Origin of the sequence: Blautia sp. MCC269, assembly GCF_018785655.1 — a bacterium.
In the GTDB taxonomy this organism is placed as follows: Bacteria; Bacillota; Clostridia; order Lachnospirales; family Lachnospiraceae; genus Blautia_A.
This window is the reverse complement of the sequence record NZ_WQQE01000033.1, coordinates 1-50,173: the sequence shown is the minus strand read 5'-3', so window position 1 is coordinate 50,173 and position 50,173 is coordinate 1. Positions and strand designations below refer to the sequence as shown.

The following is a 50,173-nucleotide window of genomic DNA, read 5'->3' as shown; positions in this document are numbered from 1 at the left end:
AAAAGGCCCTCCTAATGATATTTATTTTATCATAGAAGAACCTTCTAAACATTATTTTACAGAAAAAGTTTCATACTCTCTTCCCTCCTACTCGATTATCCTTCCAGAATATCATCTAAGCGTTTCTGCGTAATTCCTTTTACCTGAAGGAGTTTCTCCGGGCTGTCATTAAAAACATTCAGTGTGTCTTCCCCAAACGTTTCTACGATGCGGGCTGCCATTGCCGGTCCGATCCCTTTGATCAGGGATGACGACAAATAAGTCCGAATACCTTCTTTTGTGGTTGGCATGGTTACTGAAAAATTGCTCACACTATACTGCATTCCATATTTTGTGGGTTTCCAGTCTCCAGTCAGTTCCACATCCAGGCCTTCGTTTGTCGGAAGTTCGGTTCCAAATGCCTGAAATATTCCATAATTTCCATTCTTTTGTTTTTTTACTTCCTCCGGTAAATCTTCATTGGTCATGTAGGAAGCTACCGTATATCCACTTCCTGCATTATAATAGATCTGCCGGATGGCTTTACAGCAAATGCTCATGTTCCAGCTCCTCTCTACCATGAGATCCAGAGATAATTATTGCATCCCATACTGGTGATGAAACCATCCTTCTTTAGTTTTTCCCGGATCACCTCTGTCTGTCCAAAAGGATATCCTTTTAAAATTCCAACCCTTCGATATTTCCTTTTTCCAATGGAAATACTGCAGATTCCTTCCCTGTTTACTGAAAAACGGTTTCGATTTTCAGATTCCAGAGTTTTCCGAATCGCCTGGATCCGCTCAAAGCCTTCATCTTCGTACCATATGGCAGCCTGTGCCCTGCATCTTGCCTGCTTCTCCTGATTATCGAAATTTACCGTTTCCGATCCCTTCTCATGATTTTTCGGTAAATCCTCGGTCTTTTCAGCATCTGCATGTACTTTACGGGCATCTGCATTCTTTTGCTGTTTGTTGTCATCATCATTCTCATTCGTTTCCTCCTTGTCCTTTTTCATAATAAATTTTTCATAGAAAAACAATCCTGCTGCAACCGGAATGACCAGTGAAAGGGACTGTATGATCACTGCCAGAAATATCGGCCATAAAAATGGTGATACTAACAGACCAAAAATTCCAGTTATCACGCACAGCTTTTTATGTGCAGACAACCATTTGTTCATTTCCTCCATCATAAGCATTTCCTCCTATGATTTGCTCAGTCAAAATCCAGCTTTTCATCATCTGTTTCCATGTACCGGTCATCAATATCCTGACTACGCTCCCGGCTTCTTGCCGAAGTTCCTCTGGATCTTGTCCCGCCAGAATTTGATCTCCGTCTGTCATCTGATGCACCTGCCCTGGTGTTGCTTCTGTACCTTCCATCTTCACGTTCTCTGTCATAGTCGCGGTCATCCACTTCTTCTCTTCCACTTCTGGTGCTTCTGGAAGCTGAACGCTGGTTTTCTGCACGGTCAGAACGGTTTCGATTAGAAGATGCCCTTGTTTCTCTTTCCGCTTCTTCCCGTTCGTCATTTCCAGATTCTAAAGCTTTCTTACTTTCTGCAAAAGAAATCTCTTCAATCATAAGCCGCATGCCGTAGACATTTTCACCAGCCCGATTCTTGTAGTTGTCATTCTGCATACGACCTTCTACCAGAATCTTGATCCCCTTAAACAGATATTTTTCCGCGAACTCTGCTTTTCGGCCAAAAGCCGTACAGCTGAAGAAATCTGCTTCCGGATCTCCTCTTCGTACAAATTTCCGGTTTACCGCCAAGCGAAAGTTTGCGATGGCAAGTTCTCCATTCTCTGTCTGTGTGTAGCGTAAATCAGGCTCATTTACTACTCGTCCCATCATGATTGATTTGTTCATAATTGTCCTCCCATAACTTTATAAAGTTTTCCAGTTTCATTCCAGATGTTCCCGCATACATTTGACTAACGCTCCTATACCATTTTTTCGGATCTCGCGGGCAGCAGAGTCAGCCGTACATAAATTTTTCGCCATCTCCAGTGATTCTTCTCCCGGATGTGTTGCAAACAATACCGGTATCAGATAAAACAGAGATTTTTTGACCAGCATATCATATGCCATCTTAAAAGATTCAGGCGAAGTTTCTTTTCCATCTGGATTACATACGATCTGCCATACTCCTGGATATTCGATAATCCATTCAAGAAGGTGCACGACCTCCTTTTCCATCTTTTTTCGTTTCATAACGCCCTCCTTGCATTCTGAGCTTCCTTGTGTTTTTTATGATCCTCCTTTTCTTATTTGCTGATCTGTACTTGTTGTCTGCCATATTTTTGCAACAAAAAAAGGCCATTTAGAAATTTTCATTCTAAATGACCTTATTTATTACAAAGGCAGGAGGCTTTTGGCTCCTTAATGTTTTACTCCCGGTCAGATCCGGAACCAGCGTTTCTTATCTGTGTCTACAGATACAAATACAAATCTCACAATCATATTAACACAAGATATTGTTGGCGTCAATCGCACTTTTGCTATATTTTGTATTTTCGATTTTCAAAGATTTAATCAACTTCTCGTATTACTTACGGAAATGTAATTATACCATTTTTATTTATACGAATCTTAAATGTACCACCAAACATTTTATTGTTATTTTTTTATCTCTACAGTAAAAATATCCAATTGCGGTATCTCCTCCCTCTCTTCGATCAAATTATTCTTTTGTCATCTGATTTTAATTTCTATTTTTCCTTCCACTGGGCTATATAAATCCAGAGGATCTTCATCACTTTCATAAACACGTCCTTCGCCTTCTCCGTAAGTATCTTCTATTCCAGTTTCATATTTTTTATATGTTGTGCTGTTTTTTTCTTCTTTATTTACATATAATTCTAATGTCACCGTTTTAGCATCTGGAGAAATTCCTTTATATTTTGTATTATTTCTGCTTTCTTCAAACACAGTCTCTGTGCCTCCATAATTTGTCATTCTATAAAGCCCCTGATTTCCTTTATCGTCGGTTCCTAGTAAATAATAATCTTCATATTCTTTATTATCCAAATTTCCATAAATTGTACTTGCCAAATCGTTTAAGCTCATTTTTGAAATCGTCAGATTTTGATTTGGAGATATCTTTATTTTTTTATTCACATTTACATTTATGGTATTCTTCTCTAGTTCTTCCCAATTTGATGAAAATTCAAAAATATAGTCATCCGTATCTTCTGTATCTGCAGTATCCATTTCTGTTGGATCAAATAACCATACTTTCATTTTTATATCTGCTGTATTATCTTTAAAAGTTGTATCTTCCAACCTATAATGACAAACCTGACCATCTGTTCCGTTCTCCTTTTTCTCCAGAGCATATGTTCCATCTAACTGTGCTGCTTTTCCATTTATCTCCACTTCTGTTAGTAGAATAGTCTCCTTTTCTTTTGAATCATTTATATTATCAGATATTGCCACCCATAAATTCTCCTTATCAGCAGCAATTTCATCTAACGTAATAGAAATTCCATTTTTAGTAATCGTTTTTCCAACACTATCTATATATGATTCTACATTTTCATTAATCCCCAATGCAGTTTGAATCCACGAAGTAATCTGTTCCCAGGCCGCCTTTATCTCATGCGGATGTCCCAAGCCTCCTATCAATAATGCTATTACAACTCCTGCTGCTGCAATCTTTGCTAATTTTAATTTCAAATTAACATTTCGCTTTTTCCATGGCAGGGAAGCTTCGTAAACAAATTTTTCATCTATTTCTCCCATCAGATCCAAAAAATTGTTTTCTTTTTTCATATGATTTCTTTCACCTCTTCCCATAATTTGTTTCTGCTTCGAAAAAGACTGGATTTAATTTTAGTCTCAGAGCATCCATGTCTTTTTGCAATGTCTTTAATATTATCCATATACCAATATCGCCTGACAAAAATATCCCTGTCCCCTGCTTTTAAATCACTTAAAAATTTTTCTAAAATATTCAAAATTTCCTTTTTCTTTATGTCCTCTTCCACATAATCCTTTATTGTATTTTCCAGTTTTTCCACTTCACCACAAATATCCATCATATGTGTATCTGCTCTTTTTGAAGCATTTTTCTTTCTGAAATTGTCCAATGCCAAATTTCTGGTTATTTTTCCAAGAAATGCAGATAATTTTGTTGGCGTTTTAGGCGGAATCTTATTCCACGTTATCAGCCACGTATCATTTACGCATTCTTCTGAATCTTCTGTGTTATATAAAATATTCCATGCAATCTTAAAGCAAAATTTTTCGTACTTTACTTCTACCTGGCGAATTGCATCTTCTGATCTTTCTAAAAATAAATTTATAATATGTATATCTTCCATATCACATTTCTCCCCTGTATATTAGTGTTTTTATGCAGATAGGTTATTTGCAGTGTGCCATATTAATGTTGTCTATTATATATAACGTATTTTTTTCTGTTTGGTTGCACTTTTTTTATAAATTTTTTTGTTACCATAATTCCATTATCACTATAACATATTATCTAATCATTCTTCTCTCCCTGGTCAACTATTAATATCGTAATCTACTTCTGCAAATAAAGCTACATGCAAAAAATGAAAAAAGGAGCTGACATTCCATGTGTATTCATGAAAGGCAGCTCCTGCTTAAATCATTTTTATTTAACTACTACTTTTACTTTTTTGCGGATCTTTCCAGATTTCACTGTGATATAGGCTGTTCCCTTTTTCTTTCCAGTGATCACACCACTGGAACTTACCGTTGCGATCTTCTTATTTGAAGAACTGTAGGTAACCTTCTCCTGGGAAGTGATCGGGCCGATGACCGGTTTCAGCGTAAGTTTTTTATTTCTTGCAACGGTCACGCTTGATTTCAGTCCGGTGATCTTTGTTGTTCTTACTGTTGTTTTTTGCACAGTAACGGAAATGACCTGTTTCTTGCCGCTGGCCAGTGTAATGGTCACTTTGATTATTATTTGAATTCCAGCCCTCAGCCTTTTCATTGACAGAGGGCTAATTATGGCTTAACAATTATTGAGCATCCCTTAACTGATCTACAATGCTGCATTTCGCTGCATTATCATACATCATGCAGGGAATCAGCCACCCAAGCAGAAGAAATACCGGAATTGTCAGCAGGACAGGCAGAACGGTGAACCGATACTCAAAGAACCAGAACATACTGCCCAGCATTTTCCCCGCAAGAGGTCCCACCGCCAGTGAAAGCACAAAGGCCACCGATACGGAAGACATTGCGTAAAACAACCCCTCGTAGATCAGCATGGTTTTGAGCTGTCGGGGCGTCATTCCTACAGCCTGAAGCACCGCAAATTCCCGGCGGCGGGAAAGAATACCGGTCATCATGGCGTTGAAGAAATTTAAGAGTCCCACCAGCCCAATGATAGCACAGAGGATACCACCGATCAGAAGGAACATCTGCCGGAACTGAGCAAACTCAGAGCGAACCGTGGCTTTGCTTTCATACATCAAGGGCGAAAACTCACCGGCCGTGAGCTTTGACAGATATTGCTCTGCTTCGGCCTCGTCAGCTTCGTCCGCTGTGTCGAACAGGTAGAGCATCGGAACGACTGCACCACCGCTGTCCCTCTGTGCGGTGTCCACAGGCAAAACTGCGTTATATCCAATACCACCATAACGATAACCCATGGAGTTCGGAAGTTCTACCAAGGCGCAGACCGTGTACTCTACATCTCTGGCCCCATACAATTTTGCCTGAAGGTACTCCTCCGGTGTGTCTTCGTTGCACAGTTCCCCTGTGCGGCTGTCGATATATTTCACATCATCCGCATAGGTAGCCGTGATCGTGTCTCCCACCTTGGGGTAGTATTCAGGATTGGGCAGATTGCCGTAATCATCCAAAGAAACCGCAATGGCAATGGCGTTATTGTCCGGCTCCAGCATAGGAGAAATATCTCCGTCGAACACTTGCAGCTTGTCAAACAGACTGTTATCCAGAGCCTCGATTCTGGTATCTCCCATCACCATATTGCCCCGGTGCTCCATGCGGCTCATATGGATGTCCAACTGCTCGGCACTTTCGTACCTTGCATAGTCTTGCCGCAGAGCATCCTCCGTCATCCACAGGTATGCGGTTTTTAGCACAGCATATCCCGTGCCGGAAAGACTGGCCTTTGTGTTTGCTGCGATCTCCTCGATCTGTTCTGGCGTGATGAATTCATCTGCCGGGTTGAAACGGAAATAGTCGGGAGTGCTGACGATAAAATCGGCGCAGGTCATGGAGGATACATACTTCTCCATGCTGAAGCCTCCCACAAAGGCACACAGCGCATTGAACAGTGTCACCGACAGTGCCAGAGACACCACCACCAGCACCGTCTTTTTCTTGTTTCGTTCCAGATTGGCAAAGGCCATCTGATGGAGCTTGGCTCCCCGGGTGCTGCGCTGTTTTTTCTTAGTCTGTATCGCATCCGTATATTTGGTAGCCTCTACCGGAGAGACCCTGGCTGCCATTTTTCCGGGCTTGGAACAGGATAAAAGCACCGTCAACAGGGCAAACAGCATGGAACCAAGGAAGATCACAGGCGAAGTGCTGATGGTGGTGATGCCTGCATCCAACTGGGTGGAGCGCAAGACAACAGGTACCAGAACAGCGCCGATGCCGTAGCCCAGCAACAGTCCTGCTGGAATGCCGATCAGACAAAGCAGAAGTGCCTGCTGGCGAATGATACGTTTGAGCTGCCGGGGCGTTGTGCCAATGGTTTTCAGAAGTCCGTAAAACCGGATATCCCCTGCAACAGAGATCTGAAAAATGTTATAGATGATAAGATACCCCGTGAAAATCACCAGCAGCAAAAACGCTGCTATGGCGATCATCAGCTCTGGATCGAGCTGTGACTCCAGCTGGGATGAGGTATATCCCCAGTTGACGCCGATCCGGACGCTGTTGGGATCGGTATAGCTGTCCCATGTGTAGCCAAGATCGGTATCCACCTGCTCCATCTGCCCTTGAATATTTGTGCCGGAGGCCAGCATGACATTCAAATCGGTGCGGAAAGGCTGTAACCCTGTTTTCACTGCCTGCGCTTCGATGTCATCTGCGTAATCACGGCTGATGTTGATGTAGTGAACAGGCATTAGTTCATCATATTCCCAATAGCCCACCAGCGTAAAGGTATCTGTTACAGTAAAGGCGGTTTGATCCTTGTCCGTGATGGAATAGGAAACCGTGACCTCGGCGCCCAGCTCCGGCGTTACGCCAAGCAGCTGCAACGCTGCCGTATCCATGGCTACTTCTTTACCGCTTTCGGGCATCCGCCCGGTAGTAGGGGTGGCATAGCTCCATTTGGTGCAGTTGGCATCCATGTAGCTGATCTCTGCAGGCGTTTTGGAAAAGACGCCATCCACAGTGATGCCGATCACCTTCCGTGCCCCCGCAGCCTTCACCTTTGGATGAGCAGCGATACGTTCCGCCTGCTCGGAGGAAACATCTTTAAAGGTACCGTGTGCATAGCCACCTACCTGCCGAAACTGGTAGGTTTCATAACTGGCGTTCAACGACAAGACAATGGTGAACATGGACGTAAATAGCATCGTTGTCAGCGCAATGGCAAAAATGGCGATCAGATTGCGGCGACGGTTCGCATAAAGAGATTTTAAGCTGAGCTTTCGAATACATTTTTGATTTCTTACCTTCATTACGGTCACCTCCTCATCGGCCCGTGACAATGCGGCCATCTTCTATGCGGATGCTCCGGTCAGATAGTTGGGCAATCTCTTCGTTGTGGGTGATCATCACGATGGTCTGGGCAAATTTTTGACTGCTCACCTTCAGCAGATTCAAAACATCCTGACTGGTCTTGCTGTCCAGATTACCTGTCGGTTCATCTGCCAGAATGATAGCGGGTGCCGCCGCCAGCGCACGGGCAATGGCTACTCGCTGCTGTTGACCGCCTGAGAGCTGATTGGGCAGGGCATCCAGACGGTTGCTCAGTCCAAGCGTCTGCACGATCTGCTGCACAAAAGCCTTGTTTACCTTTCCGCCATCCAGTTCAGTGGGTAGAATGATATTTTCATATACATTCAGCACCGGAACAAGATTGTAGCTCTGAAATACAAAGCCGATTTTCCTGCGGCGGAAGATGGTCAGCGCTTCCTCCTTCAGGGAGAAAATATCCTGTCCGTCCACCATGACCGTGCCGCTTGTAGGACGATCCAGCCCGCCCAGCATATGCAACAGCGTGGATTTTCCGGATCCGGATGTGCCGACAATTGCAACAAACTCTCCCTTCTTCACACTTAAATCAACTCCATCCAACGCATGAACTGCGTTATTACCGGAGCCATAAATCTTTTTCAGGTCTTTTGCCTGTAAAACCTCCATAAACGAGTACCTCCATGAAAAAATCTGTATGTATGAAAGGAAATGATCCTTTGATACATACAGATTATCGCATAGGATTCTTTCCACATTCTTTCCGGCGGAAAATAAAATCTAACAATTTTGATAGAATTGTTATTATTTCGGCAGAAATATGGAAAACGTACTTCCTTTTCCCGGAACGGAAGCAACCTTGATATAACCGCTCTCACCGGATATAATCTGTCGGGCAAGGTATAAGCCGATGCCAACCCCTTCTTGTTCCTGAACAGCATTTGAACGATAAAAACGGGAAAATATCTTTGCCTGCTCGTTTTCCGAGATACCTGAACCGGTATCCGATATATCGATCCTTGTAAACATTTCGTAACTTACGGTAGAAATCGTGATTGTTCCATGCTCCGTATATTTGATGGCATTGTCTACAATATTAGCCAGTGCTTCCTCTGTCCATTTGAAGTCAAATGTAGCGGAAATATCTGTATTGTACAGATATATGGATAATCCTTTTCCAGAAGCCTTGGCGGCATATTGTTCTACTACGCTTTCAAGCAGCGGCTGAAGTGATGCTTGCTGAGGGGAAAGTGAAATGATCCCATTTTCCAGTCTGGAAAGTTTTACGAGAGAATCAATCAGAAATCGTAGCTTTTCCGATTGTTTGTACAGTGCCTCCACGTTTTCCTTTGCCGATGCAGGCAGAGTTTCCTCCATCAAAAGCTCGCTATATAACAGCAGGTTTGCAATCGGCGTTTTCGTCTGATGGGAAATGTCCGCAATCAAGGATTTGATTTTGTCTTTTTCCTGTGCCATATTTCGAGAAGATGCTTCTGCGGCAGAAAGATAGTGTGCAAACTTTGTTTCCAAAGCAGACAGCTGGCTTTCATCAAAAGTTGTTTCAGAAAAGGAGCCGGTCATGGCGGCGTCCAGCATCCTTTCGATTTCTTCCATCGCTTTTATGACCTTTCTCCGCTCCCATAATACAACAGCTGCTGCCGCCAGAAAACACAGCAGTATGATCGCGATGCCGCTTTTATTCATCTTTTGTCACCCAACTATAACCGATTCCATAGACGGTTTTAATGTATTTCTGTGCCCCAAGCTTATCCCTCAGACGCTTGATCGTAACAGACAAAGCATTTTCATCCACATATTCAGCACCATCTGTCCAGATCCTGTCTACAAGGTCTCCACGGGTCATGGTTCGACCACGATTTTCAACAAGCAGACGCAGTAATTTTTGCTCTGTTTTACTCAATTCCACTTTTGAATCTCCCACATAAAAGGTCATAGCCTCAAAGTCAAAGTGAAAAAGATCAATATGGGTCGGTGCATTTTTATGGCTTGACGCTTGCTTTCGCAGTTGGGTATTCACCCTTGCCCGCAAAACCGAAAGAGAAAAGGGCTTGGTAATGTAATCATCAGCGCCCCTCTCCAGTCCGTCCACGATGTCCAGATCGGTATCATTGGCAGTCAGCAGAATAACAGGAATCCCGGGTATGGTTTCCTTGACCTCCCGTAGCAATTCAAGCCCACTGCCATCCGGCAGATTGATATCTAACAGGATCAGGGATACACCGCCGCAAAGCAGCTGCTCCTTCGCCGTTTTCAGGTCTTTGCAGGAAATGATTTTCCGATCATCTACTTTCAGTGCTTTGCATAAACCTTGATTCAAACCAATATCATCTTCAACAATCAATAACTGCTCCATATATCTTACTCCCTCGTTACTCAAAGGTATTCGGCAAAGTTAATAACAAGACACAAAAATAACCGCCCCCGCCTCGCAAACTGAACGGTTATTTTCAATCAATTAAGTATGTGGGCTAACCGTCTATCGGCAGCACACTTTTTCTATAATCATATTAGCACGCATATGTGACAATGTCACAATTTTTTTATTCTCAATATTGCAAGACTGCTGGCATTGCTATTTCTTTTCATTCAATAATTCTTTTACTCTTTTAACCGGAAATCTATCTTCAATATCAACTACTTCAAACAGATTTAATGGCAATTCCTTTTCACCAATCAGGGAAAGGTATTCATTAACAGCTCTACGATCAATCATAATCTTTCCATGTCCTGCCCAATGACGATTGCTCTCTTCCTTTTTCAGTCCGGAAAGCCAATATTTATCACCATTTTCAATATCTATATAATTTGCATAGTTACCGATATTCTTCTGAAAGGCATGGTCATTAAAATAGATTGTTTTCTTACTTTTTGAAGTTTTGACATATCCAATCCATGCCGGACCATCATCAGAATATCCCGTTTTTAATTCAATGTACATCAAATTGTTAATCATTCTTATTCTCTCCTGATTCCAAATTTTGCAACATCTCAACTAACTGGAAGTTATTACTTTCTGCATAGCGTGTTTCCCAAAATGATAATTACCACGACATCAATCAAAATAATCCCCAATGCAATATATACAAAAAATGCAGGCAAAATATTTTCAAGCAAGCCCATAATTAATGCAAGAATTGCTATAATAGACATTCCAATTCCCATTGTTCTGCATAACTTCTTTTCATCATATTTTTCCTTTTCTTCTTTTGTAGCTGTATTATATCCAGAAATAAACCAGCTCCCGCGTCCAGAAAGTAAAGTTATAGAAAGTACAGCAAATATTGCAAAGACAATCCACACTATCCAATCAGAACCTGTTGCTAAATCTGCTAATTTCATCTATATGCTCCTTAAATTCAAGTTTTTCTAAACTCTTCAATTCCATCTTCTTTCCCTTCAAATAAGAAGTATCCCTCGCCCAATGTGCTCGGTCAATTCCGATTGAGATTTCACCTGTTTTAAGAAATTTAATAACTATTATATCTTGTTGTTAAATTCTCCGCAAACCCTTGAAAATACTGAATTTATCACAGGCGAACTTTCCCTTATTGTTTCCCTTGTGTTATATCGTCCCACCAGTGTTTACGAACTCTGATAAGGGAAAATACAAGGGCAAAAAAATTATATAAAATAGTATAACACAAAATAAAACTGACATGGTGAACTGATTGGAATGCTTCTTAATTTTTACAATTAATGATCGATTGAATCATAGGGAGATGGGATACGATGAGAACAATATTTGCAGAATACAATCCACAGTGCAACAGTATTGATGTTTATACCAGTGCCGGCTATATGCTCCGCATTGATTGTTGGGAAGCTGAGAAGGACTTAAAAACCACGCCTGGATCAGACTGTGTATTAAATGAACTTGCTATTAATGAACCACTGGAATATACAAGATTATATCTTGATGAAAATTTGCAAATGTGGGTATATGCAGAAGATTCACTAGATCTTTTTTGATTTTCAAACAAATATAACAATTTAAATCACTATTGGCTACAATATTCCTTGAAAATTCATCATAGGTTTGTGTAGACGTAAAGAAACGGTGGCTCTGATTTCTCAAAGCCGCCGTTTCAAATGGGCGTATCACATTGTCTGCTGTACGACGGCTTTTTTTCTTTTGCCGTCGTCTGGCAGATGGTGTCTGTAGTTAGTTACTTGACTAAGGCTTTAATTTTTCGAATTAAATCAAAATCCGTTTTACAGCAATAGTTACCATAATACAGCTTTGCTTTTTGCTCTAACCTATCGAGATGGAGCAGGCAGTACAAGCTAGCAAAGAAACCGCGATCAGGCAGCATCCAATAAATTTCCCAACTCTACGCATAACCGTTTCCTCACTGAACGAAAGTAAGGAACATGGCAAGCGCAACAATTCCCACCATCAGCAGCAGCCAAAAAACGCTGATTGTAGTTGATACAATATTGATAATGCTGCGGCTTTCCCTGCTCCGCACACATACCACCGAAAGAATCAGACCCAGCAGGACAAAAACGATATTGGCTCCGGCCCAAGCGGTTCGGACTCCATCCAACAGCGAAAAGTGCAGAAGCGATGGGGCAAGAGCCGCCAGCGGTAGGATGCTCACAATGAGCGCAGCGATACTAACTGATTGAAGTTTTTTCTTTTCCATAGTTTTACCTCATTTCGTTTTTCCCAAATTTGGTGACAGCCAGCGCGAAAAACAGGCCAAACACTACAATCGCGCATGGCAGGAACGGAAACACCGAAAAAGCGGCGTCGGAAGTTTCTGCTGTAAAGTCATGGAGAGAGCAGGAAACGAGATAACCGCTGTAACAGTACGGGTAGGCGATCCACAGCGGCGTATTCGCAACCAATACACCGGGAATCACAAGCAGCAGATTTAATCCCACAGAAAGAAGCGGCTTTTCAAACAGCACAGTGATGGCCCACATAGCCGCAATGCACGGCAGCATAGTCAGAAACAGCCCCAAGCACCATTTCAGAAGATATAGGATCGGCAGGGTTCCTGTTACTCCCATTGTCTGTGTCGCAATCAACCCAGCAATTACAAATACGACAAGAAACACCACCATCTCCATAAACAGATAAAAGGTAAGCACACAGAATTTGGCAATGGATAATGTGCAGCGGCTGACCGGCAGCGCCAGCATTTTCAGAATCCCGTTATTTCCTGTTTCTCGTCCTGCGATCATCACGCAAACCACGATCATGCTGAATGGAAGCAGATAGTAGGCGTAAACAAGCGCACTTTGAATAAACATAGCAGGCCACGCATTGGTGTATTCCGGTGTAAAGTAGTTGCTCAAACTCGCAACCCCGGAAACCACCACCAATAAAGGTGCAATGAAAATCAGGGGTACGATTTTGGAGCGTTTTACTTTCATAAACTCGATTTTGAGTAAATCCAAAAAGCTCATTTCTTATTATCCCTCCTTACTCGTAGCGTCTGTACTTCGCCAGCCACAAGCCCACAACAAGGAACAACAGTGTTTCCACTAAAGCGACAAGGGCAACCGTCGAATCAGGCTGGGCGCTCATGGCTACTGCTGGTTTCAGAATAATCACAAAAGGATGCACCAGCAAAAGCGTCAGCCCCGAATTTGCAAGGGCCATACCACTCAGAAAACCGGCAACACCAATTCCAAGCGGCACCCACATATTTTCAAAGCGCGAGGAAATCAACAGCATAAACGACAGTACCGGCATGGATGTGAGAAAAGAGTATCCGGCAAAGCGTACCAGCGTACCCATCTCAAATGCGCCGTCCGGCAAGTCCGTCATTCCAATCTGTGCAAGCGCCAGGTTTTGCAGCACGATTGCAACCAAAAACATGACCGTCAGAATCAGAAATTTGCACAGATACATGGCCGGGACGCTGACGGGAAGCATATACATCTTCTTTACGGCACTTCCCTTAAATTCCATGTTGTAGATCATGCAGGTAGCAACCACGATACCGAACAGATTCAGCACCATAATCATGCCGTAGAGCTGGGTCAACAAGACATCCATCGGGGCCAGCGGCAAATTCAGAAGTGTGTCTTTCCGCACAATGAAATTGACAAATGCGTAGGCGGCTCCCAAGACACCAACGGCCAGCAGCACGGGAATCACGCCGGTTCGCTTTCCTTTCCGAAGTTCGATTGCCAGCGTTTTCATAATTTTGCCCTCTGCTTTCTGTCCATGTTATCTTTCTCAACCATAGAAAGAAACACATCTTCCAGATTGTCCGCAACGAAGCCGGATTGCAGGGCGTATTGACGCAGATCATTCATGCTTCCCTCAAACAGCAGCCGCCCGTGGTTGAGAATCCCAATGTCATCTGCAATCAATTCGATTTCAGACAGCATATGGGACGAGATCAGCACCGTGCAGTCGTAAAGGCTGGGCAAGGATTTTACCAGATTGCGGATTTCGTGGATACCAGACGGGTCAAGACCGTTTGTGGGTTCGTCCAGAATCAGAATCGGCGGACGCCCCAAGAGCGCCCCGGCAAGGCCCAAGCGTTGCTTCATTCCCAGCGAATACTGTTTTGCCAGCCGGTCGCCAAACTCGGTCAGCCCTACCAGTTCCAGAGCATCTTCCACATCAGCTTTCGGCAGTCCCAAAATGCGGCGGATAATGTCAAGATTTTCCCGCCCGGTGAGATTCGCGTAGAAAGACGGCGCTTCGATGAAAGAGCCGATTTCTTTGAGAATGGCAATCCGATCCTGCGGAAACTGTTTCCCATCAATGGTAAAGCTGCCTTTTGTGGGAGCGGTCAACCCCAACAGCATTTTCATGGTAGTGGATTTGCCTGCCCCGTTCGGGCCAAGAAAACCATAAATGCTGCCCTTGCGAATATGAAGCGAAACATGATTGACCGAAGTGAAGTTCTTATATTTCTTGGTCAAATGTTCCGTTGTAATGATATAGTCCATAGAAACATCTCCTTTCGATGCTTCTATGGTACAACTTCAACCTGACATCTACATTCTCCCGTCCTTACTTTTACCTTACTTTTGAGGATGCCCTCCGCAGACTTGAAATCCTATGTTATAATACTTTCGGGAGGTGACGCTATGGACAACTCTTTTCTGCATCGGAAGAAGCTCTTGCTTGTAGACGATGAGCCAGATTTGCTGAAAATGGTATCCGATTTTTTAAGCGATGCTGGTTTTGAAACGGTACTTACTGCCGCAACGGTAAAAGAGGCTATAATAACGGCAGAAAAAGAAAAACCCGACTTGATGGTTTTGGATGTCATGCTGCCAGATGGGGACGGCTTTTCCCTGATGAAGCAGCTCCGCACTTTTACAAATGTGCCAATCATCTTTCTGACCGCAAAAGACGAAGCAGCAGACAAGTTGGCCGGTCTTGGCCTTGGAGCAGACGATTATATTTCAAAGCCGTTTATGCCGCAGGAGCTATTACTGCGTGTCTATGCGGTTTTGCGCCGAACTTATAAAGAGGACAGCCCGCGGGTTTTCCTGGATGGATGTACGATTGATTTTAGCCGGGCAGAGGTCAACAAGGGCGGCGAGATTATCCCCCTGACCGCAAAAGAGCATACCCTGCTGGAAACGCTGGCCCGCAACGAGGGAAAGATCGTTACGGTTGACGCTCTTTGTGAAGCATTATGGGGCGACAATCCTTTCGGCTATGAAAATAGCCTGAATGCCCATGTACGGCGGATTCGGGAAAAAATTGAAGCCGATCCCTCAAAGCCCGTTTCCCTGATTACGATCAAGGGGCTGGGTTATAAACTGATTACAAGGAAGTGACGCCATGAAATCTTTTGGAACCTATATTTCAAAGCACTTGGCGTCTTTCGCTGCATTTCTTTTGATCCTGGTAATTGTCAATGTCGTTCTGTATGGCGTGACTTTCTATCACACAGTTTCAGAGGATTACGGAGAAGCGTCCCCGCGCGCCATGCTTGAGCTGACCTCTACTGCGGCTACCACAGAAGGTTTGCCCGATTACGCAGAGCAGAAATTGCGCCAGTACAATATCTGGGCCATGTATCTAACGTCAACGGGCGAATGCTTCTGGCGGCTCGATGTGCCACAAGAAGTGCCGCAACATTACAGCATTCAAGAGGTAGCTTTATTTTCCAAAGGCTATCTGGAGGATTATCCTGTTTTTGTCTGGAGTACAGAGGATGGATTGTTAGTTTTAGGGTATCCAAAGAATAGCTATATGAAGCTCACCAGCAACTACTATTCCATGGAGACTATTCAGAAAATTCCCCTCTATGTGATAGGAATGTTGGGCATGGATGTGCTGTGCCTGTTTTTGGCCTACTATTTTTCAAAACGCAGGATCATCCAGAACACGGAACCGATTGTAGATGCCATTGAAACATTGGCCGATGGCAAACCCGTTTCTCTCCATATTGATAGAGAGTTATCCGAAATTGCGAACAGCGTAAATAAAGCCTCTCTGATATTAAGCAGGCAAAACGAAGCCAGAGCCAACTGGATCAGCGGGGTCTCTCATGACATCCGCACACCTCTCTCCATGATTATGGGGTATGCGGGCCGTATTGCAGAAAGTAAAGCTGCCAGCAAGAGCATCCGTGAACAGGCGGAAATAGTACGGGAGCAAAGTGTAAAAATCAAAGAGCTGGTGCAGGATTTGAATTTAGTATCGCAGTTGGAATATGAGATGCAGCCGCTTCATAAAGAGATGGTTCGCTTATCCAAACTACTGCGATCCTATGTAGCAGACCTGTTGAATACAGGAATTTCCGATAGCTACAACATCGGAATTAAGATCACTCCTGACGCCGAAAATGCTGTGTTGGAATGTGATGCCAGATTGATTTCGCGAGCTGTAAACAACCTTGTCCAGAACAGCATAAAACACAACCCACAGGGCTGTGAAGTCTGCCTTTCGCTTACAACATCGCAAAACTATCTTATCTTGGCGGTTACGGATAACGGAACGGGTCTGTCTGCTGAAAAGCTGCAAGAGCTGGAAGAAAAACCGCATTATATGGAAAGCACAGATGAGCGGCTTGATTTAAGACATGGGCTTGGATTTCTGATTGTCCAACAAGTCGCCATAGCTCATAACGGCAATTTCAAACTTACTAATGTTTTCCCGAAAGGGTGTGAAGCTGCTTTAATATTCCCGTATATTGGATAAACAGGCAAGTACAAATCTATAAGAAAACGCCAGATGCAGAGGTGATACGCCCCTGGATCTGGCGTTTTCTTAATAAGCGCACTTCAAATCGGTATAACCTTCTTATTAACACTGACAAAAAACAGGCGCATCAAATGAAACTTTATCAAAAATATTTTCCGAGCTGTTTTAAGCCACGCCGGATACTGTCTCGGACACGGCTTGGGTCTACACCTTCTACTTCGGCAATTTCGTTTACCGTCATTCCCAGGTAGTATCGGGCATAAATCCGCTTGGCCTGCTTCTCCGGCAGAGCCATCACTGCGATGTAGAGCTGCTCCCGCAGCTGCTTTTCCTCCAGGAGCATTTCCGGCGTCTGGGGCTTCATCAGGATCGCATTTTCAATGCCATTCTCACAATCCAGAGAGTAATGCGCCTTATAATGATACATCCTCCGATCATAGGCAGCTTCTGCACGCTCAGAATCTCTGATCGTCTCCAGCACATCTTCTGTTACTTCTACAAAGTGATCGGTTTTATAAACATCGGGATACAGATCCCGGAGATTGACTTTCTTCATTATGTACCTCCATTTCGATTCACGGGTGGTTAAAGGGTGAACCGAACAGAGATGGGGAACGGTAGCAGCAGACAACTGGAGTATCTCCGAAATAATGGCACCAAGAACAGCCATTATTGTACTGAATTACACGGAACGATAATGCCGATGCAATGTTATACGTGCCCGGGAGGAGCAATGCTTTTTTAACTGATGTAGATCATGCGAGCTTTGAAAAAGCAAACGAGACACGGCAAAATAACCTCCAATCGGCTACCGTGTCCCTGCAAGTCGTCATAGGATTGTGTAAACGCAAAGAAACGGCGGCTCTGAAAATCAAAGCCGCCGTTTCAAATGGGCGTGTCAAATTGTCTGCTCTACGACGGCTTTTTTTCTTTTGCCGTCGTCCGGCAGAGTATTATTCAATATTTAATTCAATGTTTCCAGTGAAATTCTCACATTCAATGCCAATATAATTTCCACCATCAGGAAGTGTAATTGTGTCACTATATGTTCCGGTTGTTTCAAACAAAGTGACTGCTTCATCAGCTCCAGAAATCCAAAATACTTTTGCAGTTCCCTCCGTAACCTCCAGCGCGCAGTCAATAGACAGATCCTTACCAGCTTCACGCTTTATGGAAGTTCCGCCGAACAAATACTCTGTATCTGAAAAATCCTCATAGTTGGCTGTATAGCTTCCTGTATAATCATCAATTCCTTTTTCTTTCGTACCTTGTAAGGATGAATTTCCGGTAAGCGCTATGGAACCAGCAGACTGAACAATATTGTTATACTGATCGAGAAATTCGTCTTTTGTACAACCTGAAAGCACAGAAGCACCCAATAGTATCAGGCATAATGATAAAACTATTTTCTTCACAGCTATCACCTTCCTTTCCTGCGTACAGCACGCTTTCCTTTTCCCTTGGCATTTGCCTGTTTACGGGATTTCATTTCTTTTTTGTTACTGGACATCAGTAACAACAGCACCGCCCAGAGAACCATGATGCCAACCCCAATGACCGCTAACAAAGGGGTTGAGGATGTGGTTGTTCCGGCATATTCACTCATGTCAAATCCCACTAAAATCAGCGCAGCAGAGAACGGATAGATGCTGGCAAGGATACCACTTTTGAAAAACAACATGCTGTATCCAAGGAAGAACGCCAGAATGGAACCGCCCAGATATGCCCCTCGGATCTGCCCAAAAATCAGGATCAGCGGCATACAGACCAAATAGGTCGTCAGAGCCGCTAACACGATCTGCGTACCTCCATGAAAAAACACTTCCGCTGTCAGTCCCGATAATCCAACCGTCAATCCAGTAATCAAGGTAATGCCAACGCTGTATATTCCCAGCAGAACTGCAAGCATACCGACTAAAAGTAACTTAGCTCCCAACATTTTCGGCATAGAAACAGGAATTGTCATGATGTTTTTCAGTGTATCATGAGTGGATTCTCTGTCTATAAGCCATCCTCCGATCATTACCAGTGAAATTGGAAGGAATATTTGAGTGTTTCCCCAAACAACATTTTCAAATAGTGCAGAAAAATCATAATTTGGATTTCGGTACTCTGCCTCCACAATCAACTGACTTCCATACTGAACCAAAGGACAGAGTGCAAGCGCCACCAGCCCTACCAAAAGAATCTGGCACCGGCGCAGTTTCAGTAATTCCGATTTTAATAAGTTCCACATAGTCACACCCCCTTAGATTTCCTGTCGCCGGTAAACAAATGCAATCAGCGCAAGAAATACAATGGCTTCCACAATAATCACACCGAATACCTGAACACCATTCAGAAAATACGGACTGACCCGTTCCAACAAATCTGCTAACTCCGCACTGGTCTGGCTTTGGTCATAAAATTGGAATGTCCAGCGGAAGGCCAGCGGCCCCGGAAACAGGGTTCCTATGTTCAAACCAAAAGGCTGTGTGAGAAACATATCGTTCGTGGAAAGGATAGAATTCGCAATCGTATAGAAAAAGGTAATCACGACAGACACGATATAGTTTTTATTAAGAAGAACAACGAGCAGAATACAGGGAAGTGCGCCCACCCACATAATCAGCCCTTCTTCAATTCCAACGCCAAACAAGGTCCAAAATCCAACCGGTTCCCAACCCTGAAACAACAAAACCGCAAGATTTACCAATCCTCCAACTGCCATAAAGCCAACGGCAAACAACAGTAAAACCAGCATCTTGGACAGCACCAGCTTGGTTCTATTTACCGGTACGGTAACAAGGTTTTTCAGTGTGTCATTATCAAATTCCTCAAACAACAGATTCGAAGCCAGTATCACAAGAAGCGGCATCAAAAGCAAATATGCACTAAGCTGGAATAGGCTGGACATCACTCCATTTACAGCATCCACATCAGTGTTTACATCTGCCAGAAAGAAAGCATAAGCCAATGGCATGAAAACAGAAAGCAGTAGGGAAATAAATACCAATGGCTTCCGTTTTAATTTCAAAAATTCGCATTTGATTAGTTTAAGCAATTCCTTCTCCCCCTGTCACACGCTTGAAGTAATCTTCAAGACTTTCTTCACAAGTATGCACCTCCGATACCTCCAATCCGTTTTCTACAAAGGCAGTTACAATTTTCCCCACAGGCAGATCCAGGTTGTGCAGACGCAGATTGTGGTCGTCCTGTATGGAGAAATGGTTTTCATGGAAATTGCGTTCCAAAATTCTTGCCGCCTGTGCAGTATCAGAGAGCGTAAAACGGATATGCTTACTGCTTTTTTGCTCCAGCTCAGCAAGGCTTTCTTCTTCCAGCAACGCGCCGTGGTCGATAATTCCAATATCGTCAGCCAGCAAGGAAATCTCTGAAAGAATGTGACTGGAAATCAAAATAGTTTTTCCTCTTGCGTCGCAAAGCTCTCGAATAAAGGATCGTACTTCTGCAATACCGATGGGATCGAGACCGTTGATCGGCTCATCCAAAATCAAAAGTTCCGGATCGTGCATAACGGCAAGGGCGATGGCAAGCCGCTGCTTCATACCAAGAGAATACTGTGAAAAGAGCTTTTTATCTTTGTAGGGCAGTCCTACCAGATCCAGAGCATCTTTGATAGCATGATTGTTTGGTACGCCCCGCAGAGTAGCAAAGATACGCAGGTTCTCTGTGCCGGTCAGATTGGGATAAAAACCGGGGGACTCAATCAGGCTTCCGATACGGGGCAGCAACTTCTTTTCATTCCCTTGCAAAGACTTTCCCCAGATTTTGACCTCCCCGGAAGTCGGCTTCGTTAAGCCCAACAGTATTTTCATGGTAGTGGTTTTTCCGGCTCCGTTTCTGCCCAGCAGACCGTAAATTTTCCCACGCTTCACATGGATGTTTAAGTCAGCCACACTCTTTTGTGAGCCGTATTGCTTCGTCAGATTTTTTGTTTCAATGATATAATTTGTATCCATATTCAAAACCTCCTGTTCTGTAAGGTATTCTATCATGCCAACCTTGCATTAACCTTGCCGCAACCTTGCATTAACCTTGCAATTAAGGAATGAATTGCAATGCAAATCCTATTCCGCTACTTCTCAATCCGTTTGGGGATTGAGAAGGTTCCCATGCCATTTTCTAAAAGACTTCTGAAAATAAGTAAGGCTCCCGCCATAAAGACGGGAACCCGCTTAAATTTCCAAAGGAAAAAGCAAAGTAAATTCCGTTCCTTTTCCCGGTACACTTTCAACTGTTATGCTCCCACCCATCTTTTCTACAAGCTGATGGACAATAGAAAGACCAAGACCGCTGCCTTTGTCAGACCGTCCTTTGTCACACTTATAGAGCCGTTCAAAAATGTGTTTCAAATCTTCCTTCTCAATTCCCACTCCATTATCCGCAAGCAGCAGCTCCATGTTATTTTCCTTCTTTGACAGGGCAATTTTGATTTTGTCTGCATGGCTGTGAGCGATTACATTTTGAATGAGATTATTGACGATCCTCATATAGCTGTCCATATCCAATCTTACCCGGATAGGATGTTCGGGAATATCAATGTCATACTCAACCTGTTTATCTTCAAAAATCGGTATCCAGTCGATTAGGATATTTCTTGTCAGCTCTGCAGCTTCAACGCTCTGGATCTCCAAAGCAAACTCGTTAGAATTTAACTTGAACCAGTCAAAGAGTACATCAATATATTCTTTCAGATCATGGGCTTTCCGGCGGGCGGTTTCAATATAATCATCCCGGTCTTTTCCTGTGACCAGTCCTTTGTGTGCAGCGTCAAGATACCCAATCAGAGTAGTAAGGGGCGTTCGCACATCATGGGAAAGGCTCGTCATAAGCTGGCGGTTGGTTTCTTCCGTCTGCCGTACAGTTGAAAGTCTGCTTTCATAGGCCACAACGATCTCGTTGATTTCATAAGCAAGAGGCGCAGTCAGTTCATTTGTTGCAGATAGAATACGCCGGTTGCCATTTCCGTTTTTCACATCAACCAGCACATCGGCCATTTCTGCTATTTGTTTTTTTACACGCTGAACGAGAACGATGGAAGTCAATACAGCTACAACAGCAATCACAATGGACAAGAATACAAGGATTTCCATACTGACTACACCTCCTTATTAAACCGGTAGCCAATCCCTTTGACCGTTTGTATATACTTTGGGCTTGAAGGATTGACTTCTAATTTTTTACGAAGCCGACTGATAATCGCCATAATGTTACTGTCATCATAGAAATATTCTTCGCCCCAAACTTCCTCATAAATCTGTTGTTTTGTCAAAATTTTTCCTTGATGCTTTGCACAGTACAGGAGTAAATCAAATTCCTTTGGGGGCAGTTCAAAAGTGCCGTTTGATGTAGTAACAGAACGATTTTCAAGGTCAATCTGCAGTCCGTTAAAATTTAGCTTTTGTATGGCTCCGGCTTGCTGATTAAAACGGGTGTAGCGGCGTATAAGAGACGCAATACGGGCAATCAGTTCATCCATATCAAACGGTTTTGTAAGATAATCGTCAGCTCCGGCCCGTAAGCCTCGTACTTTAGAAATGCTGTCATTTTTAGATGTAAACATCAAAATCGGTAAGCTGTACTCCTTGCGAATTTCTTCCAGCGTTTCAAAACCATCCATGCCGGGCATCATCACATCCAGCACCACAAGCTGATATTCGTGCTCTCTTAATTTTTGTAAGCCCTCTTTTCCGGTATTACAAAAATCAGCTTCTATGTTTTCTGCTTGTACGCTACGTTTAATCAATTCACACAGTGTTTTGTCATCATCTATAATTAAAATCCTATTCATGATGCAACTCCTTCCTTTGGGATATAATCATTTCTACATCCTCCACACTAACATTAGTGCCTTTTATGGTAGCATCCAAATCCATAGTAGCTCTGGCATCCAGACCAACCATTGCCGCCACCAGCATTCCACCTTTTAATATAAACTGGTTTTTATACTCTGATAAAGAAATTCGTTCTAAAAAACGTTCCATCATATAATTCCGCATCAAAATCTGTGCATCTGCGGATTTTTTATTTGACAGATTACGAACCAAATCCTTTAATTGTCTTGCCGTTGTTATCATCTAAAGTAACACCTCCAAATATGGTCTTAGTATCTTTTCAACATGAAACATAGCTGCGTATTTCATAAGCATCCGTAAGTTTTTATCCTTACGTTTCGCATATTGCTTTAATGCATCTTGGAATACCTGCATTTCAATATTTTTCCTGCTGCGAAGCAGATCGCAAATCGTTCTCTCCATATCATAAACCGGAACTGAATGTCCAAATGATGTCAGCATAGTTGTGATCCCTATTTCATGTAAATCCTTTTTTACTGTATACACTTGAAAACCGTCTTCCTGCAAACGGCTTGGATTATATCCAGTTCTTACTGTTATGGTGTATTTCAAAGGCTCTCTGTCCGTTAAATCATGAAAAAACGATGCAGTTTCATGAGAAAATACAGCTTGACCACAACGCAAATGCAAAAGGAACATCGCATCTGTCCACGTATCAGGTGATACATACACACCATGAGAAGCTTGCTCTAATCCTCGTTCCTTCACATAGGCATAAAACACAGACTTACTAATTCCATTATTTAGGACTTGAAATGTCTGAATTGTCCCTCCACATTCACGCAATAACAAATCTAATTTTTCAAATTGAGTCATATAGGTTCTCCTTTCATGCTAATATGATAATATATATTAGCATGAAAGTAAATATAAATAACGCAAATGAACAAATTAGATTTTAAAAATATCCCCGTTCTTCCTGCCAGTCTTTCACATAACATCGGATTCCAATATAAATAACATGTGATAGTAATAGGAATACCATGAGATTTATCGGAATAGCGTTTTTAATGATCTGGTTTTCCTCCACTTTCCATGAAGCGGAGGATGTCTGTCCGTTTTGAAATTTCTCATCAATTTTTCTGGCATCCGCACCCTCATGGATCGTTGGTATCTCAAATTTTCCCTGCCTTGCATAAGAACGGTGGTCAATGTGATTTTCCACTTTCAAATGAGCATTACATACATTCGCCCATTCACTCCGCCACAGTTCACAATTTTTCGGATTGTTCCACCCGGTAGCATCGGTTAATACACGTTTCCACTGTTTACGGTTCCTTGCACCGACTTTCTGATTGCCATTTTCGTCCAATACCGGGATTCGGATTCCATGACGGTCAGGGTTCTTTTTATCCTGCCACCAGTCCGAATGGGATTCATCCACCACAATATTTCCATTTTCATCTCTGACAAAATCCCAGTCCTTGACTTCTTTGTTTCCCCATGAATGGTCTGGATTGAATGATCGCATCGTCACAAGTAAATGCACATGAGGATTCCCATCGCCTTTATCGTGGATGCTCCAGTCCGCACACATTCCCTTATCTACAAAGGTCTTTTGAATATATTCAGTTGTATAATCAATCTGTTCCTGTCGGCTCCATTCTTTCGGAAGTGAGAACTCAAATGACCTGCCGAGTTGTGCATCCGAGGTCTTCTCAATCTTCAAAACTTCATTCCACAAACGCTGTTTCTGAAAAGTGAGTTTAAATTTTTCCAGTGCGGCATCTTTGTTATCTGCTCTTTTATATCGGACAGATTTCTGGAACCGTCTGATATTTTCAGCAGGTACATTCAGCCATTCCTGTGGTGCATTTTCACACATCAACAGGTTGGTATAAACAACTTCTCTTTTGGAAGTGTAATAACTGATCCTGCCTGTTTCTTCATTTTTCATCACATCGCCATTGAGATAAGCAGATGCCGATATGATGGATTTTCCTTTGCTGCGTCCAACAATCTTTACTGTATAATGAAAAAATGCCATGATCCGTTTCCTCCTTTCTGCCGTATCCGGCTTTGATTTCCGGCAGGTAACGTTTTCCTAAAAGAAAAAGGTATCTGCCGGAACGCCCTCTGCATAAGAGTGCCCTGTGCATAACAGCCTGCATGGAATGCGCCCCTCTGGCGAAGAGTGCCTCCTACGGCATGAGCAGGTCTGCATGAAATGCCCGCCGACGGAACGAGCCCGGCAAGCGTGAGCGCAGACCGGTTGCCACTTGTGGCAAACTTATACGGACGACCTCTGGTTGTCCATAAATGCGCCCTTCATAAAAAAACAATGAAGGGAATGGAAAACCCACTCCCTCCGGCATTACACTTCCTCCGTATTTGCAACTGGCTCTTTCTGCATTGCCTTTGAGAAAAACTTTCCGTTTGCTTCCTGCCTTTTTAAGAAGCCAATCAGCTTCGGGATATCTTCTTCCTCAATTGCAGAACCCAGCACCGATTCCACCGCACCGCCAATCTGGCAGAGCCTGGTTATGCTGTTAATAAAATCGGAGACTTTTGTGTCACTGTAGATTTTCATCCGGTCTGTAAATAATGGGTGGTTATACGCATAATCGGGATAATACTGTCCGGCATTGTTTTCTGCAATGATGGAATACACTGCCAAGTCCAGAAACAAACCGCTGTTCTTTCCAATGATATCTCCCAGCATTTCATCCAGGTGATACTCCGCTATAATCTTACGCAGTACAAAATAGGTACCAGCTCTGAGACACCCACTCCTGTAAGCACTGCCTTTTGTTTCCGGCAGTTCCTCAGCCGGGAAAAATTTCAAAAAGTTGGTGTTCGGATACATCAGCTCCGAATCATCCTCTGTACACTTTCCAATCGTCGTGTTCTTAGGGACAGTATACCCTTTTTTTGTATTGTAATTATGTTCATATGCATAGTAAATGTAAGTGGTTCCCTTAATTTTTTTACGAGTAATGCCAGCTGATTCAGTTGGTATTTTTACTTGAAAATCGAGATACATGGCGCCGCCTTTCGAGAGTTAATTATTACGGAAGTTCACATTTCTAGTATAACGTAAATTAAATAGCTACTATATATTTTGAGGATAATGTGTGGTATAATAGTGTTATCTAAGAAAGGGATGAACGCTATGAGAAGAACATATCTTACTCTGTCAGAGGAAGACAAAGATTACCTTAAAACATTATCAAAAAAAAGAACAATTCAGGCACAAATTGTAGATCGTGCCAAAATTTTATTATATAAATCTGATGGCATGACTTTCAATGATATCGCTGAAAAACTTGCCGTTAGTTCAGCAACCGTACGGCTTTGTGTTTCTAAATATTACGAGGGCGGTATTGAATTTAATGCCTGTCAAAACCGAAAGCCATAGAGCAATAACTTCTTGGTTTAGAAATTATTAAGGAGAGAGTACATAATGGAAGATGTAAATGCAATACACAGAATTTTCAAAAATTTAAAATATGAGATGGATAATAATGGTTGGGTCTATCAATGGCATTTAGGTGATGAGCCTATAAAAGTAACTCATAAATTTTACCCACCTGTATCCTCCGAAGAAATTCAGTTATTTGAAAAATATTTTCCCAACATGAAACTTCCCGCTTCGTATAAAGCCTTTTTATCTTGTTCAAATGGAATGGAGCTTTTTTGTGGAGAAGAGGGTAGTTCTCTAGTCAGCTGTACCATCTACTCTTTAAAAGAAGCTCTTAATCAAAAAGAGGTTTGGAATAATACACCCATTTTATCTGATCCAGAATTCACCTATCATCTTCCCATTCTTTTTCTGCAAGATATAGGTGATATAACCATGGATTTACAAGCTGTATTAGAAGGTAGAGACGATTATTTATGTTATCCAGCTCCTGACACCGATCGTTTTAACCTTCCTTTTAATGAGTGGTTGGAGCGCTATATTGTATGCCAGGGACATGAATTTTGGTTTTTCTTAAATCCGTAACTACCAAAATACTTTCTCTCTATTTTTATAAAAAAAATATATGCTTATGAAAAACACTCTGACTACTAAGTTGGAGTGTTTTTATAATTCATATTATATTTATAGATTTACTCTCAGTGCTACACATTCCGGGGGTTGAGGCCGTCCCCAAAGTGCGTTTTGATGTCCAAACGCTATGCTTGCCAGATACTTCCGAACACTTTTTAAGGAAACCATACCATCCGTCCAACCATTTTATATTAATTCTCATCCATATTATCTTTCTTCTCCATCAGCTGTTTCAGCTTTTTATTTATTTTACTTCTATTCTCTTCCTGTAATTTTCCGCAGAATAGATAGCAAAATTTCAGTGCAAACCACCAGATATACAAAGCCTTAAAGCTCTGGAATGCCTGATCATCCAGCATTCCATGTGCCACATTGTTGCGCATGTTAAATCCAAATTTTGAACAAAAAATCGTATTTAAAGCAAATATAAGGTCTTCATCCAGACTTTCTTTTACTCCTTCCAATTCTAAGACAGCGTGCATTGATTTTATTTCTTCAATCCCTTCTTCATTCATGTTATAAACAGGTTCTCCACATTCCACTGCCAGATATCTTACTGCATTTTCTATCTGTGGAATCAGGATACTGAGCGCCGTCAAGAAATCTCCAGAAAAGCCAAACATGAGACCCTTGGTATACGATTCTTTTCTCCCCTCCGGAATCGCACAACTTACATCTACAATCTTTTTTATATCACTCTCTTCGATCAAAAATCTGGAACGAATATATTCAAACGTATTGCTCACCAGGATCTGTGCAAAATAATCCATCTCCATGGTTGCTGTCCGCTCCATATTATCCTTAAGCGCACCTTCATCGATTGTTCCATCGGGCTTTTTCACAGGCCCGCTTTTAGCAATTAATTTTCCTCCTTTTCCAAGGATTGCCGCTGGAAATATCGTGTGCAGGATCCCAGTCCTATTTAATACCTGATTCTTTACCCTTTCTCTTTCCGGAATCGGAATAAATGAAGCAAAATAACATAATGCCTCTTCTTTATCAAGATCTTCCAGTTGGCGGAACAGTTCTTTTACAATGCCGCTGGCATCCTGTTTATCACTCCATACCATCATCTCCGAAAGGGAAGCTTCTTCTATCTGTGCTATTTCCTGCAACAGTGCCTTTCTTTCTTCTTCCGTACCTTGTATGGTCTTTAACAACTGAATAACCTCTTTCAAATTGTGAATCTTTCTCATTAAATTTCCTTTGGAAGAGGCCCCGGCATATTCAGCCTCCATCCGGACAGCCTGAATCTTACGTCTTCGTATCGCAATCAGTTTAGGTTCAGTAATACACTTTTTCTTCAGCCAGTTATTTTTTCTGCAATAGAGTTCTTCCAACAGATCACAAAACTTACCAATGAGCAGTGCATCGCAGCTATTATCATCGTAAGTTTTCAAGATATTTTCCACATAAGGGATCAGATATCCTGTATCCACTTTTTCCTCCATGGCAGTTTTTATCAAATATCCAATTTTTGCGTGGCTGCTGTTATCATACTCTTCTAATACTTTTATCAGCAGATTCTTTCGCACCTCTTCATTGATTTCCTTGCTTCGGATTTTTTTAGAGATAAACAAGATCCGGTTTATAGCCATGATATGATCTGCAAATGCACCGGTGTTCTTCAAGTGTTCGCAATAAGCCGTTTCTGCTATTTTAGCATTTGAAAAATCATTTTCCACAACCCATAAAAAATCCGATATCTTTGCCTTGTTGATCGGTGCGATGGGATAGCTTCGGATTTCCTCCAGCAATGCCTGATACTCTTCTCTATTTATATCTTTCCGATTCCAAATGCTGCGGGCATAGGAAAACGGTACGTCTTTAGGCGTATCAATCCATCGTTCCACAATAATATCCACCAGAAGATTCCTGAATTCCCCATCCATCGTTCCGCAGAAATCTGTCAGTGCTTTCTCTGCCGTTTGAAAATTAGGTCCTTTTAAAATCTCTGCGATCCGCTCTGCCATTTTTTCTGCCATACATATTCCTCCAACCTTTTTCTATAGGAAAAGTATAACGTATTTTTCTTTTTCCTGTAAAGCAGAAAGACCTGAAATTCCAGGTCTTTCTGTCATCATTGATTAGAAATTGAAATTGACACTCTATTTTATATCCTTGGAACCCATAGAAGCCGCCCATCCAGCCTGAATCCTTTGTATTACGCTTCCATCCCGTGCATCAATCGTAAGGAGTGGAACACCTGCATCATCCATCGTCACGTCTCCCATGACCGGTCCATCCTCCCCATTTCCGTACTCATACTCTGGCTCTTTGGATGTCCAGGTTCCATAAAAATCCCACACCGGGATCAGGACTGCTTCGGTATCGCTGCCTTCACTGTCTGGCATGCACATATAACCCAGCTGTACCTTTGTTATGGCTATCTCCGCACTCTGTGCATCAATGGACGGATAACGGTAGTGGCTTCCTCCATCGACAGAGATCAGCCGATTCTTGTCTTCTGTCATGACCTGCAAAGTGATCGTTTTTTCAAAGATATCCTTGACCTCATCAAAAGGAAGTAAGAACAGCCTCTCATCGGAAGCATTCGATGCTTCTATGGGATTTCGGTGCAGAAAACTTTGAAGTGTCCCACTGCAAAAGTCCATCGTCAGTACTTCATTTTCCCATCCTTCAGACTGTCCTTCATGAAGGGTTCCATCTTCGTTTTCCCATTCAAGAGCCTGTTCATTAACAGGCAGAGAGGTTTCCCTCACATAATTAACCGGAACCCCGTCTATCATCCGTTCAAAAATGAAATCATCTTTTTCCAGGGTAGTGCTTCCTTCAGTAAGTGCTTTTGAGGAACTTTCAAATATCTCCCAGTCTCCGGACACAAGACCTGAAACCTTCTCCTTTGCTTCCTTTTCAGACACTTTCCCGCTTCCTGCCTTTATATAATTTTGAAAGCGTTCTTCCCTTTCTTTTTTCTCGCTCGATTCCAGGGTCATGTCTCCACAATCGTCAAAGATAAACTTCGCTATCCCACATCCGAGTTCCTCCACATCCGATACCTGTTCACTCTGTGTATAAGAATACCGATAGGTCAGTCCATCTACTGTATATGTCCCCGCCTGTTCGTTCTCATTCTTCTCTTCCTGCATGGGCTGTCCTTTTCCGAATGTGTCTTTTATTTTATTCTGTTCTTCTTCAGGAATCGCCAATCTTTTTACTTTTTTTAAACAGATTGCATCTACATCCGGCACTTTTACCGGTGCATCCGCTGTCAGGGTAAAATTCATTGGGGTTTCTTTATCCTCCCGGTCCGCTGATCTTAGATCTGCCTGGATCGTTGTCTGGTATATTTCCGGTGCCTGTACCTGTTCGGCAACGGTTTTCTGAACTGTCTCCTTTTTCTCTTCTTTTTTCTGTTCTGTCTGATCCTTTTCTTCCACAACAGCAGACTGGACAATACGGTCACATCCGGATAATGTCAAAAGATTCATACACAGAACGGCTCCCATAAACATTTTTATTTTCTTCATCCTTTTTCCATCCTTTCCTTTCGGTATTAAAAAAGGTACCCTTTTCTTATGAGAAAAGAGTACCATATTGCTTTGCCGATGTATTCATTAAGATGTAAACAAATTGTAAATCAGAAGATGGCTCTTACCGTGGTCCCCTCTCTCTGTCTGCTTTCGATTTTCAAGCATCCGCCATGGATTTCAGCCACCTTCACACAGAGTGCCAGCCCAAGTCCGGATCCGCCTTCTTTTCGACTTCGTGATTTGTCCACCATATAGAATGCATCTGTGATCTTTCCCAGTTCTTCCTCCGGGATCCCCATTCCGGTATCCGACACCTCAAAGATCTTTTTTCCAGCTTTCTCATAAGCCTTTACCCAAATGCTTCCACCGGCATCCGTAGCCTTTAGGGCATTGTCGATCAGGTTTATCAGAAGGCTTTCCATCAAGGCCGGATCCATTTTCATGGAAAAGGCTTCACATTCCATCTTGAGGTGTACCGCTTTCTTTTCTGCCTGTTCTTTTTCCATGTCTATGACATGGTTTAAAAGGTCACCTGCCATGGTCATTTCCATCTGTATGGCATGGTTCTGATAAAGCCCCAGCATCTGCAGCATCTTCCCAGAAAGAGCCTCCAGGCGTTTTCCCTCCCGGTTGATATGTTCCAGTGCCCGGTCTTTCTGTTCGTCTTTCAGCTTTACATGGCGCAGGGTATCCGAATACCCGATAATGGACGTTAACGGGGTACGCATTTCATGGGAAAGTGCCCCCATGAGCAGCTCCTGTTTCTCTGCCACTTCCTGTAGCTTCTCCATCTGTTCCACAGTTCTTCGCATCATCATATAAATAAAAAGGCCGGCGATCAGGAACACAGCCAGATAAATTCCAAAAAACCAGACAGCGGTCTGTCTCAGCTCTGCAAAAAGCCCTGTGACTTCCCGGACAGAGAGGACTTCGTATCCTTCCGGTCTGGATAATGGTTCCAGCTGGAGAAGGAGGTATTTCTGTCCCAGTTTCTGTATCTTGTAGGCATACGGATCTCCTTCATCCTTTAAGCCTAAGTTTTCGAGCCCCACCACTTTATAATCTGTCAGGTTTTCAATGACGGCATTGCTTTTTCGGTCGATCAGGGCCATGCCTTCCCCACAGCATCGCTGGAACTGAAAGCCCATATAAGCCTGCTTTCCAGTCTCGGACATCTGCTCATATTTGCTGTTATCCCAAAATTGTTCCAGGAGTATCTTACCATTTTCCAGCTGTCTTCCGTAGGTCTCTGCAGCATTATTGAGGCTTCGTTTTCCTGTGATATAAAGACTTAGCGTTCCCACTGGAATCAGGGCACATAATAGCGTTACCAGCATAAGAAGTACCGTTCGTTTCCACAGCTTCATCCTTATTCCTCCAGACGGTATCCAAGTTTCGGGATCGTCCTGATCTCATCATAAAGTTCCAGCTTTTTTCTGAGCTGTCCGATATGGACATCCACCGTCCTGCTTTCTCCCAGGTAGTTTTCTCCCCAGACCCGTTTTAACAGTTCTTCCCTTCCAAGCGCAATGTTCTTATTTTGCAGGAGCAGCACAAAGAGGTCATATTCCATTGGCTTTAGGCTTACCGGAAGCCCGTCTTTGTAGACCTGATGGCTTTGCATGTCCACCAGGATGTTCCGGACCGTTAAGACTTTCTTGGCCCGTCCCGTCCTCTCCAGCACCTTCTCAATGCGTACCAGAAGTTCCAGCATCTCAAAAGGTTTTACCATATAATCTTCTGCACCCAGTTTCAGCCCCTTTACCTTGGAAGCCACATCATCCTTTGCAGTCAGGTAGAGCACCGGAAGCTCCTTCTTTTTGAAATCCTCCATCAGTGCAAATCCGTCTTTTCCCGGCAGCATGATATCCACCACTGCCAGGTCCGCGTCCTCCTGCCATAAGAGCAGCCTCTGGGCTTCTTCCCCATCATACGCTGCCACAGTCTCATACCCTGCTGCCTCCAGGTTCATGCACAGCAATTCTGAAATTGCACGGTCATCTTCTATCACCAAAATTTTATTTTTCATTCCCGCTGCCACCTCTAACGTTTTTCTATAGTATAGTTTTTTATATCCCAAGTCTACATTGCATTTGATCTTGCTTTCTCATCATTTATACGCATCAGGGCACGATAATGTGACCAGCTCAATTCAGGGCACAGTGTGTCTCGAATTAGAAAAGTACAATAAAACTGAAATTATAGATTTTTGTCTCTTTTCTTTTTTGCCATTACGAATCCTAACATTAAAATCAAGTTCATAAACAGTACAACTATGCTACCTTCAATTTTACAGCTGCCACCCGACAAAATTGAATTTCCACTAATTACCATGTTGAACAAATGCGGATAATCTTCTGCTAATGATACTCCACCCAAAATAATTGCACCAACTCCATTCCATAAAAAATGGATTACAATCGGAGCAACTAAGGATTCCGTATATTCCAAAACTGCTGTCACGAAAAGACTCATCGTTATAACGTTTAGTACAGGAAGTATTCCTGCCTCAAAAGCCCCACCATGTGCAAATGTAAATAATCCGGTAGATATAAGGACAGCGACAACGATGTTGTAATTATTTTTTATCATCTGATACAAGTAACCACGAACTAACACTTCCTGCATAACGCTATTGATAAAAGCTGAAAATAACCATAACCAAAGCATAGAAATTTGGTTTCTGCCATCAATATGTATGACCCCTGTTAAAGATAATATCACAACAGATACTCCTAACCAAATAGCTCCTGTGATACACCCAAGTACGATATTATAAACAGGTTTTCCAGTCAGATATAATCGTATGTTTCTTTTATCTATTAACCAGAAAATAATTGTAAAACCAATAACTGACAATAATGGAATCAATTCTGCCCAAAATCTCCAGACTGCCGCACTTTTTGTATCTGGTATAGGCAAAATTGAAACACATATAGCCCAGCCTACAAAAAAGGCAAACGTTTTTAATGATACCAATAGTGAACTACTCGGCAACTGAGTTATCAGAGCATCTGAAATCTGGCGGGATACTGCCTTTTTTCAGGGTGCGTCCATGACACCAATACTGCTTGCCTTTCGGCTATGCAGCTACTTTTATTATTTCTGGATTTTTTAGTCCGGTTACGGACAGTTCTTTCTGCTTTCCGGATACGGAAAGATATTTCCGCAGGATATTAAATGCTCCTACTGCATCTGCATTGTATCTTACTCCATCAGTTATATACATGCCCCGTTCTTTTCGGTTTGATGCTTCTGCATATCTTTTTGATACTTCCGGTGATAATGGGCTGCACTGGCTGGTATAGCTTTCCTCTTGTTTTATCAATGGAATCCCATACAGTTTCAGCTTATATTCCAGCATGATATACAGCTTATTATACGGCAGGCTGTGAAGCTTCTGGTTGGTCTTATGCCCCATATCTTTTTCTTTGCGGATATTTCGCATGTCTCCCACAACCACACAGCGGATATCTTCTTTTCTGCAGTATTCTGCAATCCATCTGGTCACTTTGTGAAGATAATCCTTTACTGCATTCTGCTTTTTCCTGTAAAATCTCCGGATATGTTTCGATGATTTTGGATATTTTATTCCTCTTTCCGATTGCTGCGCATACCATACTGACTGCACTCTGGCGATTTCTTTATTAAAATACCTTTCCAATGAAAGATATTTTCTTCCAAGGATAAAAGTCCTGCCATTTTCGGAATCATAACAGGTCATCAGATTATGAAGTCCCAGATCAACAGATAAATAATGTTCATTCTGAGAGAGCTGCTCTGGTTCTTCAATCTCATAGATAACAATAAGGTCGCATTTTCCGTTTTCCGGTGGATAGATCCGCAGCTGTTTTATATGATCCATGTCCCTGAAAATCTTATTTTCAAGATATAGAAATTTTTCATGGATCCCATATGTTTCTTCCATGTAGCTTTTCAGATCCTTTGGCAGAGACAGCCGCAGCTGGTCCGAACCTTTCTCATGCCGGAGCCCCATCTGCATGTATGTGACCGGTATATTTCCCTGTTTAAAATGAGGTGGATTTGGATCTTTGATCCCTCCGGTCTTTTTAAGGACATAAAAGGATCTCCATGCTTTGTCCAGCTGCTTGCAGGTCTCCTGTGCTGTCTGTGACGGAAGCTGTTTATACCACAGATTTCCTTTATGTGCTTTTTTCTGGTAATACCAGTCAGGATACTTTTCCAGTCCCAGTTCTTTATAATGGTGACGTTCGTAGTTACAGATATTCCAGAGTTTGGATGCTGCATAACACATATGCCCTATGATATTGGAATATTCCGGCCGGATTTTTACAGATGTTCTGTGTGACAGCAGCATTCCTCTTCCCCCTTCAGACAGTTATGCGGACCGCTATTCACAGTCCGTCTTAAATCAATACGACTTGCTCTGATGTTCAATATAACGGCGGATATTTTCCTCAGATACAGATCCGATTGTTTCCACATAATAGGAATGATTCCACAGCTCTCCCTTCCATAGCTGGTTTCTTATTTCCGGAAAACGTTCGAACAGTTTTCTGCCGGTGATCCCCTTCAGATACTTGACGATTGCTGTTATGGACAGTTTTGGTGGAGCTGATACAAAACAGTGGATATGATCACCTTCACCACATTCAAACAAATGAACGGTAAATCCCTTGTCCTCAGCGATCTGCTGCACCAATTCCTGAAGGTATTCTTCAATTTCTGGTTTTAATATCTTCCGCCGGTATTTCACCGACCACACCATATGGTAATTAATATTACACACACAAGTCCTGTAATGTATTAGATTTTCTTTCATACATATAGTATAACATAACGAGTAAAAATGCGCAGCAAAAGCCGAACATATTTTCGATTAATTATATACCGGTTACGGCATTAATATCAAGGGATTGGGAGATTATTATATTATTTCAATGTGCAGATATGCACAATCCTGCGCTTTCATCTCGGTAATTGAATTGTCGAGGATTCCCGCTTATTGTCCTAAACTACATCGAGCACTTATACCAGTTCCTCCAGAAGCGGAACAAAAGCATATCGTAAAAAAAATCAAAGAAGTTTTGCCTTATGTTGATATATCTGCGCCAGAAAACTGTCTTTATGCTGCTTCCCGTACCTCTTCATCCGATGCAGCCGGATTGCCGAGACGTATATTTCCATGATAGAACACCGGAACAGGAAATTATCCTGTGTCACAAAACTGATCATTTCTGAAAGCTGCGACAATGGCATTTCCTTAATATTTACACCACCTATGGTAATGCTGCCGGATGTCACATCCCAGAATCTTGAAATCAGCCTTGCTACCGTAGATTTACCTCCCCCGCTCGGTCCGACCAATGCAGTAAAACTTCCTACCGGCATCTTCAGGTCAATTCCATGCAACACCTCGTCCTTTTCCTCTCCGGTATAAAAGAAATGCACATTTTCCAGTTTCACATCATAGCTGCTGATATTTACATGGTCCTATGTCAAGATTTAGTACAAGTTAAAATGAGATATTTCTCCCCATTTTAATCTGCCAAAAGCTCCGCCTTAGTGTGCGTTCTTTTATACACTCGTTCGAATTCGTTTGGCGACATATAGTTGCAATGGCTATGAATTCGTTTCGTATTATAGAAAGCTTCCAGATATTCAAAAATCAGCTGGTATGCCTGCTTATAATCGCGGATTTTAAAGCGATTGAGCCATTCGCGTTTAATAATAGAATGGAAGGATTCAATGCATACATTATCCCATGGAAATGCTTTCTTCGAATAACTGCGTTGCATATTTTCGGTTGCTTTTTTATATTCCTTTGCAACATACTGGCTCCCACGATCTGAGTGGATGATTAATGGATGATTAATGGTTGATCGATATTTCGACGAGCTCTGGCTTTGTTTATAGCAAGAAATAAAAGAGTTGGAATTGATACATCAAAATCTGTCCAAATATCTCAAACAGGATGCTCCTGAAATACCCAAAACTCCTCAGAATAAGCTTTATTCTCTATAAAAATATTATAGGCAGCAATTTCAATCGCTGCCTAAATCCCCATTAAACTGATATCCTACACCTCGCACAGTTTGAATATATACAGGATGACTAGGATCATCTTCCATTTTTTCTCTAATATTTCGTATGTGTTGCATAATTACATTATAGTCACCAAAATATGGCTCATTCCATATCAAAGCATATATTTGCTCTTTACTGAATACACTCCCGGGATTTCTTATCAGCAAATTTATAATTTCAAATTCAAAAAAAGTTATTTCAACTCTTTTATCTTTTTTAATACTTGTCGCTTATCCGATAAGATTGTAATGTCGCCTTGTTTTATCTTTGTTGAACGTATCATTTTCTTAGAAGAATAAACTGTTTTCATATCAAGGGCAGACAATATGGCACTAATTATTTTCTCTTCATCATCCTCAAAAGATAACAATAAAATTTTTCCAACATCATCACTCCCTGTAAGCTCTCTCTATTTGAGGTAATATCTGAGACAGATCACCATCTACACCTATTGCCTTATCTGCAATCTGTGCTGGAATATAAATCTCACCTTTGTTAAAAGTTATATAAAAAACATTTGGTTCTTTTGCTGCAATTTTCATAAACGGTGCTTTTATCATCTGATTTCTGGCACCGATTCCAAATTCCAAGATCAGCAGTTTTTTCCCCTGAAAACGCGCCATAAATTCCTGATAATTCTGATAACTTTTTTGTGTCTCTGAACTCTTGATAAAGTTCTGATTTACTGGCACATGAATCTTCATAACACCACCACATTTTGGGCATTTCGGCAAATATTCTGATGGAATTTCCATTCCATGCTCATGTTCCCTCATGGTTAATACTACTTCTCGATTGGAGTAAATCTGCTTGTGACAACCGTTCGCACACTGCATATCTTTCATGTTGCCTTCCAGTTCCAAAATATGCTGACGTTCAAACCCAGCCCTTGCAAAGTGATCATCTGTATTAGAAGTCACCACAAAATATGGTTTATCTTTCACAAGTGCATACAGCGTCTGCATGAGCGTATTTGGCTGTGTATGATACATATAGTAATATGCCATACGGCTATAATAGCTCCACATTTCGTTTTCTGATTCAAATCTGCTGAAACTTCCCTGAATCAAACTTCTAAAACCATATTTTTTCTGAAAGTCAGAAAAATAGCTCTGAAATCTCTCATCGTTTGTAAAGATATTATATCCTTCCGCTATGGATAATCCATTGCTTGCACCAATCAGAATTCCATCTGCGTCTCTTATTATTTCAGCAATTTGTTTATATTTTTCTTCCATTATTTCATTCATCCTCATCTGCATGAATCGCCTCGATCAGCATAATAACCGGTCGTAATCCATCTACACAGGAAAAAACACCTTTGTCATCCTCTACCATCCATGTACCTCTCGGCTGGAGAAGTTCTCCTTCTGACAGCATTTTTACCATCTCTTTTATTGGTTTCCAGGCATACTCGCACAATCCTTCCGGTTTATGCTCACCGTCACTGACAAAAACCTGTCCTGCTTTATGAAATGGACAAGCTTCAAACCCTGAAACTGCATATTGCTCTGCAAGCTTTTGATCCACTTCTGATTTTAAAATCGTTATTCTTACATCTCACTTCATTGAATCTGTCCCCGTAATTTTTGCAAAAAATAAAATAAATCTTCATTTATAGTTAAGCATTTTCCATTTAAATGCTCAGGTGAACTACCTGCATCCAGATTTACTGTTACCAGAAAAGTATCCGAAAAATTATATGCCATATCCCAAAAAGGTAATTTGATCACACTCGGTGTCATATCTCCAACACCTAATTCCAGCAATAACAATTTTTTATTTTTGTAGGTATCAACAAAATTTTCATATTGTTGATATGCTGTTTTCCAGTATTCTCCCTGTAAAAAAGTATTATCCTGTACCCACGGAACCATCTTCCAGCCACATTTCGGACAACGCGGAATCTTTTCTGCCGGTATTTCCAGATTATCATTCATTGAGTGCAGCATATCCTGGATCATGGCATGATTTTCATATATTTGATCATGACAAGGCTGACTGCACTGAAAATATCGAAAATCTCCCTGGAACTGACATATTCTGTTCTCCGGAAAAACTTTCGGAATCTGAATATCACAGTTTGTAGTCAGGATAAAATATTCTTTTCCTTTCAGACATTCATAGAGATCACAATATGGCTGTCCGGCAGGTGACTCTTCCATGAATGCAATATATCTGGAATAAAATCCCCATTGCTGCTCTGGCTTTGAGTAAACATAATAAAATCCCTGAAATAGATTTCTGATTCCATAAGTCTGTTCAAAATCTTTAAAATACTTTTTGAATATTTCATTATAATGATAATGATTATATCCCGCTGCACTGGACAGTCCTGATCCAGCCCCTACAAGAACTGCATCTGCCTGCCGGATCAGTTCTGCTACATTTTTTATTTTATCTTGATTCATTCTGCCCCTCATTAAAATTCTTTCTGGCATCAGCTAATACTTTTGCAATATCTTCGTAAATGGCAAAACCTTTCTGCTTCAATTCTTCCGGTACAAGCGCATCCCTGGGATTAATCGTAATATAATAAGCATCCGGCCACGCATATGTCATCTTCCAGAATGGTTCCTGAATAAACATAGGAGTCATACGGCCTACACCAAGTTCCAAAAACAGAATCTTTTTATTTTTGTTCGCCTTTAAAAATGTATTTAATTTATTGTATTCTTCGCGATATTTTTTCCCTTCCAGAAATGTCCAGGACCGAACCCATGGTTCCATTTCTGCACCACATTTTGGACAACGTGGAATCATATTCTTTGGAACCCGCAGATTTTCATCAATACTTTTATTTAACTTTTGCAGTGTGTCCACCGAGCTGTAAAGCTCATCATGACATCTTCGGCTACACTGCAAGAATCTCCAGTCACCTTGAATTGCACTGATTTTTTCTTTTGGAAATACACGGGTAAATTGTGTATCCTGGTTGGTCGTTAAAATATAATAATTCTCATCCTTTAAAATCTCATGTAAATCATAATAGGGCTGACCCGTTTCCGCATCCAGTATCATACAAAGATTTCTCGCGATAAATGCCCAGCGTTCTTCACTGGTTCGATACCGATAATAAAATCCATCAAATGAATTATGATATCCATACTTTTTTTCAAATTCACCAAGATTATCTATAAAATCCTTATCATGCTCATAATAATGACGAAATCCCGCCGCTGCAGACATCCCGGAAGCAGCCCCAACAACAATAGCATCCGCATCTTGAATGTGTCGAACCAGAGAATTTACTGCCTCTTTATACTGTTCATTTTTCATAATGGAAGTTCTCCTCACTTTTCCTCTTGCTGTTATTTTATAACTAACTTCTTTGTGGTAGTATATCATCACTTCATCTGCACGTCAAGTAGCTGTTATATTATTAATTACATCGTAATCAGAGCCAGCTAAAACAGTAATAGCTGGCTCCAAATAATAACAAATTACTTATAAATCTCTGTGATTAATTCCTTAGATGTTTCAATAAATCCAGTAATATTCTCATCTGTCATAGGAAGTGTAAGTGCAATCTGTCCCCTCACAACTGGATAAATTAATATAATGTCTATTTTGCCATTACATCAAATATCTCCTTAATTTTTCGAATTTCATCCGTAGCTGTCTTGCTGCATCCATAAGGGGAGCTTCCTTCTCTGTCTGCTTCTATAACTTCTGCATTATAATGAACACATCCCAAAAAATCTTGCTTCGGTATTCTAGACCTTACAAACTTTTCATCTTCATCATTTCTGATTTTATTTGCTATGACCTTTACTTCCTTTACACCCAATTCTTCTGCCAAACGTTTTACATTTTTATAAGTCTGAACACTTCTGGCCCCCGGCTCTATTACAACGATAAATTGATCCATCCCTTCCGTTGTTCCCCGTCCTAAGTGCTCAAGTCCTGCTTCCATGTCCAGGATTACTATATCATCTCTATGTAAAACCAAATTATTAATAATTCGTTTCAACATTACATTTTCAGGGCATACACATCCGCCTCCCGCAGTTTCCACAGTTCCCAAAACCAGAAGTCGAACACCATTATTTTCTTTTCCGTAAGTTTCAGGAATATCATCCACTTTTGGATTGACTTTATAAAAAGTATTACTTTTATCTGCACCTGTTCTCTCCTCAATTAACCTTCTCATTTTACTGATAGGCGTAATACTCTCCAGTTCTTCTTCTGAAAAACCCAGTGCAAGTCCAAGATTTGCATCTGGATCCACATCTACTGCAAATACTTTTTTCCCTTCTTCTGCATACAGCCGTGCTAATACTGCAGATATCGTAGTTTTCCCTACTCCGCCTTTTCCAGTTACAGCAATTTTCATTTGTTCTCTCCTTAAATGCTTCTTACTCCATTTCCTCCAGTTCTGTTCCTTCTGGAAGAATATATCCGCAGTTATCACATACTCCATCCTCTGCAAGTATCCCGTCTTTCACAAAGGCTTCAATGCCTCCCGGTTCATGACAGCGTGGACAATCTAATTCCTGTATCTTTTTCTGATTTCTTACATCCTGGCAATTGGCAAATTCAATTTTACCCATAGTGCTTCCTCCATTTTCATTCCATATCAATTTGTCTTCGCAAAAAAGTTCCTACCATACGGGAAAAATTGCTGATATTACGAATATAGGCAAAGTCTTTTCCATAGATTCTCTTTTCCACGGAGAGTTCTTCTTCATTCCCTACAAAAATACCAATTACGAAAATTCCCTGATTTCTGGCCCGACGCACCTCATATGCAGTATCTTTCACAGCTCCTTCTCCGTCATAGATCTTGGGCTGGCGGGTTCCTGGTCGTTGTATGCTCATATCACAGGGTTTTCCATCACTAAATACGATTAAAATCTTATTTTTTTCCGGTCGCTCCATAAGAGAGGAAGAGACTGTTTTCAGTGCAAGCCCATCTCTGTTATTGGCATATGCCCGAAATTGAAAGATTCTTTCATTTGTTTCCCTTGGATCTTCATAATCCCGAAATCTCTGAAGTACTGTATATCCCCAGAAAGCACAGTATCCTGTCACCCGATGAGGAATTTCTGCCTGGCTTAATGCTTCACTGATAATATATCCCTGCGCCGCTACCTGAGCCTGTCTGTCAGCCTGGGAACCACTGGAATCAATCAGGACGTCTATTACAAACTCAGAATCATCAGATCTCTTTTTTCTATTAAATAACTTGTCATCTTCTGTTCTTCCAATTTTCCATAACCTCTCAGGAACAAGCTGCCCTGCATCAGATCTGCTGACAAAATCATCCTTTCGGATTATAAATGCCCGTTTCAGTGACTCTGCCAACACAGAAATATTTCTTTTGATGATCCAGTGATTATTTCCATAATAGGCTTTATTTTTTTCAAACTGTAGCTGAGAAAAACGGTATTGATTATTTTTAATCACAGGGCTCTGTAAAATTCCATCTGTAAGATACAGGATACAGTTTTTATGGATTCCTGTACAAAATTTCCGGTTGACTCTGGCCTGCTCCGATTCATTTAGATACGATTTTCCGTAATTCAGTTCCACATATTCCCATATCCGTCTCACTGCCTGTGGATTTATATTCTCCGAGCTTTCCGGAACTTCTTTATTTTCCGGAGAGAAATAAAATCTTTTTTTCTTGTGGTTTCTGATATCCAGACTCATCATCTTTTTTTTGATATTAGAAAGATATTTTTGAATGATGTCTTCCATCTGTTCATCCGTCATGCATTCCTGCCACGCGTCATTGGCCAATGCCATATCCGGTAAATTCAGAATCTTCTCCAGATTTCCATTCTTTTTTTCAAAAGAGGGATCCAAAACATGATTATAAATCTCATCTATCACGTTTATGACATCTTCCGTATTTTCTGCATCCTTCAGAGAAAGAATCTTGTACAATGCAATCTCTGCCTGCGGATCCGTTCCCTCATCGTCTGTGTTCTTCAGAACATGCCTTATATACAGAAGCCTAATCCTATGAATCAGGTCTGTTCCAGCTTTGTCTGATACCTGCTCTTCCTCGGCCTTTTCCAATTCTCTGAACGCCTGTTCTCTGATTTCCTTTGTTCCCAAACGTTCTCGAATGATAAAACGCTCCACTGCAGCATCCATGCATAATCCAGCAAGAGGCAAAAGCATATCTTCGCCAGCAGAAAAATGTAATTTTTTCATCAAATACATGCCAAGTTTCTTCTGATCAAAATATCGTGCAAAGGCACCCTGCTTCACCGCCTCATATAGAACCGTTTGTTTTGAATAAACATATTTTTCTGTGTCCGGTTCAAATTCTATATCATAATCACCACTGACTGTCCAAAAAAGATTTCTGATACGATTGCTGACCTCCAGACGATGTTCTTCCAGTTGTTCCGCCGGCCATCTGACATCCTCCATACAAGTTTACCCCCATATGTCTTTTCCGGTCCAGGAAGATGGGATTCTGGTAGAAACCACATCTTCTATGATCTCTTTTTCAAATACATCAAAACTTTTATTTATGATCCCCATCTGGATTGCATCAATTGGAGAAAGTCCGCTTCTTGTTGCTTTTACAGCAGAAACCAATCCTCTCAGGTCAAGAGATTTTGTTGAAATTTCTCCATGATAAGCTTTGATCTGCAAATCCAGAAACAGTCCTGCAAAAGCTTTCAGCGCACTTTTCTCCCCATCTGGAAAATGTTGTCTTAATACAAAAAGGACACTATCCTCATCCATTTCAGGCATATCAATTACCATAAACCTTGAAACCAATGCTTCATTTAGCTCTCTGGTACCTGCGTAACCATAATTCATCGTGCCGATAAATCGTGTTGCCGGATGAAGTAAAATCCTGTTATATCCTGGAATATCGATTCTGCGCCGATAATCCAGTGTGGCATGCAGTACAGAAACGGCATCATTTTTTGCCATATTGATTTCGTCCAGGATTCCAAATCCTCCAAATTCCGCGCATTGGTAGATAGGGCCTTTCCGAAGGCGAACCTCATTATTTATAAAGGTATCCGTTCCAATCAGATCGGCACTGTCTGTATTTACATGAAAAGAAATGTCGTATTCCGGTCTTCCGAATATCCATGCCAGTGTCTCACATAGTACATTTTTTCCTGTAGCTTTCGCACCGGAAAGTAACAGGTTATCCCCCTGAAGAAGCGCTGCTATTGACATTTCCAGAATTTTTTTCCCATAAAACAGCATATCCGGTTTTTCTACCCGTTCCTTTACCTGATCCTCTACTTCATAACGCATGTGAAAATCTCTCAGTTCTCCAATCAGTTCCTGCGCTATCTTCTGGTCTTCTAAATATTTTTCTATTTCTGTCCAATGATTTCTCATGAAGATTTTCCTTTCTTTGCAATTGGTTATACCAAATCAAATAATATTTCTGTTTACTCAATCTTCAAACTTTCAATCCTCCAACTCACAATCCTAACTTCTTTACAATTTCTCCCAGTGCACTTCTTACAGGAGAATCTTTCGGAAGCTGTATAATTGGCTTTCCATCGCAGTCATACTGATAAACCTGATTATCATGAGGCACCACACCCAGCAGCTCCAGTCCCTGATTCCGAATTTCTTCCAGAGTTCCGGCATCCAGTTTTCCATCTGGAACACGATTCACAATTAATCCAGTTTTCTGTGGTTTAAAGTTTAACTCCTTCATCAGCTTTGCAATACGTCCGGCTGCCTGAACACCTCTTCTGGAACAATCACTCACAAGAATCGCAACTTCCATCATTGGCAGGATCCCTCTGCTGATGTGTTCCATACCCGCTTCGTTATCAACCACAATATATGGATAATGGCTTTGCAGTTTCTGAACCTGGGTCTGCACAAGACCATTTACAAAACAATAGCAGCCCTGTCCCTGGGTTCGCCCCATTACCATCAGATCATAATCATCTTCTTCTGCAATCGCATCGGAAAGACGCATTTCCAGATATGCCTGTTTTGTCATACCAGAGGGAATCTGATATCGTGGGTCGACACCTGCCCGCTCAATTTCTTCTCTCAGCTCTCCAAGTGTGATCTCCGGCTCCACACCGAGCACTTCATTCAAATTTGCATTTGCATCTGCATCCACCGCCAGGACCGGACATTTTCCGCTTTCACACAAATACTGGATCAACAATCCACAAAGTGTAGTTTTTCCTACGCCGCCTTTTCCTGATATCGCAATTACATGTCCCATGTTTTTCCTCCTAATATTCTGAACAATCTGTTGACTTTTTCTTTAAACCTCATTATAGTTGTTACTATATAAATTACAATAATCAATCTATGAGATTTGTATGGCTACTCAACACATCAGAAAAATTGTTGAGGAATCATATGATACCAAATAATACAGGAGTATATAATGTCAGAAAAAACGAGAAAACAAGATCGCCGTACCCGCTATACCAGGCAAACCATAAAAGATACGTTCTTAGAATTGTTAAAGCAGAAAAGTTTTACGAAAATTACAGTTACAGAGATCTGCAAAAATGCTGAAATCAACCGTGGCACTTTTTATCTTCATTACTACGATATCCATGATGTATTATCAGATATTTTTAATGATATGACTCAGGATATGTTAACAACTGTAGATCATTTATTCTGTCTAAATCAAAAAAGCTGTTCCTATCCGTTCTGTCAGAAAATACAGATGGAATCACAATACAGGGCACTGTTTCTGGATGATGCAATTGCCCCTATTCTTCTGGAAAAAATAGCAGAAAATACAAAAGAAGGCTATGTGACCTGGCTTATGTCACACAGCCTCCTGACCTTTGAACAGGCAGAATCGGTTTTTTATTTTCAAATGAATGGCTGCCTTTCCATCAACAGACTGATGCTCCGCAATCACTGTAATGACTGGAAACAGATTCAGACAGTAATCGACAAATTTATCAAAGCCGGACTGGAAAGTTTTCTGATTCATGATCAGAGGGAAGAAAATGCTTCCGATAATTTTTGCAGTAAAATTTCTCCAACTGTTACCGCATCTTCTACACTCAGATAATGATCGGCATGATCTTGAAGAAATAGTTTTCCCGATGCAGGAAATTCTTCATCCGCAAACCATATCTTTAAAGTTACCGGATATCTTGGCAGAACTGGAAAAACAGCACACAGATCCGCCTTTGTCTCTGTGAATTCTGCACCCAGACTTGTACATGCTTTCTGAATTTTCTCAGGCTCTTTGTCCTGCAAAAGTTTTTCCAGTTTCTGCTCTGCAGTCCGGTCAAACTTGGTTCCTCGAATCAATCCATCTTTCAGGTTACCAAAAGTAATGAGCTTCTGTGAGCCTTCTGTTCCATCGGCCATGTCCAGATAATGCAGCAATGTCAGATAATGCCATTCGTCCATGTTTGAGTTCATACGAAACTCAGGGAGTTGAATTTCAATCGTTTCATAAAAACTCAGTACTTCAAGCACATTTCGGCTGCTATAAAAAACAGCTCCACTTTTTGCAGCAAGATCCTCTCCGGAACGATTTTGCAACCGTTTTACTGCTACCTGCAACATTTCCTGAAATGCACGATTTTCTGTTTGATTTTTGTATTCCATAAGCTCTCCTTTGTGAACATTTATAGTATCATGTAATAATCAATGTTTATACAAGGATTTTAGTGTTCTCATAAATCTAACTTTGTCCGGATTCTCTTTTATCCATTCCTGGACAAAACTCATTACCTCAGTCATAGTTTTATAGATTTGTCTACGATTAGCATATTATACACTCCTCCGTAAGTTTCATTACTGTGTTGACTTTTCCTTTAAATTTCATTATAGTTGTAATTATATTATTTACAATCATCAAAATAATAAATATGCACAGTTTCTCAACACATTAAAAAGAAATGTTGAGAACTTGAAATGTTTTAGACAAACCAGAAATATTTTTGTCTCAAAAATGTGAAAAAAATCATTATATCATACTATAAGGAGTTTCTTATCATGAAATACTCAACAAAATTAAGTGATACTGTTCATGTAATGGTTCTGATTGCTATCAACCAGGAAAAATCCCTCACCAGTGCCTCAATTGCAGAAAGTGTCCATACAAATCCCGGCTTTGTACGCCAGCTTATGTTAAAACTAAAAAAAGCGGAACTTATGACCAGTGTAGCCGGACATGCCCGTCCTTCTCTTTCAAAACCAGCAGATCAGATTACATTGCTGGATATTTATAAAGCAGTTGAAGGCGAGAAGCCGCTGCTCCATTTAGATACTCATACCAACCCTGATTGCGGCGTTGGCATTAATATTCAGTTGTCTTTACAGGAATTCTATAATGAAATCCAAAAAACTGCTGAAGAAAAAATGAATATGATTACTTTACAGGATATCATAGATACTTATTACCAGCGAACATCCATGCAGATTGATTTACAGAACATTATATGACAGGAGAATGTTCTTATGTACCTTCAGCAGATACGAAATGCCACCATTTTTTATGTTATGGTGGAAAAAAATTTTTAATTGATCCTGTATTAACGCCAAAAGGAAGCTGGCCTCTTTGTTCTCTGAACCGTTATCTGCTGATGCTTTTTCCAGTAAAAGATTTCTGATTTCATCCGTAAACTGTGGAATTTCAATATCTTCATTTGCAAACAACCCACCATTTACATATGGGAGAACTGTGCCAGAGATGAAAGAAGTTTGTTAGATGGAATCACATCTATTCCTTCCGCATGATGTAAAACAGCCTCTTTGGGATCAAATTCCAATCCCATGATAATATTATCCATCATCGTTTTCAGGGTTACTCTTAAATTCTTTGGAACCATTTCAGTTCATTTGTTGTTCCCTGTAATCTGATTTTCAGCATCTTCATAATCATAGACACTGGGTGTACCGTTGCAGTAGAGATTAAATGTCATGCGTACAACTCTGACACAACCGCTTGTCTGCCACCCTTCCTGCAGACATTCTGGCTTCACACTGCCATTTTTAAAATCATAAATTCTGTTAACGTGTTTTCGTGTATCTCTGTCGATTCCAAGACAATATACCAATGCTTTGTGATATACATCTTTCCATCTGCATTTTGGCAGATATTCCAAATAGAACTCCTTATGTTCTTTGCTCATAAAGTTATTGTGCGAGCATCCTCGCCAGCTGCGCCTATCGCTGTACTTGCCATACTGATTTCCTCCTTATGAAATTAGTTTTTAAGTTAATAATTTGATTTTTGAAAATTATGGTGATCTGATGAAACCGCTGATAATTTGAGTAACTTCGCTGAAGATTGCAAGCCTTTGCTTTTACTCAGTTTTTCCTTACTCAATATTCAATTTTGGGAGATTTTTGGTGATTTCCAGCGATGCTTGGCGGTATTTAGGACTTTTTTAGAAAAATATAGAAAAAAGCCCCGAAAACCTTATAATCACTGTGAAACGTAGTGTTTATAAGGCTTTCAGGGCCTTTAAATACTTAAATTCAGACTTATTAAAATAATATAATGAAAACTTAAGTTAATGGATTATTTACCCATCTGTTTTGCGACTTTTAGATTACATTCCAGCCTGATTTGCGAACTTCTGAATTTAGATTCCTGCCTGTATTGCTACTTATATATAATACAGCTATGTATTTATCAATATTTTCAAGAAATTTGTCTTTCTGGCTAATTAACAATTTTCGGTGTTCCCCAAATTTTTAAGTTGGGGAATGATTCTGAGCATTTGTAGCTTGATTTCAATTTCATTTTTTCTTATTTGGGGAATCCTTTTTATAAAGTTGGGGAGTATTTTCGTACCCCAAATTTCCCCCATAATTCATATTTTTCATATAATTACTTTATAGTTAACAAGCATTTTTCACATACAAATTTCTTATATTACAATAATTCCATTATCGTATCTATGATATCATTATATAATGCCTTACTATTTTTCGCTTTACTAATATGTTCTCCCGTTAATCCATCAGATCCATTACATTTGTATACTGGTTTATGTGCATTTAAAGAATACGGTATTAAACTATGAAGATTTGGTATTTTTCCAAGCATATATTCTTCTTTTATAACACTTTGATCTAATGGACTTAATTGCTGAACAATATTTTTTCTTACAGCACTATCTATTTGTTTTCCAAAAATACTCCAACCTTTTGTCATTCCTGATTTTGTATCTCGAATATTATGTTGCTGTGTAACATATCCTAAAAATTTAGGCGTTCCATGTGGCAAATCTTCTGCTTCAATACCACTTCCTGCTCGTTTCCATTTTCTTAGGTTATTTTGCCACTCATCATGCCACCATACAAATTTATTTCCCAAATTTTGTGTTCCTTTAATTGAAAATAAATCTGGTGAAAGTGGGGTAATAAAATAATCACATCCTCCTAATACTGTTCTATTTAGTGCTCCTAAATTCGGTCCCAAATCAATCAACACAACTTGTGCTTTACTTTTTTTAGCCGCAAATTTTATATACCTGTATATTGCAATCTGAACTCTAATTGATGCAGGTTGAATACTTGCACTAGGCCATGTTTCACCCAATCTGTCCTCATACATATTCAAGTCTATATCCCCTGGTATAAGATACAAATTATCTCTAACAAAATAGGACTGCCTCATCCTAATATCACCTGTATTTTCTACCACTGGTTGAATTACACGATATATACTATTACCTCTATCAGACCAACTTTTTTTAATTTCAGTATCATCAATAGCATACGCAGTTAAATTACATTGACTATCACAATCAACCATTAATGTGCAAATACCAATATCAGCTAAAATATTAGCAATATGATACAAATATGTCGTTTTTCCAACCCCACCTTTATTATTAAAAATTGCAATTTGAACCATTTTATTTATCCCTCGATTTTATATTATTCATTTTCTTATTTGTACTATCAGTACCATTTATTTCTACTCATATACATTATAATAGATTTCATTTATTTTTTCTATCTTTTAGAGAATCGTTTTTTATTTTATAAGAAACGACATTTATTTTTTCTTCCTATAATCAGCAATGACTCATAGCTGAAATTCTCACTTTTCGAATTTCTTCATTATAATATTCTTCCGGTGTCTGTGTCTTCGCCACTCCAAATTTCTTAATTTCTTCTTCCATTATATTATCCAGAACATGTGTATAAATGTTTAATGTAATGCTGATACTCGAATGTCCCATCAACCTCTGGACAACCTTCGGTTCCATTTTCTTTTCAAAGCATCTTGTAGCAAACGTATGCCGTAAACTATGTGGGTGGAAGTCCCTGATTTCTCTGGGTTCTCTATTTTCTTGTACTGCCAGAACTCCTTCTTTTTCTCTCATTCTCTTTAAAGCCTTTTTAATTTCTTTTTCTACAACATATCTGACGCAGGGACTTCCCATACCTGTTGTAAATACCAAATCTTTTAAATCATCCTTACTTCTCCAGCGACTGCCCAGTTCCTCTTTTAGCTTATTCTGTTTTTTCTTCTGAGCTTTTAATATTTCTTCCATTTCTCCTAAAAACGGAATCTCTCTGATTGAATTTACCGTTTTAGGAGTTACAAGCATCATTCTCTTTTCTCCATTATAATAACTACAACTCAAGGAACGTCTGACGTGAACTACTTTCTTTTTAAAATCTATATCGCTCCATTTCATTCCACCAAGTTCTCCAACTCGGACACCTGTCAGACACATGAAATAAAACATTTCTTTATACCAGCTATCCTCCATCTCACTCAGGAAATTGTCCTGTTCTTCCTGGGTTAATGCAATTTCTTCTTTTGATTGTTTAAATGTCCATGGTACTTCTACAATCAAACATGGATTTACTTTAATCAATTGGTTTCCTAATGCAAAATCTAAGCATTCTCTTAAACGCCCCAATGCTTCTCGCATTGCACTATGCGATACATGATTCTGTTCCATTGCATTTAAGAGACTATGAAAAAATCTCTGTAAATAGGATTCTTCTATGATAAGAAAGGGTGAGTAGCTTAAAAACTAGGCTTTTCACC

At 40.9% G+C, this 50,173-nt stretch carries 56 protein-coding genes and 4 pseudogenes; 7 read left to right on the top strand and 53 right to left on the bottom strand.

All coding sequences use genetic code 11. The features are described 5' to 3' along the window. Positions 1-95: 95 nt before the first annotated feature. The 13 genes from GPK88_RS11265 to GPK88_RS11205 all read right to left on the bottom strand — a co-directional run bounded on the left by GPK88_RS11265 (position 96) and on the right by GPK88_RS11205 (position 11,001). Positions 96-539 (bottom strand): YrrC family ATP-dependent DNA helicase, encoded by a 444-nt coding sequence (locus GPK88_RS11265; protein ID WP_215707819.1) that lies wholly within the window; start codon positions 537-539, stop codon positions 96-98. 14 nt (positions 540-553) lie between these two features. Next, positions 554-1,171: a hypothetical protein gene (locus tag GPK88_RS11260; RefSeq protein ID WP_215707818.1), complete on the bottom strand. Its 618-nt coding sequence runs from the start codon at positions 1,169-1,171 to the stop codon at positions 554-556. Positions 1,172-1,194: 23 nt separating this feature from the next. Beyond that, entirely contained in the window at positions 1,195-1,851 is a 657-nt protein-coding gene (locus GPK88_RS11255; protein WP_215707817.1) for a single-stranded DNA-binding protein, read from the bottom strand. Between the two features lie 36 nt (positions 1,852-1,887). After that, complete coding sequence (locus GPK88_RS11250) at positions 1,888-2,196, bottom strand: hypothetical protein (RefSeq protein WP_215707816.1); 309 nt, start codon at positions 2,194-2,196, stop codon at positions 1,888-1,890. Positions 2,197-2,676: 480 nt separating this feature from the next. Next, positions 2,677-3,780 (bottom strand): DUF4179 domain-containing protein, encoded by a 1,104-nt coding sequence (locus tag GPK88_RS11245; RefSeq protein ID WP_215707815.1) that lies wholly within the window; start codon positions 3,778-3,780, stop codon positions 2,677-2,679. Next, positions 3,753-4,307 (bottom strand): RNA polymerase sigma factor, encoded by a 555-nt coding sequence (locus tag GPK88_RS11240; protein ID WP_118511542.1) that lies wholly within the window; start codon positions 4,305-4,307, stop codon positions 3,753-3,755. Before GPK88_RS11240 ends, GPK88_RS11245 begins: the two co-directional genes overlap by 28 nt. 299 nt (positions 4,308-4,606) lie before the next feature. After that, entirely contained in the window at positions 4,607-4,912 is a 306-nt protein-coding gene (locus GPK88_RS18890; protein ID WP_330606330.1) for an Ig-like domain-containing protein, read from the bottom strand. A 67-nt stretch (positions 4,913-4,979) separates the two neighbouring features. Next, entirely contained in the window at positions 4,980-7,625 is a 2,646-nt protein-coding gene (locus GPK88_RS11230) for an ABC transporter permease (RefSeq protein ID WP_195567692.1), read from the bottom strand. 13 nt (positions 7,626-7,638) lie between these two features. Beyond that, complete coding sequence (locus tag GPK88_RS11225; protein WP_215707814.1) at positions 7,639-8,310, bottom strand: ABC transporter ATP-binding protein; 672 nt, start codon at positions 8,308-8,310, stop codon at positions 7,639-7,641. A gap of 135 nt (positions 8,311-8,445) precedes the next feature. After that, positions 8,446-9,345 (bottom strand): sensor histidine kinase, encoded by a 900-nt coding sequence (locus tag GPK88_RS11220; protein WP_215707813.1) that lies wholly within the window; start codon positions 9,343-9,345, stop codon positions 8,446-8,448. Next, positions 9,338-10,015, bottom strand: coding sequence for a response regulator transcription factor (locus GPK88_RS11215; RefSeq protein ID WP_215707812.1), 678 nt, complete (start codon positions 10,013-10,015; stop codon positions 9,338-9,340). The genes GPK88_RS11220 and GPK88_RS11215 overlap by 8 nt, the downstream gene beginning before the upstream one ends. A 219-nt stretch (positions 10,016-10,234) precedes the next feature. Beyond that, positions 10,235-10,615, bottom strand: a complete 381-nt coding sequence (locus GPK88_RS11210; protein ID WP_195273878.1) for a mannose-1-phosphate guanylyltransferase — start codon at positions 10,613-10,615, stop codon at positions 10,235-10,237. A gap of 53 nt (positions 10,616-10,668) precedes the next feature. Further along, the gene (locus GPK88_RS11205) at positions 10,669-11,001 is read right to left on the bottom strand and encodes a DUF3784 domain-containing protein (protein ID WP_195273880.1); all 333 of its coding nucleotides are present in this window, start codon (positions 10,999-11,001) and stop codon (positions 10,669-10,671) included. Between the two features lie 390 nt (positions 11,002-11,391). On the opposite strand from GPK88_RS11205, the gene GPK88_RS11200 reads away from it, so the two are divergent. Then, a complete protein-coding gene (locus tag GPK88_RS11200; RefSeq protein WP_195567690.1) occupies positions 11,392-11,631 on the top strand; it encodes a DUF6061 family protein in 240 nt (79 codons plus the stop codon). A 380-nt stretch (positions 11,632-12,011) separates the two neighbouring features. On the opposite strand, the gene GPK88_RS11195 is transcribed toward GPK88_RS11200, so the two are convergent. Genes GPK88_RS11195 through GPK88_RS11180 form a run of 4 tightly spaced genes read right to left on the bottom strand, consistent with a single transcriptional unit; the run spans position 12,012 to position 14,580 of the window. Next, positions 12,012-12,308, bottom strand: a complete 297-nt coding sequence (locus GPK88_RS11195; RefSeq protein WP_215707811.1) for a hypothetical protein — start codon at positions 12,306-12,308, stop codon at positions 12,012-12,014. Positions 12,309-12,312: 4 nt separating this feature from the next. After that, positions 12,313-13,077 carry an ABC transporter permease gene (locus tag GPK88_RS11190; RefSeq protein WP_215707810.1) on the bottom strand — a complete coding sequence of 255 codons (765 nt, stop codon included), beginning with the start codon at positions 13,075-13,077 and terminating at the stop codon, positions 12,313-12,315. Between the two features lie 16 nt (positions 13,078-13,093). Then, positions 13,094-13,819 (bottom strand): ABC transporter permease, encoded by a 726-nt coding sequence (locus GPK88_RS11185; RefSeq protein ID WP_195567463.1) that lies wholly within the window; start codon positions 13,817-13,819, stop codon positions 13,094-13,096. After that, entirely contained in the window at positions 13,816-14,580 is a 765-nt protein-coding gene (locus GPK88_RS11180) for an ABC transporter ATP-binding protein (protein WP_118617161.1), read from the bottom strand. Before GPK88_RS11180 ends, GPK88_RS11185 begins: the two co-directional genes overlap by 4 nt. Before the next feature lie 141 nt (positions 14,581-14,721). On the opposite strand from GPK88_RS11180, the gene GPK88_RS11175 reads away from it, so the two are divergent. Further along, on the top strand, positions 14,722-15,423 hold the full coding sequence (locus GPK88_RS11175; protein WP_044961761.1) for a response regulator transcription factor: 702 nt from the start codon (positions 14,722-14,724) through the stop codon (positions 15,421-15,423). A 4-nt stretch (positions 15,424-15,427) separates the two neighbouring features. Then, positions 15,428-16,792 carry a sensor histidine kinase gene (locus GPK88_RS11170; RefSeq protein ID WP_215707809.1) on the top strand — a complete coding sequence of 455 codons (1,365 nt, stop codon included), beginning with the start codon at positions 15,428-15,430 and terminating at the stop codon, positions 16,790-16,792. A 145-nt stretch (positions 16,793-16,937) separates the two neighbouring features. Here the strand turns inward: GPK88_RS11170 and GPK88_RS11165 are convergent, their stop codons facing one another. From GPK88_RS11165 to GPK88_RS11115, 12 genes and pseudogenes are all read right to left on the bottom strand, one after another. Continuing rightward, positions 16,938-17,351, bottom strand: a complete 414-nt coding sequence (locus GPK88_RS11165) for a sigma-70 family RNA polymerase sigma factor (protein ID WP_044961763.1) — start codon at positions 17,349-17,351, stop codon at positions 16,938-16,940. 397 nt (positions 17,352-17,748) lie between these two features. Next, a complete protein-coding gene (locus GPK88_RS11160; RefSeq protein WP_044961764.1) occupies positions 17,749-18,210 on the bottom strand; it encodes a flagellar hook-associated protein FlgL in 462 nt (153 codons plus the stop codon). Positions 18,211-18,215: 5 nt separating this feature from the next. Further along, entirely contained in the window at positions 18,216-19,031 is an 816-nt protein-coding gene (locus GPK88_RS11155; RefSeq protein ID WP_117659145.1) for an ABC transporter permease, read from the bottom strand. 12 nt (positions 19,032-19,043) lie between these two features. Continuing rightward, positions 19,044-19,838 (bottom strand): ABC transporter permease, encoded by a 795-nt coding sequence (locus GPK88_RS11150; protein WP_025581211.1) that lies wholly within the window; start codon positions 19,836-19,838, stop codon positions 19,044-19,046. After that, positions 19,831-20,757: an ABC transporter ATP-binding protein gene (locus GPK88_RS11145; RefSeq protein WP_215707808.1), complete on the bottom strand. Its 927-nt coding sequence runs from the start codon at positions 20,755-20,757 to the stop codon at positions 19,831-19,833. Before GPK88_RS11145 ends, GPK88_RS11150 begins: the two co-directional genes overlap by 8 nt. Before the next feature lie 216 nt (positions 20,758-20,973). Beyond that, complete coding sequence (locus tag GPK88_RS11140; RefSeq protein WP_215707807.1) at positions 20,974-21,891, bottom strand: sensor histidine kinase; 918 nt, start codon at positions 21,889-21,891, stop codon at positions 20,974-20,976. Between the two features lie 5 nt (positions 21,892-21,896). Beyond that, positions 21,897-22,589, bottom strand: a complete 693-nt coding sequence (locus tag GPK88_RS11135) for a response regulator transcription factor (protein ID WP_215707806.1) — start codon at positions 22,587-22,589, stop codon at positions 21,897-21,899. 19 nt (positions 22,590-22,608) lie between these two features. Further along, positions 22,609-22,875, bottom strand: a pseudogene (locus tag GPK88_RS11130) (nucleotidyl transferase AbiEii/AbiGii toxin family protein); the annotation flags it as partial. Continuing rightward, complete coding sequence (locus GPK88_RS11125; RefSeq protein ID WP_021651954.1) at positions 22,876-23,469, bottom strand: type IV toxin-antitoxin system AbiEi family antitoxin domain-containing protein; 594 nt, start codon at positions 23,467-23,469, stop codon at positions 22,876-22,878. A gap of 82 nt (positions 23,470-23,551) precedes the next feature. After that, positions 23,552-23,638, bottom strand: a complete 87-nt coding sequence (locus GPK88_RS19620; protein WP_242997104.1) for a DUF6040 family protein — start codon at positions 23,636-23,638, stop codon at positions 23,552-23,554. Positions 23,639-23,659: 21 nt separating this feature from the next. Continuing rightward, positions 23,660-24,640, bottom strand: a pseudogene (locus GPK88_RS11120) (MobA/MobL family protein); the annotation flags it as partial. Positions 24,641-24,967: 327 nt separating this feature from the next. Then, a pseudogene (locus tag GPK88_RS11115) lies at positions 24,968-25,132 on the bottom strand (relaxasome subunit MobC); the annotation flags it as partial. 633 nt (positions 25,133-25,765) lie between these two features. On the opposite strand from GPK88_RS11115, the gene GPK88_RS11110 reads away from it, so the two are divergent. Then, entirely contained in the window at positions 25,766-26,011 is a 246-nt protein-coding gene (locus GPK88_RS11110) for a helix-turn-helix domain-containing protein (protein WP_243003937.1), read from the top strand. 45 nt (positions 26,012-26,056) lie between these two features. Continuing rightward, positions 26,057-26,599 (top strand): SMI1/KNR4 family protein, encoded by a 543-nt coding sequence (locus GPK88_RS11105; RefSeq protein ID WP_147603555.1) that lies wholly within the window; start codon positions 26,057-26,059, stop codon positions 26,597-26,599. 239 nt (positions 26,600-26,838) lie between these two features. On the opposite strand, the gene GPK88_RS11100 is transcribed toward GPK88_RS11105, so the two are convergent. The 19 genes from GPK88_RS11100 to GPK88_RS11005 all read right to left on the bottom strand — a co-directional run bounded on the left by GPK88_RS11100 (position 26,839) and on the right by GPK88_RS11005 (position 44,392). Further along, the gene (locus tag GPK88_RS11100) at positions 26,839-28,632 is read right to left on the bottom strand and encodes a DUF4209 domain-containing protein (protein WP_195567515.1); all 1,794 of its coding nucleotides are present in this window, start codon (positions 28,630-28,632) and stop codon (positions 26,839-26,841) included. 123 nt (positions 28,633-28,755) lie between these two features. Next, positions 28,756-30,138 carry a DUF6034 family protein gene (locus GPK88_RS11095; RefSeq protein WP_110103124.1) on the bottom strand — a complete coding sequence of 461 codons (1,383 nt, stop codon included), beginning with the start codon at positions 30,136-30,138 and terminating at the stop codon, positions 28,756-28,758. Between the two features lie 110 nt (positions 30,139-30,248). Continuing rightward, positions 30,249-31,508: a sensor histidine kinase gene (locus GPK88_RS11090; RefSeq protein WP_059085799.1), complete on the bottom strand. Its 1,260-nt coding sequence runs from the start codon at positions 31,506-31,508 to the stop codon at positions 30,249-30,251. A 2-nt stretch (positions 31,509-31,510) separates the two neighbouring features. Then, on the bottom strand, positions 31,511-32,170 hold the full coding sequence (locus GPK88_RS11085) for a response regulator transcription factor (protein ID WP_015525013.1): 660 nt from the start codon (positions 32,168-32,170) through the stop codon (positions 31,511-31,513). Positions 32,171-32,340: 170 nt separating this feature from the next. Next, positions 32,341-33,120, bottom strand: a complete 780-nt coding sequence (locus GPK88_RS11075) for a CPBP family intramembrane glutamic endopeptidase (RefSeq protein WP_242981827.1) — start codon at positions 33,118-33,120, stop codon at positions 32,341-32,343. A gap of 103 nt (positions 33,121-33,223) precedes the next feature. After that, complete coding sequence (locus GPK88_RS11070) at positions 33,224-34,480, bottom strand: RNA-guided endonuclease InsQ/TnpB family protein (RefSeq protein WP_015525011.1); 1,257 nt, start codon at positions 34,478-34,480, stop codon at positions 33,224-33,226. 54 nt (positions 34,481-34,534) lie between these two features. After that, positions 34,535-34,945: an IS200/IS605 family transposase gene (tnpA, locus tag GPK88_RS11065; protein ID WP_252197758.1), complete on the bottom strand. Its 411-nt coding sequence runs from the start codon at positions 34,943-34,945 to the stop codon at positions 34,535-34,537. Positions 34,946-35,199: 254 nt separating this feature from the next. Beyond that, on the bottom strand, positions 35,200-35,589 hold the full coding sequence (locus GPK88_RS11060; RefSeq protein ID WP_330626674.1) for an ATP-binding cassette domain-containing protein: 390 nt from the start codon (positions 35,587-35,589) through the stop codon (positions 35,200-35,202). Positions 35,590-35,663: 74 nt separating this feature from the next. Beyond that, on the bottom strand, positions 35,664-35,921 hold the full coding sequence (locus GPK88_RS19610) for an integrase core domain-containing protein (protein ID WP_252197757.1): 258 nt from the start codon (positions 35,919-35,921) through the stop codon (positions 35,664-35,666). A 246-nt stretch (positions 35,922-36,167) separates the two neighbouring features. Continuing rightward, positions 36,168-36,407: a winged helix-turn-helix domain-containing protein gene (locus tag GPK88_RS11050; RefSeq protein WP_330626678.1), complete on the bottom strand. Its 240-nt coding sequence runs from the start codon at positions 36,405-36,407 to the stop codon at positions 36,168-36,170. A gap of 192 nt (positions 36,408-36,599) precedes the next feature. Continuing rightward, entirely contained in the window at positions 36,600-37,448 is an 849-nt protein-coding gene (locus GPK88_RS11045) for a Sir2 family NAD-dependent protein deacetylase (protein ID WP_252197756.1), read from the bottom strand. Positions 37,449-37,452: 4 nt separating this feature from the next. Then, positions 37,453-37,755, bottom strand: a complete 303-nt coding sequence (locus tag GPK88_RS11040) for a TIGR04076 family protein (RefSeq protein ID WP_330626677.1) — start codon at positions 37,753-37,755, stop codon at positions 37,453-37,455. A gap of 20 nt (positions 37,756-37,775) precedes the next feature. Further along, on the bottom strand, positions 37,776-38,621 hold the full coding sequence (locus GPK88_RS11035) for an SIR2 family NAD-dependent protein deacylase (protein WP_215707803.1): 846 nt from the start codon (positions 38,619-38,621) through the stop codon (positions 37,776-37,778). Next, the gene (locus GPK88_RS11030) at positions 38,608-39,489 is read right to left on the bottom strand and encodes an SIR2 family NAD-dependent protein deacylase (protein WP_215707802.1); all 882 of its coding nucleotides are present in this window, start codon (positions 39,487-39,489) and stop codon (positions 38,608-38,610) included. Before GPK88_RS11030 ends, GPK88_RS11035 begins: the two co-directional genes overlap by 14 nt. Before the next feature lie 286 nt (positions 39,490-39,775). After that, positions 39,776-40,546 carry an ATP-binding protein gene (locus GPK88_RS11025; RefSeq protein WP_215707801.1) on the bottom strand — a complete coding sequence of 257 codons (771 nt, stop codon included), beginning with the start codon at positions 40,544-40,546 and terminating at the stop codon, positions 39,776-39,778. Positions 40,547-40,568: 22 nt separating this feature from the next. Next, the gene (locus GPK88_RS11020) at positions 40,569-40,763 is read right to left on the bottom strand and encodes a hypothetical protein (RefSeq protein WP_215707800.1); all 195 of its coding nucleotides are present in this window, start codon (positions 40,761-40,763) and stop codon (positions 40,569-40,571) included. 16 nt (positions 40,764-40,779) lie between these two features. Beyond that, the gene (locus GPK88_RS11015) at positions 40,780-42,597 is read right to left on the bottom strand and encodes a cobaltochelatase CobT-related protein (protein WP_215707799.1); all 1,818 of its coding nucleotides are present in this window, start codon (positions 42,595-42,597) and stop codon (positions 40,780-40,782) included. A 6-nt stretch (positions 42,598-42,603) separates the two neighbouring features. Continuing rightward, positions 42,604-43,536, bottom strand: a complete 933-nt coding sequence (locus GPK88_RS11010; RefSeq protein WP_215707798.1) for an AAA family ATPase — start codon at positions 43,534-43,536, stop codon at positions 42,604-42,606. An 85-nt stretch (positions 43,537-43,621) separates the two neighbouring features. Continuing rightward, positions 43,622-44,392: an ATP-binding protein gene (locus GPK88_RS11005; protein WP_215707797.1), complete on the bottom strand. Its 771-nt coding sequence runs from the start codon at positions 44,390-44,392 to the stop codon at positions 43,622-43,624. A 168-nt stretch (positions 44,393-44,560) separates the two neighbouring features. Here GPK88_RS11005 and GPK88_RS11000 point away from each other — a divergent pair, with 168 nt between their 5' ends. Then, positions 44,561-45,208 (top strand): TetR/AcrR family transcriptional regulator, encoded by a 648-nt coding sequence (locus tag GPK88_RS11000; protein ID WP_117593155.1) that lies wholly within the window; start codon positions 44,561-44,563, stop codon positions 45,206-45,208. Here the strand turns inward: GPK88_RS11000 and GPK88_RS10995 are convergent. Further along, positions 45,130-45,756 (bottom strand): DUF3786 domain-containing protein, encoded by a 627-nt coding sequence (locus tag GPK88_RS10995; protein ID WP_215707796.1) that lies wholly within the window; start codon positions 45,754-45,756, stop codon positions 45,130-45,132. The two genes, GPK88_RS11000 and GPK88_RS10995, sit on opposite strands and share 79 nt — an antisense overlap. A 390-nt stretch (positions 45,757-46,146) precedes the next feature. Between GPK88_RS10995 and GPK88_RS10990 the strand changes: the two genes are divergently transcribed. Further along, positions 46,147-46,596: an Rrf2 family transcriptional regulator gene (locus tag GPK88_RS10990; RefSeq protein WP_215707795.1), complete on the top strand. Its 450-nt coding sequence runs from the start codon at positions 46,147-46,149 to the stop codon at positions 46,594-46,596. A 221-nt stretch (positions 46,597-46,817) separates the two neighbouring features. On the opposite strand, the gene GPK88_RS10985 is transcribed toward GPK88_RS10990, so the two are convergent. The 4 genes and pseudogenes from GPK88_RS10985 to GPK88_RS10970 form a co-directional block, all read right to left on the bottom strand. Then, entirely contained in the window at positions 46,818-46,982 is a 165-nt protein-coding gene (locus GPK88_RS10985; RefSeq protein ID WP_252197755.1) for a hypothetical protein, read from the bottom strand. Positions 46,983-47,006: 24 nt separating this feature from the next. Next, positions 47,007-47,338: pseudogene (locus GPK88_RS10980) on the bottom strand (DUF6075 family protein); the annotation flags it as partial. 696 nt (positions 47,339-48,034) lie between these two features. Further along, positions 48,035-49,021, bottom strand: coding sequence for a ParA family protein (locus tag GPK88_RS10975; RefSeq protein ID WP_215707793.1), 987 nt, complete (start codon positions 49,019-49,021; stop codon positions 48,035-48,037). Positions 49,022-49,184: 163 nt separating this feature from the next. Beyond that, a complete protein-coding gene (locus GPK88_RS10970; RefSeq protein WP_252197754.1) occupies positions 49,185-50,054 on the bottom strand; it encodes a tyrosine-type recombinase/integrase in 870 nt (289 codons plus the stop codon). Positions 50,055-50,173 lie beyond the last annotated feature (119 nt).

Bases quoted from the DNA above. Each gene is read 5' to 3' on its own strand.
- GPK88_RS11265 (WP_215707819.1), bottom strand. From the start codon at position 539: ATGAGCATTTGCTGTAAAGCCATCCGGCAGATCTATTATAATGCAGGA.
- GPK88_RS11260 (WP_215707818.1), bottom strand. From the start codon at position 1,171: ATGATGGAGGAAATGAACAAATGGTTGTCTGCACATAAAAAGCTGTGC.
- GPK88_RS11255 (WP_215707817.1), bottom strand. From the start codon at position 1,851: ATGAACAAATCAATCATGATGGGACGAGTAGTAAATGAGCCTGATTTA.
- GPK88_RS11250 (WP_215707816.1), bottom strand. From the start codon at position 2,196: ATGAAACGAAAAAAGATGGAAAAGGAGGTCGTGCACCTTCTTGAATGG.
- GPK88_RS11245 (WP_215707815.1), bottom strand. From the start codon at position 3,780: ATGGGAAGAGGTGAAAGAAATCATATGAAAAAAGAAAACAATTTTTTG.
- GPK88_RS11240 (WP_118511542.1), bottom strand. From the start codon at position 4,307: ATGGAAGATATACATATTATAAATTTATTTTTAGAAAGATCAGAAGAT.
- GPK88_RS11230 (WP_195567692.1), bottom strand. From the start codon at position 7,625: ATGAAGGTAAGAAATCAAAAATGTATTCGAAAGCTCAGCTTAAAATCT.
- GPK88_RS11225 (WP_215707814.1), bottom strand. From the start codon at position 8,310: ATGGAGGTTTTACAGGCAAAAGACCTGAAAAAGATTTATGGCTCCGGT.
- GPK88_RS11220 (WP_215707813.1), bottom strand. From the start codon at position 9,345: ATGAATAAAAGCGGCATCGCGATCATACTGCTGTGTTTTCTGGCGGCA.
- GPK88_RS11215 (WP_215707812.1), bottom strand. From the start codon at position 10,015: ATGGAGCAGTTATTGATTGTTGAAGATGATATTGGTTTGAATCAAGGT.
- GPK88_RS11210 (WP_195273878.1), bottom strand. From the start codon at position 10,615: ATGATTAACAATTTGATGTACATTGAATTAAAAACGGGATATTCTGAT.
- GPK88_RS11205 (WP_195273880.1), bottom strand. From the start codon at position 11,001: ATGAAATTAGCAGATTTAGCAACAGGTTCTGATTGGATAGTGTGGATT.
- GPK88_RS11200 (WP_195567690.1), top strand. From the start codon at position 11,392: ATGAGAACAATATTTGCAGAATACAATCCACAGTGCAACAGTATTGAT.
- GPK88_RS11195 (WP_215707811.1), bottom strand. From the start codon at position 12,308: ATGGAAAAGAAAAAACTTCAATCAGTTAGTATCGCTGCGCTCATTGTG.
- GPK88_RS11190 (WP_215707810.1), bottom strand. From the start codon at position 13,077: ATGAGCTTTTTGGATTTACTCAAAATCGAGTTTATGAAAGTAAAACGC.
- GPK88_RS11185 (WP_195567463.1), bottom strand. From the start codon at position 13,819: ATGAAAACGCTGGCAATCGAACTTCGGAAAGGAAAGCGAACCGGCGTG.
- GPK88_RS11180 (WP_118617161.1), bottom strand. From the start codon at position 14,580: ATGGACTATATCATTACAACGGAACATTTGACCAAGAAATATAAGAAC.
- GPK88_RS11175 (WP_044961761.1), top strand. From the start codon at position 14,722: ATGGACAACTCTTTTCTGCATCGGAAGAAGCTCTTGCTTGTAGACGAT.
- GPK88_RS11170 (WP_215707809.1), top strand. From the start codon at position 15,428: ATGAAATCTTTTGGAACCTATATTTCAAAGCACTTGGCGTCTTTCGCT.
- GPK88_RS11165 (WP_044961763.1), bottom strand. From the start codon at position 17,351: ATGAAGAAAGTCAATCTCCGGGATCTGTATCCCGATGTTTATAAAACC.
- GPK88_RS11155 (WP_117659145.1), bottom strand. From the start codon at position 19,031: ATGTGGAACTTATTAAAATCGGAATTACTGAAACTGCGCCGGTGCCAG.
- GPK88_RS11145 (WP_215707808.1), bottom strand. From the start codon at position 20,757: ATGGATACAAATTATATCATTGAAACAAAAAATCTGACGAAGCAATAC.
- GPK88_RS11140 (WP_215707807.1), bottom strand. From the start codon at position 21,891: ATGGAAATCCTTGTATTCTTGTCCATTGTGATTGCTGTTGTAGCTGTA.
- GPK88_RS11135 (WP_215707806.1), bottom strand. From the start codon at position 22,589: ATGAATAGGATTTTAATTATAGATGATGACAAAACACTGTGTGAATTG.
- GPK88_RS11125 (WP_021651954.1), bottom strand. From the start codon at position 23,469: ATGACTCAATTTGAAAAATTAGATTTGTTATTGCGTGAATGTGGAGGG.
- GPK88_RS19620 (WP_242997104.1), bottom strand. From the start codon at position 23,638: ATGGTATTCCTATTACTATCACATGTTATTTATATTGGAATCCGATGT.
- GPK88_RS11110 (WP_243003937.1), top strand. From the start codon at position 25,766: ATGAGAAGAACATATCTTACTCTGTCAGAGGAAGACAAAGATTACCTT.
- GPK88_RS11105 (WP_147603555.1), top strand. From the start codon at position 26,057: ATGGAAGATGTAAATGCAATACACAGAATTTTCAAAAATTTAAAATAT.
- GPK88_RS11100 (WP_195567515.1), bottom strand. From the start codon at position 28,632: ATGGCAGAAAAAATGGCAGAGCGGATCGCAGAGATTTTAAAAGGACCT.
- GPK88_RS11095 (WP_110103124.1), bottom strand. From the start codon at position 30,138: ATGAAGAAAATAAAAATGTTTATGGGAGCCGTTCTGTGTATGAATCTT.
- GPK88_RS11090 (WP_059085799.1), bottom strand. From the start codon at position 31,508: ATGAAGCTGTGGAAACGAACGGTACTTCTTATGCTGGTAACGCTATTA.
- GPK88_RS11085 (WP_015525013.1), bottom strand. From the start codon at position 32,170: ATGAAAAATAAAATTTTGGTGATAGAAGATGACCGTGCAATTTCAGAA.
- GPK88_RS11070 (WP_015525011.1), bottom strand. From the start codon at position 34,480: ATGCTGCTGTCACACAGAACATCTGTAAAAATCCGGCCGGAATATTCC.
- tnpA (WP_252197758.1), bottom strand. From the start codon at position 34,945: ATGAAAGAAAATCTAATACATTACAGGACTTGTGTGTGTAATATTAAT.
- GPK88_RS19610 (WP_252197757.1), bottom strand. From the start codon at position 35,921: ATGCAACGCAGTTATTCGAAGAAAGCATTTCCATGGGATAATGTATGC.
- GPK88_RS11045 (WP_252197756.1), bottom strand. From the start codon at position 37,448: ATGGAAGAAAAATATAAACAAATTGCTGAAATAATAAGAGACGCAGAT.
- GPK88_RS11035 (WP_215707803.1), bottom strand. From the start codon at position 38,621: ATGAATCAAGATAAAATAAAAAATGTAGCAGAACTGATCCGGCAGGCA.
- GPK88_RS11030 (WP_215707802.1), bottom strand. From the start codon at position 39,489: ATGAAAAATGAACAGTATAAAGAGGCAGTAAATTCTCTGGTTCGACAC.
- GPK88_RS11025 (WP_215707801.1), bottom strand. From the start codon at position 40,546: ATGAAAATTGCTGTAACTGGAAAAGGCGGAGTAGGGAAAACTACGATA.
- GPK88_RS11020 (WP_215707800.1), bottom strand. From the start codon at position 40,763: ATGGGTAAAATTGAATTTGCCAATTGCCAGGATGTAAGAAATCAGAAA.
- GPK88_RS11015 (WP_215707799.1), bottom strand. From the start codon at position 42,597: ATGGAGGATGTCAGATGGCCGGCGGAACAACTGGAAGAACATCGTCTG.
- GPK88_RS11010 (WP_215707798.1), bottom strand. From the start codon at position 43,536: ATGAGAAATCATTGGACAGAAATAGAAAAATATTTAGAAGACCAGAAG.
- GPK88_RS11005 (WP_215707797.1), bottom strand. From the start codon at position 44,392: ATGGGACATGTAATTGCGATATCAGGAAAAGGCGGCGTAGGAAAAACT.
- GPK88_RS11000 (WP_117593155.1), top strand. From the start codon at position 44,561: ATGTCAGAAAAAACGAGAAAACAAGATCGCCGTACCCGCTATACCAGG.
- GPK88_RS10995 (WP_215707796.1), bottom strand. From the start codon at position 45,756: ATGGAATACAAAAATCAAACAGAAAATCGTGCATTTCAGGAAATGTTG.
- GPK88_RS10990 (WP_215707795.1), top strand. From the start codon at position 46,147: ATGAAATACTCAACAAAATTAAGTGATACTGTTCATGTAATGGTTCTG.
- GPK88_RS10985 (WP_252197755.1), bottom strand. From the start codon at position 46,982: ATGGTTCCAAAGAATTTAAGAGTAACCCTGAAAACGATGATGGATAAT.
- GPK88_RS10975 (WP_215707793.1), bottom strand. From the start codon at position 49,021: ATGGTTCAAATTGCAATTTTTAATAATAAAGGTGGGGTTGGAAAAACG.
- GPK88_RS10970 (WP_252197754.1), bottom strand. From the start codon at position 50,054: ATGCGAGAAGCATTGGGGCGTTTAAGAGAATGCTTAGATTTTGCATTA.